This window comes from Streptomyces natalensis ATCC 27448 (assembly GCF_000935125.1).
Taxonomy (GTDB): domain Bacteria; phylum Actinomycetota; class Actinomycetes; order Streptomycetales; family Streptomycetaceae; genus Streptomyces; species Streptomyces natalensis.
Genome location: NZ_JRKI01000010.1, coordinates 57,672 through 115,342 on the forward strand (window position 1 = coordinate 57,672; position 57,671 = coordinate 115,342).

At 71.7% G+C, this 57,671-nt stretch carries 47 protein-coding genes and 1 pseudogene (2 of these 48 cut by a window edge); 23 read left to right on the forward strand and 25 right to left on the reverse strand.

Annotated elements, in window-relative coordinates:
* The 4 genes from SNA_RS08670 to SNA_RS08690 all read left to right on the forward strand — a co-directional run.
* Positions 1 to 1,449, forward strand: partial view of an AfsR/SARP family transcriptional regulator gene (locus tag SNA_RS08670; protein WP_044364203.1) — the final stretch only. The gene continues 1,962 nt to the left of window position 1, outside the view; only the last 1,449 of its 3,411 coding nucleotides appear in the window; its start codon lies off the left edge, out of view; it ends in the stop codon at positions 1,447 to 1,449.
* A 446-nt stretch (positions 1,450 to 1,895) separates the two neighbouring features.
* The gene (locus tag SNA_RS44960) at positions 1,896 to 4,406 is read left to right on the forward strand and encodes an MFS transporter (RefSeq protein ID WP_052808891.1); all 2,511 of its coding nucleotides are present in this window, start codon (positions 1,896 to 1,898) and stop codon (positions 4,404 to 4,406) included.
* A gap of 340 nt (positions 4,407 to 4,746) precedes the next feature.
* Positions 4,747 to 5,595, forward strand: a complete 849-nt coding sequence (locus SNA_RS08685; protein WP_241779583.1) for a hypothetical protein — start codon at positions 4,747 to 4,749, stop codon at positions 5,593 to 5,595.
* Positions 5,596 to 6,149: 554 nt separating this feature from the next.
* Positions 6,150 to 6,710, forward strand: coding sequence for a hypothetical protein (locus SNA_RS08690; RefSeq protein ID WP_030072395.1), 561 nt, complete (start codon positions 6,150 to 6,152; stop codon positions 6,708 to 6,710).
* 41 nt (positions 6,711 to 6,751) lie between these two features.
* On the opposite strand, the gene SNA_RS08695 is transcribed toward SNA_RS08690, so the two are convergent.
* The gene (locus SNA_RS08695) at positions 6,752 to 6,964 is read right to left on the reverse strand and encodes a hypothetical protein (protein WP_030072397.1); all 213 of its coding nucleotides are present in this window, start codon (positions 6,962 to 6,964) and stop codon (positions 6,752 to 6,754) included.
* Between the two features lie 223 nt (positions 6,965 to 7,187).
* Here SNA_RS08695 and SNA_RS08700 point away from each other — a divergent pair, with 223 nt between their 5' ends.
* A complete protein-coding gene (locus SNA_RS08700; protein WP_078969779.1) occupies positions 7,188 to 8,228 on the forward strand; it encodes a DegT/DnrJ/EryC1/StrS family aminotransferase in 1,041 nt (346 codons plus the stop codon).
* The gene (locus SNA_RS08705) at positions 8,225 to 8,659 is read left to right on the forward strand and encodes an NUDIX hydrolase (protein WP_030072402.1); all 435 of its coding nucleotides are present in this window, start codon (positions 8,225 to 8,227) and stop codon (positions 8,657 to 8,659) included. The genes SNA_RS08700 and SNA_RS08705 overlap by 4 nt, the downstream gene beginning before the upstream one ends.
* Before the next feature lie 220 nt (positions 8,660 to 8,879).
* Here the strand turns inward: SNA_RS08705 and glnA are convergent, their stop codons facing one another.
* On the reverse strand, positions 8,880 to 10,289 hold the full coding sequence (gene glnA, locus SNA_RS08710) for a type I glutamate--ammonia ligase (RefSeq protein ID WP_030072404.1): 1,410 nt from the start codon (positions 10,287 to 10,289) through the stop codon (positions 8,880 to 8,882).
* A 282-nt stretch (positions 10,290 to 10,571) separates the two neighbouring features.
* On the opposite strand from glnA, the gene SNA_RS08715 reads away from it, so the two are divergent.
* Entirely contained in the window at positions 10,572 to 11,039 is a 468-nt protein-coding gene (locus tag SNA_RS08715; RefSeq protein WP_198535003.1) for an RDD family protein, read from the forward strand.
* A 549-nt stretch (positions 11,040 to 11,588) separates the two neighbouring features.
* Here the strand turns inward: SNA_RS08715 and SNA_RS08720 are convergent.
* From SNA_RS08720 to lipB, 4 genes are all read right to left on the reverse strand, one after another.
* Positions 11,589 to 12,296 (reverse strand): DUF4191 domain-containing protein, encoded by a 708-nt coding sequence (locus tag SNA_RS08720; RefSeq protein ID WP_044364205.1) that lies wholly within the window; start codon positions 12,294 to 12,296, stop codon positions 11,589 to 11,591.
* 10 nt (positions 12,297 to 12,306) lie between these two features.
* Positions 12,307 to 12,522 (reverse strand): SCO2195 family GlnR-regulated protein, encoded by a 216-nt coding sequence (locus SNA_RS08725; RefSeq protein ID WP_030069957.1) that lies wholly within the window; start codon positions 12,520 to 12,522, stop codon positions 12,307 to 12,309.
* 210 nt (positions 12,523 to 12,732) lie between these two features.
* Positions 12,733 to 13,683 (reverse strand): lipoyl synthase, encoded by a 951-nt coding sequence (gene lipA, locus SNA_RS08730; RefSeq protein ID WP_030069959.1) that lies wholly within the window; start codon positions 13,681 to 13,683, stop codon positions 12,733 to 12,735.
* A gap of 144 nt (positions 13,684 to 13,827) precedes the next feature.
* A complete protein-coding gene (gene lipB, locus SNA_RS08735; protein WP_044364208.1) occupies positions 13,828 to 14,643 on the reverse strand; it encodes a lipoyl(octanoyl) transferase LipB in 816 nt (271 codons plus the stop codon).
* A gap of 291 nt (positions 14,644 to 14,934) precedes the next feature.
* Here lipB and SNA_RS08740 point away from each other — a divergent pair, with 291 nt between their 5' ends.
* Complete coding sequence (locus SNA_RS08740) at positions 14,935 to 16,386, forward strand: NsdA family TPR-like regulatory protein (protein WP_044364210.1); 1,452 nt, start codon at positions 14,935 to 14,937, stop codon at positions 16,384 to 16,386.
* Between the two features lie 13 nt (positions 16,387 to 16,399).
* On the opposite strand, the gene SNA_RS08745 is transcribed toward SNA_RS08740, so the two are convergent.
* The 3 genes from SNA_RS08745 to SNA_RS08755 form a co-directional block, all read right to left on the reverse strand.
* Entirely contained in the window at positions 16,400 to 17,734 is a 1,335-nt protein-coding gene (locus SNA_RS08745; protein ID WP_030069969.1) for an FAD-dependent oxidoreductase, read from the reverse strand.
* Between the two features lie 183 nt (positions 17,735 to 17,917).
* Positions 17,918 to 18,802 carry a TIGR01777 family oxidoreductase gene (locus SNA_RS08750; protein ID WP_030069971.1) on the reverse strand — a complete coding sequence of 295 codons (885 nt, stop codon included), beginning with the start codon at positions 18,800 to 18,802 and terminating at the stop codon, positions 17,918 to 17,920.
* Between the two features lie 74 nt (positions 18,803 to 18,876).
* Complete coding sequence (locus tag SNA_RS08755; protein ID WP_030069973.1) at positions 18,877 to 19,395, reverse strand: DUF4240 domain-containing protein; 519 nt, start codon at positions 19,393 to 19,395, stop codon at positions 18,877 to 18,879.
* A gap of 198 nt (positions 19,396 to 19,593) precedes the next feature.
* Between SNA_RS08755 and SNA_RS08760 the strand changes: the two genes are divergently transcribed.
* Positions 19,594 to 21,555 carry a hypothetical protein gene (locus tag SNA_RS08760; RefSeq protein ID WP_078969780.1) on the forward strand — a complete coding sequence of 654 codons (1,962 nt, stop codon included), beginning with the start codon at positions 19,594 to 19,596 and terminating at the stop codon, positions 21,553 to 21,555.
* A 156-nt stretch (positions 21,556 to 21,711) separates the two neighbouring features.
* On the opposite strand, the pseudogene SNA_RS08765 reads toward SNA_RS08760, so the two are convergent.
* The 7 genes and pseudogenes from SNA_RS08765 to SNA_RS08795 form a co-directional block, all read right to left on the reverse strand.
* Positions 21,712 to 22,268: pseudogene (locus SNA_RS08765) on the reverse strand (helix-turn-helix transcriptional regulator); the annotation flags it as partial.
* Between the two features lie 257 nt (positions 22,269 to 22,525).
* Entirely contained in the window at positions 22,526 to 25,204 is a 2,679-nt protein-coding gene (gene aceE / locus SNA_RS08770) for a pyruvate dehydrogenase (acetyl-transferring), homodimeric type (RefSeq protein ID WP_044364212.1), read from the reverse strand.
* A 307-nt stretch (positions 25,205 to 25,511) separates the two neighbouring features.
* Positions 25,512 to 26,135: a GntR family transcriptional regulator gene (locus tag SNA_RS08775; protein WP_030069981.1), complete on the reverse strand. Its 624-nt coding sequence runs from the start codon at positions 26,133 to 26,135 to the stop codon at positions 25,512 to 25,514.
* A 154-nt stretch (positions 26,136 to 26,289) separates the two neighbouring features.
* A complete protein-coding gene (sucB, locus tag SNA_RS08780; protein WP_044364213.1) occupies positions 26,290 to 28,035 on the reverse strand; it encodes a 2-oxoglutarate dehydrogenase, E2 component, dihydrolipoamide succinyltransferase in 1,746 nt (581 codons plus the stop codon).
* Between the two features lie 94 nt (positions 28,036 to 28,129).
* Entirely contained in the window at positions 28,130 to 29,518 is a 1,389-nt protein-coding gene (gene lpdA, locus SNA_RS08785) for a dihydrolipoyl dehydrogenase (RefSeq protein WP_030069987.1), read from the reverse strand.
* A gap of 365 nt (positions 29,519 to 29,883) precedes the next feature.
* Positions 29,884 to 31,419, reverse strand: a complete 1,536-nt coding sequence (locus SNA_RS08790; RefSeq protein ID WP_030069989.1) for a leucyl aminopeptidase — start codon at positions 31,417 to 31,419, stop codon at positions 29,884 to 29,886.
* Positions 31,420 to 31,554: 135 nt separating this feature from the next.
* Positions 31,555 to 32,355: an adenosylcobinamide-GDP ribazoletransferase gene (locus tag SNA_RS08795; RefSeq protein WP_044364214.1), complete on the reverse strand. Its 801-nt coding sequence runs from the start codon at positions 32,353 to 32,355 to the stop codon at positions 31,555 to 31,557.
* Between the two features lie 261 nt (positions 32,356 to 32,616).
* On the opposite strand from SNA_RS08795, the gene SNA_RS08800 reads away from it, so the two are divergent.
* Positions 32,617 to 33,354, forward strand: a complete 738-nt coding sequence (locus SNA_RS08800) for a membrane protein (protein WP_030069996.1) — start codon at positions 32,617 to 32,619, stop codon at positions 33,352 to 33,354.
* Here the strand turns inward: SNA_RS08800 and SNA_RS42145 are convergent.
* The 4 genes from SNA_RS42145 to SNA_RS08820 form a co-directional block, all read right to left on the reverse strand.
* A complete protein-coding gene (locus tag SNA_RS42145; protein WP_044364216.1) occupies positions 33,329 to 34,033 on the reverse strand; it encodes a hypothetical protein in 705 nt (234 codons plus the stop codon). The two genes, SNA_RS08800 and SNA_RS42145, sit on opposite strands and share 26 nt — an antisense overlap.
* 359 nt (positions 34,034 to 34,392) lie before the next feature.
* Positions 34,393 to 35,439, reverse strand: a complete 1,047-nt coding sequence (gene cobT, locus SNA_RS08810) for a nicotinate-nucleotide--dimethylbenzimidazole phosphoribosyltransferase (protein ID WP_044364218.1) — start codon at positions 35,437 to 35,439, stop codon at positions 34,393 to 34,395.
* Positions 35,440 to 35,449: 10 nt separating this feature from the next.
* The gene (locus SNA_RS08815; RefSeq protein WP_241779584.1) at positions 35,450 to 36,037 is read right to left on the reverse strand and encodes a class I SAM-dependent methyltransferase; all 588 of its coding nucleotides are present in this window, start codon (positions 36,035 to 36,037) and stop codon (positions 35,450 to 35,452) included.
* Positions 36,038 to 36,121: 84 nt separating this feature from the next.
* Positions 36,122 to 37,375 (reverse strand): bifunctional adenosylcobinamide kinase/adenosylcobinamide-phosphate guanylyltransferase, encoded by a 1,254-nt coding sequence (locus SNA_RS08820; RefSeq protein ID WP_030070003.1) that lies wholly within the window; start codon positions 37,373 to 37,375, stop codon positions 36,122 to 36,124.
* Positions 37,376 to 37,661: 286 nt separating this feature from the next.
* Here SNA_RS08820 and SNA_RS08825 point away from each other — a divergent pair, with 286 nt between their 5' ends.
* Complete coding sequence (locus SNA_RS08825) at positions 37,662 to 37,877, forward strand: hypothetical protein (RefSeq protein ID WP_030070004.1); 216 nt, start codon at positions 37,662 to 37,664, stop codon at positions 37,875 to 37,877.
* Positions 37,878 to 37,968: 91 nt separating this feature from the next.
* Here the strand turns inward: SNA_RS08825 and SNA_RS08830 are convergent, their stop codons facing one another.
* Positions 37,969 to 38,565 carry a DUF3043 domain-containing protein gene (locus SNA_RS08830; RefSeq protein WP_044364220.1) on the reverse strand — a complete coding sequence of 199 codons (597 nt, stop codon included), beginning with the start codon at positions 38,563 to 38,565 and terminating at the stop codon, positions 37,969 to 37,971.
* 321 nt (positions 38,566 to 38,886) lie between these two features.
* Between SNA_RS08830 and SNA_RS08835 the strand changes: the two genes are divergently transcribed.
* The 9 genes from SNA_RS08835 to SNA_RS08875 all read left to right on the forward strand — a co-directional run bounded on the left by SNA_RS08835 (position 38,887) and on the right by SNA_RS08875 (position 50,381).
* Positions 38,887 to 39,690 carry a PspA/IM30 family protein gene (locus tag SNA_RS08835; RefSeq protein WP_241779585.1) on the forward strand — a complete coding sequence of 268 codons (804 nt, stop codon included), beginning with the start codon at positions 38,887 to 38,889 and terminating at the stop codon, positions 39,688 to 39,690.
* 90 nt (positions 39,691 to 39,780) lie between these two features.
* The gene (pspAA, locus tag SNA_RS08840) at positions 39,781 to 40,059 is read left to right on the forward strand and encodes a PspA-associated protein PspAA (RefSeq protein WP_030070010.1); all 279 of its coding nucleotides are present in this window, start codon (positions 39,781 to 39,783) and stop codon (positions 40,057 to 40,059) included.
* Between the two features lie 129 nt (positions 40,060 to 40,188).
* Positions 40,189 to 41,580, forward strand: coding sequence for a sensor histidine kinase (locus SNA_RS08845; RefSeq protein ID WP_078969799.1), 1,392 nt, complete (start codon positions 40,189 to 40,191; stop codon positions 41,578 to 41,580).
* Positions 41,577 to 42,266, forward strand: coding sequence for a response regulator (locus SNA_RS08850; protein WP_030070016.1), 690 nt, complete (start codon positions 41,577 to 41,579; stop codon positions 42,264 to 42,266). The genes SNA_RS08845 and SNA_RS08850 overlap by 4 nt, the downstream gene beginning before the upstream one ends.
* Positions 42,267 to 42,423: 157 nt before the next feature.
* Positions 42,424 to 45,612, forward strand: coding sequence for an efflux RND transporter permease subunit (locus tag SNA_RS08855; RefSeq protein ID WP_030070018.1), 3,189 nt, complete (start codon positions 42,424 to 42,426; stop codon positions 45,610 to 45,612).
* Between the two features lie 207 nt (positions 45,613 to 45,819).
* Entirely contained in the window at positions 45,820 to 46,494 is a 675-nt protein-coding gene (locus tag SNA_RS08860) for a hypothetical protein (RefSeq protein ID WP_044364222.1), read from the forward strand.
* Positions 46,491 to 48,473 (forward strand): GMC family oxidoreductase, encoded by a 1,983-nt coding sequence (locus SNA_RS08865; protein ID WP_044364223.1) that lies wholly within the window; start codon positions 46,491 to 46,493, stop codon positions 48,471 to 48,473. Before SNA_RS08860 ends, SNA_RS08865 begins: the two co-directional genes overlap by 4 nt.
* Complete coding sequence (locus SNA_RS08870; RefSeq protein WP_030070019.1) at positions 48,470 to 49,660, forward strand: ferritin-like domain-containing protein; 1,191 nt, start codon at positions 48,470 to 48,472, stop codon at positions 49,658 to 49,660. The genes SNA_RS08865 and SNA_RS08870 overlap by 4 nt, the downstream gene beginning before the upstream one ends.
* Positions 49,661 to 49,895: 235 nt before the next feature.
* A complete protein-coding gene (locus SNA_RS08875; protein ID WP_030070021.1) occupies positions 49,896 to 50,381 on the forward strand; it encodes a hypothetical protein in 486 nt (161 codons plus the stop codon).
* A 67-nt stretch (positions 50,382 to 50,448) separates the two neighbouring features.
* On the opposite strand, the gene nadA is transcribed toward SNA_RS08875, so the two are convergent.
* Positions 50,449 to 51,636: a quinolinate synthase NadA gene (nadA, locus tag SNA_RS08880; RefSeq protein WP_044364224.1), complete on the reverse strand. Its 1,188-nt coding sequence runs from the start codon at positions 51,634 to 51,636 to the stop codon at positions 50,449 to 50,451.
* 356 nt (positions 51,637 to 51,992) lie between these two features.
* Here nadA and erpA point away from each other — a divergent pair, with 356 nt between their 5' ends.
* The gene (erpA, locus tag SNA_RS08885) at positions 51,993 to 52,349 is read left to right on the forward strand and encodes an iron-sulfur cluster insertion protein ErpA (protein ID WP_044364226.1); all 357 of its coding nucleotides are present in this window, start codon (positions 51,993 to 51,995) and stop codon (positions 52,347 to 52,349) included.
* Positions 52,350 to 52,443: 94 nt separating this feature from the next.
* On the opposite strand, the gene SNA_RS08890 is transcribed toward erpA, so the two are convergent.
* Both SNA_RS08890 and SNA_RS08895 read right to left on the reverse strand, forming a co-directional pair.
* On the reverse strand, positions 52,444 to 53,946 hold the full coding sequence (locus SNA_RS08890; RefSeq protein WP_044364227.1) for a hypothetical protein: 1,503 nt from the start codon (positions 53,944 to 53,946) through the stop codon (positions 52,444 to 52,446).
* Between the two features lie 126 nt (positions 53,947 to 54,072).
* On the reverse strand, positions 54,073 to 54,321 hold the full coding sequence (locus tag SNA_RS08895) for a hypothetical protein (RefSeq protein ID WP_030070031.1): 249 nt from the start codon (positions 54,319 to 54,321) through the stop codon (positions 54,073 to 54,075).
* A 155-nt stretch (positions 54,322 to 54,476) separates the two neighbouring features.
* Between SNA_RS08895 and SNA_RS08900 the strand changes: the two genes are divergently transcribed.
* Entirely contained in the window at positions 54,477 to 55,451 is a 975-nt protein-coding gene (locus SNA_RS08900) for a carbohydrate kinase family protein (protein WP_030070032.1), read from the forward strand.
* 48 nt (positions 55,452 to 55,499) lie between these two features.
* Here SNA_RS08900 and SNA_RS08905 read toward each other — a convergent pair whose 3' ends face one another.
* Positions 55,500 to 56,900: a cysteine desulfurase/sulfurtransferase TusA family protein gene (locus SNA_RS08905; protein WP_044364331.1), complete on the reverse strand. Its 1,401-nt coding sequence runs from the start codon at positions 56,898 to 56,900 to the stop codon at positions 55,500 to 55,502.
* A gap of 306 nt (positions 56,901 to 57,206) precedes the next feature.
* Here SNA_RS08905 and ctaC point away from each other — a divergent pair, with 306 nt between their 5' ends.
* Positions 57,207 to 57,671 carry the 5' end (the start) of an aa3-type cytochrome oxidase subunit II gene (gene ctaC, locus SNA_RS08910; protein ID WP_030070034.1) on the forward strand. 498 nt of this gene lie beyond the right edge of the window, so 465 of the gene's 963 nt are visible here — the first part of the coding sequence; its start codon is at positions 57,207 to 57,209; the stop codon falls past the right edge of the window.

A 57,671-nucleotide genomic window follows, 5' to 3' on the forward strand; every position in this document is an offset into this window, starting at 1 on the left:
GCGCGCCGCGACGCCCTGCGGCGCCTGCTGGCGTACTACCTCACCGTCGCCGACCGCGCCGACCGCCTCGCCCATCCGCGCCGGCGCCGCCGCCCCCTCGGCCCGGAGCAGCTCTCCCCGTATGCCACCGACTTCCCCGCCGCACCGGCCGCATCCGGTGCCGACGCCTCCGGCCCGGCCGTATCCGGACTTGACGCCTCCGGTCCCGCCGACCGGGCGTCGGTATGGCTCACCGTGGAGTGCCCCAACCTGCTCGCCGTGGCCCGCACGGCGGCGGCCGAATTCCCGGACTTCGCCGGCCTGTTCCCGCATGTGCTGGCCTATGCGCTCCGGCTCTGGGGAGCCCGCGACGTCACCGCCGAACTCGCCGCAGCCGCCGTCACGGCCCTGCGCACCGGAGGCGACCGCCGGGCCCTCGCACAGAGCCTGGTGGAACGCGCCGGCGTACTGGCCCAGGTGAACCACGCCGAAGCCTTCCGCTGCGCGGACGAGGCACGGCGCCTCTTCGAGGAGGTGCACGACCCCCACGGCCTGGCCGACGCCCTCTTCGAAACCGGACGGGCCCATCTCGCGGCCGGCCGCGGGGAATGGTGTCTACGGGAAGTGGGCCGCGCTCTCGACCTCTACCGGCAGGCCGGCGACGCATACGGTGTGGCCGAAAGCCTCAACGTCCAGGGCGCCACCCTCATTTTCAGCGCCCAGTACACCGAGGCGATGCACCGATTCGAGGAAATGCTGGAAATCCACCGCTCCCTCGGCGACGCCCACGGCCAGGCAAAGGCCCTCAACAACATGGGCGAGATCTATCGCACCGAGGGACTCTACGAACAGGCTCGGCACCACTACGAGCAATCCCTCGCCCTGGTCCGCCAGTTCGGCGGCCGCCAGGAATTCGCCATTCTCGACACCAACCTCGGCACCGTCTACCGCCTCACCGGCCAGCTGGAACAGGCGCTCGTCTGCTTCCGCCGCGCCCTGGCCAGCCACCGCGCCCGGGGCGATGCCGTGGGCGAGGTCAACGCCCTGACCAGCCTGGGCGCCACCTGCGCGGAATCCGGCCGGATCGACGAGGCGATGCGCCACTTCGGCGCGGCGGAAGAGGTCTCCCGCCGTATCGACAGCCCCTATGAACGCCACCGCGCGCTCCTCGGCATCGCCGACACCCAGCGCTCGGCGGGCCAGTGCGCCGCCGCCCTGGAAACCTATCGAAGCGGCCTGGAAATAGCCGAGAACCACACCTTCCCACTGGGTTGCGCCCACGCCCTCGCGGGAATTGCCCGCACCCTGCTCCGCACCCACGACCTCGACGCGGCCCGCCCCTACGCCGAACGCGCCCTGCGCCTCTACGAAAAACTCGGGGCCTTTGTCGAAGGCACGGAATTACGCCGCCTCCTGGGCCACCCGGACCCGGACCAGGACCCGGACCCGGACGCTTCGCCCTCCCCGTAACGCGGCTCCTGAAGCCACGTACGCACCGCGGTTTCAGGAGCCACACAGGGACAACTCAGCTGACGGCCCCGAAAGCAACCGCCGCCAACTGCCTCACCACATCACCTGATTGCTGCCCATCATGCCGGAGGCCAGCACGGGCGCCACGACCAGAGCGCACGTGACTGCCGTGAGGGAGATGGTGAGGACGATGCGCAATATCTTCACGTGACTGAACGACTTCCCTTGTGTGTTCTGAGGGGTTCCGCTGTTGCGGGAGTGGTCCAAGTTACATGTGTGTTGTGTACTCGAACACCTGTAGCGACCCGCCAAGATCGTGCCTTCACCCAAACGGAGTGCGTGAAGATCCGGTACGTGAAGATTCGGTGCGTGAAGATTCCGTGCGTCGACTCCGGTCCTGAGGCGAATCCGGTACCGGGCCCCGCGCCGTGGATTACCTTGCCCCTGTGGACCAGTTGATCCCCTCAGACCCGACGCACATAGGCCCGTACCGCCTGATCGCCCGCCTGGGTGCCGGCGGAATGGGCCTGGTCTATCTGGGCCGTTCCGCGGCCGGGCGGACCGTCGCGGTCAAGGTCGTCCAGGACGAGCACGCACAACACCCGGAGTTCCGCAGGCGCTTCGCCCGTGAGGTGGCGGCCGCCCGGCGGGTGGGCGGCTCCTGGACGGCGGCCGTGCTCGACGCCGACACCGAGGCCGCGGTGCCCTGGGTCGCGACCCAGTACATCCCCGGGCCCGACCTGACCACCGTGGTGGCGAACGACTTCGGGCCGCTGCCCGAGAACTCCGTACGGGTACTGGCCAACCGCCTCGCCCTCGCCCTCCAGGCGGTGCACGCGGCCGGTCTGATCCACCGGGACCTCAAGCCGTCCAATGTGCTGGTGACGGTGGACGGGCCGCGCGTGATCGACTTCGGTATCGCGCGGGCCATGGACACCCTCGCCGGGGACAGCCTGCACACCCGCACCGGCATGCTGATCGGCTCACCCGGTTTCATGTCGCCCGAGCAGGTACGCGGCCTCGAACTCACCCCCGCCAGCGATGTGTTCTGCCTGGGCGCCGTCCTCGTCTACGCCGCCACCGGCCGCCTGCTCTTCGGCGCCACCGAGACCGGACTGAACGCCCACCTCTTCCGGATCGCCGAGGACGAGGCGGACCTGACCGGCGTACCGGAACCACTGCTCGACCTGGTACGCGCGTGTCTGGCCAAAGACCCGGCCGAACGGCCCACCCTCCAGCAGGTCGCCGCCCGCACGGACGCGGACGCGGACGGGGAGTGGCTGCCGGGCGCGGTGCTCGCCCAACTCGGCCGCCATGCCGCCAACTTGCTCGACTACGCCCCCGAGACGGCCGTCGGCACGCCCGCCACGACTCCCGTCACCGCTCCCGCCGATACGCCGCCGCCCCCTGCGGACCCGCGCCTCCCCTCCGGCCCACCGCGGTCGCCGTCACCACCACCGCCTGCGTACGCGCCCACGGCCCCGGACCACTTCGTCCCCCCACCGGGATTCGGACCGCCCCCGGGCATGGCCCCGCACTCCAGACGCTGGTGGGGCCTGGCCGTGGCCGCTTTCGTGCAGCTGCTCGTACTCCGCGATGCGACGTCCCTCCAGACGGCGATGCCGGTGATCATGAGGGACCTGCACCTGCCCTCCGACGGCCTGAGCGCGATAGTCACCGCCTACGAACTTGCCTGCGGCGGACTGCTGTTGCTCGGCGGCCATCTCGCCGACCTCATGGGCCGCAAACGGATGCTGATCATCGGGCTGGCCGGCTTCATGGTGGCCGCCGCGATCGGCGGGTCGGCTCCCACCGCCGGTGCCCTGGTCGTGGCCCGTGCCCTCCAGGGCGCCTTCGCGGCCCTGCTGTCACCGGCCGCACTGTCCCTGGTGACGGCCAACTTCACCGAACCGAAGGCACGCGGCAGGGCCTTCGGGATCTACGCCGCCGTAGCAGCCGGCGGCTCGGCGCTGGGCCCGCTCACCGGCAGCTGGATCCTGGAGCGACTGGACTGGCGCATCTGCCTGTACGCCGACGTCCCCCTCGCCCTGATCGCCCTGATCGGCGCGGCCACCCTGGCGTACGACCGCCCGGCCCGCACCGGCCCCCGCTTCGACGCACCGGGCCTGCTGCTCGGCTCCGCCGGACTCGCCGCCCTCATCTACGGCCTCCAGCTGACGGGCCCGCGCGGCTGGACGGACCCCCTGGCACTGGCCCTGCTCGCGGCCGGCGCCCTCCTGCTCCTGGCCTTCGTACGCTGGCAGATCACCACACCCGGCCCGCTCCTCCCCCCATACCTCACCAACGACCCCATCCGCATCGGCTCCTTCCTCACCTTGTTCCTCACGGGCGCCGGTACGCTCGCCCTCTTCCCGGCCCTGACGGTGTACCTGGAGTACGTCCGCGGCTACTCGCCGACCGGCGCCGCCACGGCCCTCCTCCCCACGGTCGCCGCGATCGTCATCGGCTCCACCCAGATCTCCGCCCGCCTCCTGCACCGCCTACCGCCCCGCCACCTGATCGTGCCGGGCCTGCTGCTCACCGCACTCGGCCTCCTGCTGCTCTCCCTCCTCGCCGCCCAGGGCCTCCCCGCCGCCCTGACCCTGCCCGGCATGCTCCTCGCCGGACTCGGCCTCGGCACGGCGGTGATGCCGCTCCTCTCCCTCGCCACGTCCGGCATCACCACCCCCCACTCCGGCGGCACCGCGGCAGCGACCAGCACGGCCACCCAGGTGGGCGGCGCACTCGGCACGGCCGTCTTCACCAGCCTCTTCGCCTCCGCCCTCGCCACCCGAAGCGCCCCACTGACCGGCTACACCGACGCCCTGTGGTGCGCGGCCGGCCTCACCCTGCTCGCCACCCTGCCCGCGACCCTCCTGCTCAAGCCCACCGCCCCGCCGATCCCCCACCCCACCGGCCACCCCCTCCCACTCCACGACCAGCGGGACACCCACTGACCCTGCACACCGACCGGCGCGGCATCACGGGCCACACCACGCAAAAAGACCGCCGGCCACGCCTTCCGGAGAGGGAAGAGCACGGCCGACGGTTCACAGGCCGCCCGGGCGAGCGGTGAACTGCTCCGGCCTGGGGGGATCTTAGATGTCGAAGAGCAGCACGAGAAGTGCTCTGACCTGCACATATGCCTCTAAAGGCTGGGCTGGCGCACGACCGGTGCACATCGTGGGCGAGGCGGAGTGCCTGGTGCGCGTCCGACGGCGTGTTTTCGGCCGATATCCAGGTGCTGACGCTTGCCAGCGGCTGAGGAAGGGATCGGCCTCGTCGTGCGTACCCGTCATGGAAGCGGTGGATCACCTGGAGGAGACGATGAATCCGTCATGGCCGCGCGGACGCCTGCGCGATGTCCTGCTGTGTGTCGGCGGAAGGGGTGACGTAAACGAGGCCGACCTCAGTGCGGCAGTCACCAGCGCGCTGCGCGAACTGGCCGCGGAGACGCTGGGCGAGCGCTCGCTCGCCGAACTGGTCACCGTTGGCGCTGAGGACCATCCCTGGGGACGAAGCCTCGGTCTTCGGCTTGCGGACTATGACGTAGAGCTGCCGGACGTGCTCTTGTACGCAGACCAGAGCGACCTTCCGCCCCAGGTGAAGGAGAGTTGCCCGACTTTGAGCCAGGAGGAGTGGGAGGCCGTACTGCTGGTCTCCAAGCTCATCTTCAGGGGTCTTCAGTCGGAGCCCGAGCCTGCGCGCGACGATGCCGGCCAACATCCGCAGGCCACCCCGAGACCGCCCCGGTCGGTAGCGAGAGAGCAGTTCTGCCAGGCGCTGGCTGCCATTTCGGAACGCGTTGATCTGCACCAGCACGAACTCACTGGGCAATTGCGGACCGCGCTCCTGAACTTCGCGTCGGAGACACCCGACAACAAGGAAGCCGCTCAGCGCATCGCGGTGCTGCACACCGGGGAGCCCCAGCAAGGGCCGCGCTTGTGCCTCAGCCGCTCGGGATTGGCCTTCTCGAAGGTAGTGCTGAGCGCCGATGGCTGTCCTGTCCCCAGCTGTGTACTGGAGGAATTCCCGGACTTGACCCAGGACGAGTGGAACGCCGTCATCCACGTCACGGGACTGACGCTCATGGCGTTCGAGGCCGAGCTGGCCCGCGACGTGGGAATAGCGACCGTGTCGCGTTGATGGTCCAGGTCCGGCAAAGGTCAGTCGGAAGTCAGCCACGGCTAACGAGCAATCGCCTCGGACGATACCGCTCTCCAGCGCATGCAGGAGCTAGGACCTCAGCGGGCGAGTCAGACGCGTATCCGATCTGCAGCCTGGACCAGATAGTGAATTCAGCTGGTCCCTGGATGCCTGTGACACAGAGGGGGCGTGACAGACGACGAGCGGTTTGCTCCACCCGGGTGGAGGCAGCCGCTCTGAGTTTCCGTCGGCTGCCGAGTTCGAGCTTTGCTGTGCTCGCGCTGGTCGGCGTCCGGTGTCCACGGTGCAGATCGTCTGACGGGGCAGCCGGTGCGGTTCCCGGGTTCTGCTGCGCCTGTCGCGAGGGTCCGCCTACGATCCGTTGCCGTGCGGATACGCCACCAGATCGTGGGGAGGGAACGGGGACGTCCGAGCTGGAGCGGACCACGGCTCGCCGGAGCGAGCTGGACGGGCTCGCCGATGAAGCTCAAATCATGCTCTGAACAGTCCAGTTCAGCGGTTCGGCGACCTCGGCCGCGGACATCATCCGCGGCATGGAAACACCCATCATCGTTGCCGTCATCTCTGCGATAGTCGCCCTCACAGCCGCTGCCGTCTCCCTTCTGTCAGCGCGCGGCAACAGCAGCCGCGAGGCCTTCGAGCTCGCGCGTCGCCTTTACGCGGACCTCACCTCAAAGGAAACCTCTGCGCACCGTAGCGCCCTTGAGTTCTACCGGCGCAAGGACCCGGTCACGCCAGCCGAGACGAAGCAGGCGATGAACGACTACTTCGCGCTCTTGTGGCAGTTTGAGCAGATCCTCGCTGGCCGCGAGTCACTCAAAGGGCAGGAGCGGCTCAACGGGACCCAGAAAGCGGTTAAATTCCTGGACCACATGATCAAGTGGCATGTCGAAGTATGGGCGAAGCGCTGGGACGAGGTCCGCGAGAAGATCCAGAAGGATCTGCCCCAGATCAACACCAAGGATCCAATCCTCGACGACCACCACTCCGTTGGGACGTTCTGCGACCTCGCCGATGCCGTCATCCCTGGCAACACAGCCGTGTGGAACCTGCGTACCAAGTTGCGTACCGATCCGGGAGGATCAGCCGCATGAGCCCCAAGGCGAAGCGCACCCTCATAGGCGCTGGCATCGTCCTAGCCGTCGTCGGCTATGCCCTGCTGCTCTGGCGCGGCCCTTGGTGGCTCGACGCTGGACACATCCGTGAGCGCGACCTCCAACCCGCAGACGGTGTCGTCATAACCGGCGTCCGCACCGCCCTCGTCGCCGGTATCGGTCTCTGGTACACGCACCGCAGTCACCGGCACGCCGAGAAGCTCTACCAGCACAGCCAAGAACAATTCGAGCATGCACGAGAGAAGGACCGTGAGCAGGCCGAGTTAACGCGCGAGGGGCAGGTAACCGACCGATACGTTGAGGCGATCAAGCTCCTGGGGTCGGACAAGCTGCCCGAGCGGCTTGTAGGCATTTACTCGCTGCAACGCATCATGGATGACAGCGAGAAAGACCACACCACGGTAGTAAACGTACTCACTGCCTACATTCGACACGCCTGCCCGGTGTCCTTTGGGGATGTCTCCGCTTCGTCGAGGAAAAAGGACATCGCCCGCCGGCATCCGGCCCGGCAACGAGGTGATCGTTCCGGCCTGGACCCTCCACGCCACCGCCTCACCCCTGTTCCAGCTCGGCGCGGTCCCGGTCCTCTGCGAGACGCGCCCGGACGGCAACATCGACCCCGGCCGGGTAGCCGAGCTGATCACCCCTCGCACCCGCGCGATCATGGTCACGCACCTGTGGGGCAAGCCCGCCGAGATGACCGACCTCACCACGCTGGCCAGGGACCGCGACCTGGACCTGCTGGAGGACGGCTCACACGCTCACGGGGCTAGTCACGGCGGCCAGAAGGTCGGCACGTTCGGCCTGGCCAGCGCCTTCTCCCTCAATGGTCCCAAGCCCCTGTCCGGAGGCGAGGGCGGCTTCGTCCTCACCGACGATGACGACACCTACTACCGGGTGCTCACGTTCGCGCACTACAACAAGCGGGCCAGGAACGAGATCCCGGAAGGCCATCCGCTCGCGCAGTACGCGGTCACCGGGGCTGGACTCAAGCTCCGCATCCATCCCCTGGCCGCCGCCCTCGCCCACGACCAGCTCTCTCGCCTGGACGCCTACCTCGCCGGCCGCGAGGAGATCGCCGCCTACCTGATCCGAGAACTCGGGCAGATACCCGGGCTGGAGGTGAGCCCGATGCCCGAGGGGGTGAAATCATCCTGGTACGCGTTGACGGCCACCTACCGGCCCGACCAGCTCTGTGGTCTGCCCCTCGACCGCTTCCACGCGGCCCTCGTCGCGGAGGGCGCGACCGAGTTCGACCGGCCCGGCTCCACCTGCCCCCTGAACCAGCTCCCGCTCTATCAGCACCCCTCCCCTCTCTTCCCCGGCTACCCGAACGCCCGCAGCCGTTACAGGGAGGGTGACTTCCCCGTCGCTGAGAAGGCGCACGCGCACACGATCAAGCTGCCGGTCTGGCACCGTGAACAGGATCTGAAGCTGGCCGAGCAGTACGTCAGCGCGGCCAGGAAGGTCAGCGAACACCACAAGGAGCTCTTGTGACCGTCACCTCAGACCTCGCCCGAACTTTGACACAGGAGGCCGAAGCCGAAGGCATCACCACCTTCGTGGCCGCAGCCGTCGTCACCGACGCCGACCTCGTCCTCCTGGTCCGCCGTAAGCCGGACGACTACATGGGCGGCCTGTGGGAGATCCCCTCCGGTCATGTGGACGCCGGAGAGAGCATCTTGGACGCGGTCCGCCGCGAGACGCTGGAGGAGACCGGCCTGACCGTTGCCTCCGTGGACCGCTACCTCGGGCACTTCGACTACGAGAACAGCCGCGGCACCACCACCCGTCAGTTCAACTTCGCCGTCACTGTCTCCGAGACCGGGCCGGTCATCCTGACCGAACACGACCTGCACCAGTGGGCCGCCCCCGGCGACCTGCCGGGCGTCACGGACGGCGTACGGGAGGTTCTGGCCTGCGCGTAAGCCACAGGAGGCCGGAAAGCCAGCGAGGGCCGCTACCCCGGATATGGGGTAGCGGCCCTCGTATCGTCTCTGACGTCAAGTCAGAGAACTGGCCAGGCGGTGCACACGCGGTGCACAAGGGGGTGGAAAACAGCTGTGACCCACGAGAACTCACGAGAAGAGTTTCCGCAGGTCACAGCTGGTTTTCCAGACTTACGCCCAGGTCGCCGGGCGCCGCCTCTTAGATGTCGAAGTACAGCTCGAACTCGTGCGGGTGCGGCCGCAGCTGGATCGGGGCGATTTCGTTGGTGCGCTTGTAGTCGATCCAGGTCTCGATCAGGTCGGAGGTGAAGACGCCGCCCTGCTGGAGGTACTCGTTGTCGGCCTCGAGGGCGTCGAGGACGGCCGGGAGGGAGGTGGGGACCTGGGGGACGCTCGCGTGCTCTTCGGGGGCGAGCTCGTAGAGGTCCTTGTCGATCGGCTCGGCGGGCTCGATCTTGTTCTTGACGCCGTCCAGACCGGCCAGCAGCAGGGCCGAGAAGGCCAGGTACGGGTTCGAGGACGGGTCCGGGGCGCGGAACTCGACGCGCTTGGCCTTCGGGTTGGAGCCCGTGATCGGGATACGCATCGCCGCGGAGCGGTTGCGCTGCGAGTAGACCAGGTTGACCGGGGCCTCGAAGCCGGGGACCAGGCGGTGGTAGGAGTTCACCGTCGGGTTGGTGAAGGCGAGCAGCGAGGGGGCGTGCTTGAGGATGCCGCCGATGTAGTAGCGGGCGGTGTCCGAGAGGCCCGCGTAGCCCTGCTCGTCGTAGAAGAGGGGGGCGCCGCCCTGCCACAGGGACTGGTGGACGTGCATGCCGGAGCCGTTGTCGCCGAAGATCGGCTTGGGCATGAAGGTGGCGGTCTTGCCGTTGCGCCAGGCGACGTTCTTCACGATGTACTTGAAGAGCATCAGGTCGTCGGCGGCGGCCAGCAGCGTGTTGAACTTGTAGTTGATCTCGGCCTGGCCGGCGGTGCCGACCTCGTGGTGCTGGCGCTCGACCTGAAGGCCGGAGGCCTCCAGCTCCAGGGAGATCTCGGCGCGCAGGTCGGCGAAGTGGTCGACCGGCGGGGCCGGGAAGTAGCCGCCCTTGTAACGGACCTTGTAGCCGCGGTTGTCCTCGATCGCGCCGGTGTTCCAGGCGCCGGCCTCGGAGTCGATGTGGTAGAAGGACTCGTTCGACTTGGTGTCGAAGCGGACGCTGTCGAAGACGTAGAACTCGGCCTCGGGGCCGAAGTACGCGGTGTCCGCGATGCCGGTGGAGGCGAGGTAGGCCTCGGCCTTCTTGGCGATGTTGCGCGGGTCGCGGCTGTACTGCTCGCCCGTGATCGGGTCGTGGATGAAGAAGTTGATGTTGACCGTCTTGTCGCGGCGGAAGGGGTCCACGCGGGCCGTCGACAGGTCGGCGCGCAGCGCCATGTCGGACTCGTGGATGGCCTGGAAGCCGCGGATCGAGGAGCCGTCGAAGGCGAGCTCCTCGGCCGGGTCGAACGCCTTCGCCGGGATCGTGAAGTGCTGCATCACCCCGGGCAGGTCGCAGAACCGGACGTCGACGAACTTGACGTCCTCGTCCGCGATGAACTTCTTGGCCTCGTCGGCGTTCTGGAACATCCAACTCCTCCTAGCCCGGTCACCGGTCGGCGGACGCGGGGTTGCCGGGGTTGCTACTCGGAGCGCGTCCAAGTGCGGTGGCGCGCTCGCCCGACCTTAGGGAGGCGGGATTTCCCGAGCATGACCCGTTTGTTTCGCCGAGGTTAACCGCGGTGCGGTCCCTTTTGCCCTCTAGTGTGAGGCAAAGAGACGGATTGCGGGACGCTCCCACGCAGGGATCCCGGCGGCGCCGTGCCCGGCCCTCCTCGTAGGGAACGTATGCGGTCGCAGTACCGTGGACGGGTGGACAACAGGCAAGCAATCGGATCGTGGATCGCCGGGCCCCGCGCGACGGCCGAGGACATGGGCGTCGACTTCGGCTACCGCGGCCGGCGGCTCGGGCTGCCGGAGGAGGGCCCCGGCTCCATCGCGCGGTTCGGCCGCCGGCTCGCCGCGCTGTGCATCGACTGGGCGCTGTGCCTGCTCATCGCGTACGGGCTGCTCAGCGGCGGCCGGGCGCAGTCGGCGAGCAACTGGGCGCTGGCGGTCTTCGCGGTGCTCAGCCTGCTGACGGTCGGCACGGTCGGCTTCACCCCGGGCAAGCGGATGCTGGGCCTGCGGGTCGTCGCCGAGGGCGGCGGCCGGCTGTCGCTGCCGCGGGTGGCCCTGCGGACGCTGCTGCTGGTGGTCGTGATCCCGGCGGTGGTCTGGGACCGGGACGGGCGGGGGCTGCACGACCGGCTGGCGCGGTCGGTCGAGGTGCGGATCTGAGGCACCTGGGGTGGGGTGTCAGAGATGCCCGGGATGTCTGAGGCGCCTGGAGTGGGGTGTCGGAGATGCCCGGGATGTCTGAGGCACCTGGGGTGTCAGAGACGCCCGGGATAGACGCCCGTGGACGCCCGGGACGTCTGAGGCCGCGCCGACCGCGGCCCCGATCGCCGAGCCGAAGCCGCCGGTCATCAGGCAGCCGCCGACCGTGCCCGGGGTAGGGGCCGACGAACGGGGCCAAGGCCGGCAGTACGGGTCCGCGGCACGCCTCCCTCCCGGCCCGGCGTTCGCGCGTGCAGCCCCCGGCCGAACCGGCCCTGCCCGCCCCGGTCTCCAGCCCTCAGCCCGGCAGGGCCCGGACGCATACGCAGCGCCCCGAACCCACCCGCAGCCCCCCGGCGTATACAACCCCCACCACATCTCCACACCACGCCCCACCAGAGCCCCCACAGCCCCGCACACGGCAGGCGGAACGCAGAACGCCCCGGAGCCAGCGGCCCGGGGCGTTCTGCGTTCCGACAAGGGAGAGCGGGTGGGGGGTGGCGGGCTCGTTCAGCGGCCCTTGCCGCCCTTGGGCATGCGCATGCCCTTGGGCATCGGCCCCTTCGGGACCGGCATGTTGCTCATCAGGTCGCCGAGCGCGCGCAGGCGGTCGTTGACGGCGGTCACCTGGGCGCCCGGCAGGACGCGGGGCAGCTTCAGGAGGGTGGTGCGCAGCTTCTTGAGCGGGACCTCGCCCTCGCCGTCGCCGACGATGATGTCGTGGACGGGGGCGTCGGCCACCGTACGCGCCATCCGCTTCTTCTCGGCGGCCAGCAGGCCGCGCAGACGGTTCGGGTTGCCCTCGCCCACCAGCACGATGCCGGCCTTGCCGACGGCGCGGTGCACCACGTCCTGGCTGCGGTTCATCGCCACCGCGGGGGTGGTCGTCCAGCCGCGGCCGACGTTGTCCAGCACGGCGGCCGCGGCCCCCGGCTGGCCTTCCATCTGGCCGAAGGCGGCCCGCTCGGCGCGCCGTCCGAAGACGATCGCCATCGCGAGGAAGGCCAGGACGAAGCCCAGAATGCCCGCGTAGATGGGGTGGCCGATCGCGAAGCCGATGGCCAGGAGGACGCCGAATACGACGATGCCCACGCCAGCGACGACAAGACCGACCTTGGAGTCGACCCGACGGGTCATCTTGTAGGTCTGGGCGATCTGCTTCAGCCGCCCGGTGTTCTCAGCGCCGGCAGCGCCGTTGGTGTTTGCCTTCCTCGCCATACAGCGCAGTTTACGTGGCCTGCGGATGCCGGGGCGTCGCGGCCTCCAGTACGTGCTGGGCCTCGCGCCGGTCCTTGGCACGGGCGCGGTCCTCCAGGACCGATGTCCACGCGTTACGGCGTGCGGTGCGCTGGCCCCCGCGCAGCAGGACGGCCTCCACGGCACGCAGGGCGCCGGTCACGGAGGGGCGGGGACGGGAGGTGGCGCGAAGCGGCGCGGCCTGCATGGTGATGGACTCCCTCGGGGAGGACGGAGAAGCGATGGCTGCGGAAGCGGTGCGTGCACCCATCGTCACGGAACGGTGTTACCAACGGATGACCTGCTGGTCAAACACCTATGAAACGTTGACGCGGCCCGCACGTCCCCGACTAGGGGCAGTGCGGGCCGCGTCCCTTCAGCATGTGCCACGATTCACAAGACGGCGCGCCGGAGCGACTCAAACCGCCTGACTGGACGCCTCGACCTCGCGCCGCTCGATGGCCTGCTGGTAGAGGCGGCCGGCGCGGTAGGAGGAGCGGACCAGCGGGCCGGACATGACGCCGGCGTAGCCGATCTCCTCGGCCTCCTCCTTGAGCTCCACGAACTCGGCCGGCTTGACCCAGCGCTCGATCGGGTGGTGGCGCACGGAGGGCCGCAGGTACTGGGTGATCGTGATCAGCTCGCAGCCCGCGTCGTGGAGGTCCTGGAGCGCCTGGCTGATCTCCTCGCGCTCCTCGCCCATGCCCAGGATCAGGTTGGACTTGGTCACCAGACCGGCCTCGCGGGCCTTGGTGATGACCTCCAGCGACCGCTCGTAGCGGAAGCCGGGGCGGATGCGCTTGAAGATGCGGGGGACCGTCTCGACGTTGTGGGCCAGCACCTCCGGGCGGGAGGAGAAGACCTCGGCCAGCTGCTCGGGGACCGCGTTGAAGTCGGGGATCAGCAGCTCGACGCCGGTCTCGGGCATCGCGGCGTGGATCTGGCGGACCGTCTCGGCATAGAGCCAGGCGCCGCCGTCCTCCAGGTCGTCGCGGGCGACGCCGGTGATCGTGGCGTACTTCAGGCCCATGGTCCGGACGGACTCGGCGACCCGGCGGGGCTCGTCGCGGTCCAGCTCCTGCGGCTTGCCGGTGTCGATCTGGCAGAAGTCGCAGCGGCGGGTGCACTGCTCACCGCCGATGAGGAACGTCGCCTCGCGGTCCTCCCAGCATTCGAAGATGTTGGGACAGCCCGCCTCCTGGCAGACCGTGTGCAGGCCCTCGCTCTTGACCAGGCTCTGCAGATGGTTGTACTCGGGACCCATTTTCGCCCGGGTCTTGATCCACTCGGGCTTGCGCTCGATGGGGGTCTGGCTGTTCCGGACCTCCAGGCGCAGCATCTTGCGTCCGTCGGGTGCGACAGCGGACACGTCCGGCTCCCTACGACTTCGTTGCTTTGGCGTCCACAAGGGTACGCCCGAAAATTCGCACGTTTTTACGTGCTGGGGTCAACCCCCTGGGACGGGGGTGCATTCCCGGTGGCCACGCGGGCCGCGGCCCGGCCGAGCCGTCCGTCACACCGCCCGGGGCAGCAGCTCGGCGCCCTGAAGGACGTCGCGCAGATGCTTCTCGACGACGGGCAGCACCTCGGCGATGGTGACCTCGCGGCCCAGCTCCCCGGCGAGCGAGGCGACACCGGCGTCCCGGATGCCGCACGGCACGATCTTGTCGAACGAGGTGTTGTCCGGGTTCACGTTCAGCGCGAAGCCGTGCATGGTGACGCCCTTGGCGACGCGGATGCCGATCGCGGCGAGCTTGCGGTCCTCGCGGCGCTGGCCGGCGTTCGAGGGGGCGTACTCGGGGCCGTTCAACCGCGGGTCGAACAGCTCGTCCGCCGTGCGCGGGTCGAAGTCCAGCTGGAGACCGCCCAGGGCCGCCCGCTGCTCCACCGGATCGCCCAGCACCCACACCCCGCTGCGCCCCTCGACCCGGCTGGTCTCCACCCCGAAGTCGGCGCACACCCGGATCAGCGCCTCTTCCAGGCGGCGCACATGGGCGACGACGTCCACCGGGCGGGGCAGCTTCTGGATCGGGTAGCCGACCAGCTGGCCGGGACCGTGCCAGGTGATCTTGCCGCCGCGGTCCACATCGATGACCGGGGTGCCGTCCAGGGGGCGCTCGTCCTGCGTGGTGCGCCGGCCCGCGGTGTACACGGGCGGGTGCTCCAGCAGCAGACAGGTGTCCGGGACCTCGTCGGCGAACCGGGCGGCGTGCACCCGGCGCTGCTCCTGCCACGCGGTCCCGTACTCCACGGCATCCGCACCGAAACCCAGATGCACAAAGCGCAGCCCCTCGGGTGCGGGGGTCTCCCCCCGAGAGATCGCAGTCACGGCAGCTCCTCTGCACTGTCGTCTCCCGCCGCATGGTGTTGCACCGGGAGAGCCCTATCGCGCCCATGCCACTGTACGACCGCCCGTGGCGCCCGCCGCGGGCGGCCGGTTACGGGCGGCCCGCTGACCATTGGTGTCCTGCTCACACGATCGGATGAACGCGGGGCACAGGCGGTCAGAAAGGCGCCGAAGGCCGTTACATTCACGCCGTCCCACAAGGGCGAGCAAGTGCCGGACAGGGTGAGCCGAGCCCGGCGGCCAGGCCCGGAAGGCAGGAGACCGGTAAAGCCGATGACGGAACGACCCCCGCACCACACGCCCAACCGCCAGCTCGCCGCGCTGATCGCCGAAGCGGGGTTCTCCAATGCAGGACTGGCCAGACGAGTCGATCAGCTCGGCATCGAGCACGGCCTCGACCTGCGCTACGACAAGACGTCGGTGACCCGCTGGCTGCGCGGCCAGCAGCCCCGGGGCACCACCCCCGCGCTGATCGCCGAGGTGTTCACCCGCCGGCTGGGGCGCCGGCTCTCCGCCCAGGACCTCGGCCTGGACGCCTGTGCGCCGGTGTACGCCGGGCTCGAATTCGCCGCCAGCCCCGCCGAGGCGGTGGACATCGTCAGCGGCCTGTGGCGCAAGGACTCCGGCAGCCATGCCGAACTGCGCAAGATCGCCTTCACCCCCGCCGGCCTCGTGGTGCCCAGCCGGGACTGGCTGATCGGCCGCGCCGACGAACGCGTGGCCCGCGGCGAGCCGGCCGGCGACGGGCGGGTGCCCGTCCAGGGCGGCCGGTCCTCGGTGCCGCGCCAGCGCCGCACCGACCGCGTCGACCGCACCCCGGGCGCCCGGGTCAGCTCCGGTGACATCGCCGCGCTGCGCTCGGTCGGCGAACTCTTCCGCGCCCTGGACCACGCCTACGGCGGCGGTCACGCCCGCCAGGCGCTGGTGCGCTATCTGGAACACGAACTCGAACCGATGCTGCGCGGCACCTACGGGGAGGCCACCGGCCGCCGCCTCTTCGCGGCCGCCGCCGATCTGACCCGGCTGGCCGGCTGGACGTCGTACGACATCGCCGCACACGGTCTGGCGCAGCGCTACTTCGTGCAGGCGCTGCGGCTGGCCCAGGCGGCCGGCGACCGGGCCTACGGGGCCTACGTCCTGGTGACGATGAGCCGGCAGGCGGTCTATCTGGGGCACGGCAGGGAGGCCGTCCAGCTCGCCCGGGTCGCCCAGCAGGGGGTCGGCAGCGGCGCGCCGCCGGCCGTCCAGGCGCTGCTGCACTGCGCCGAGGCACGCGGGCACGGCCTGATGGGCGAGGTGCGGGCGTGCACCGCCGCGCTGGTCCGCGCCGAGCGGGCGCTGGAGGCCGCCCGGCCCGGGGACGAAACCCCGTACTGGGCGCGGTTCTTCGACGAGGCTCAGCTGGCCGACGAACTGGCGCACTGCCACCGCGACCTCCAGCAGTACCGCGCGGCCTCCCAGCACGCCGAGCGCTCGCTCCAGCTGCGCCCGGCCGCCTTCGCCCGCAGCCGGCTGTTCTGCCGGGTGGTGCTGGCCAGCGCCCGGCTGGGCCTGGGCGAGCTGGAGCAGGCCTGCACGCTGGGGGCGGAGGCGGCGCTCCAGGCGTCCGAGATGCGGTCCGTGCGCGCCCTGGAGTACGTACGGGACTTCGAACGCCGCCTGGAGCCGTACCGCGATGCCGCGGCGGTGCGCGGGTACCGCGACCGGGTCGCCGCCCTGGGGTGACCCGGTCGCGCCCTCAGGCCACCGGGTGCAGGGTGTGCGGTTCGACGAGGGCCGGCAGGCCGAAGTCCCGCAGCAGGGCGCGGGCGGCCCGGCGGCCCGAGTGCAGCGCCCCCTGGAGCGTGCTGGTGTCCCGGTGGTCGCCGCACACATACAGCCCGGCCAGCACCCGCACCGGCCGCTGCGGATCGTGCGGTGCGGGCATGGCCGGTACGGCGTACGGGTCGTGGTGGGCGTGCAGCAGGCGCCAGTCGTCGGTGGCGGCGCCGTAGAGCCGCGCCAGCTGCGGGCGGACGGTCTTGTCCAGGACGGACGCCGGCAGCGAGGCGGCGGGGCCCAGCACGGTCGTGGTGATCAGCGAATGGCCGGGCGGCGTACGGGACGGGTCGATGGCCCCGGCGGCGTAGGTGTGCGCCACCGGGCCGTCGGTCGGCAGGATCAGCGCGGTGTCGCGGGACGGGGCGAGGCCGTTGCGGGGGCCCGGGGCGGTGCCCGTGGTGTGGTGCAGCACGGTCATCGGGTGGAAAGCGGGCACCCGCAGCCCCGGCAGCAGTTCGGCGGCCTCGCGGGCACCGGTCGCCACCAGGACGGCGCGACAGGACAGCGGCCCGTGCTCGGCGGTGGTGACGCCGTTGGTGGCGACGCTCACGGCGCGCACGGACGTACGGACCGTGCCCTCGGGCAGCGCGGCGGCCAGGAGTTCGGGGACGGACGCGGTGCCGCCGGCCGGCAGGCACAGCCGGCCCTCCGCGAAGTCGCGCAGCACCCGGGCGGCGCCGCGGCTGGAGCCGCGCAGCCGGGGGTCGCCGGTCAGGGCGGCGAGGAGGGGGCGCAGGAAGGCGTCCTGGGGGCGCGGGGGGAATCCGGGGATTCCTGACAGAGTGTCAACCACCGGGCGGTCGGCAGCATTTGAGGAGGTTGACGAGGTGCCGCGGTCGCCGGTGCGGTCCGTGCGGCGGTCCGTACGACGCTCGGTACGGCGCTCGCCGCGGCGGTCGGCGCGCGAGAGGGCGCGCGCCGCGCAGAGTGCGCCCCTTGTGCTCCGGGGCGAGCTGATGCGCTGCGCCCGCTGGCCGTTGTGCAGGCACAGGCCCGGTGCGAACGGCCGCAGCGCGAGCGCGCCGAGGCCGGGGGTGCGCCGCAGCTCGGCGACGGAGACCGCCAGCGGGCGGCCGCTGCGGTCCAGCCGGAAGCCGTCGATGTCGTCCGTCGTCGCCCGGCCGCCGATCCGTGGTGCGGCCTCCAGTACGGCGACCGACACTCCGGCGCCGGTCAGATGGCGGGCGGCGGCGAGCCCGGCCGGGCCGGCTCCCACGATGACGACGTCCACGGTCGATGAGGTACGCGGCACGGTGCCCTCCCGGGGGGTGTGTCCCGGCGTGGTGGCACCGTGTGGTGCCCGGTGCCGCCGTGCGGGATACCGGTGGTCTGTGCCGGGACCTTAGGGAGGGGGAGGGGGCCGGCGACAGGTCGCGTCCGGGGCGCGTCGGTGCAGGCCGTGCGGCGGCGGCCGGGCCTTGGGGCGTCGTCCCGGTTACGCGGCGCGCACGGCGTCCGCGATCCGCGGGTGGGCGAAGACGAAGCCGGAGTCCAGCAGGCGTCGGGGGATGATGCGCTGGCTGGCCAGGACATCGGTCGCGAACTCGCCCAGGGCGATGCGCAGTACGGGCGCGGGGACGGTGAACAGGGTGGGGCGGTGCAGGAGTTTGCCCATCACCGCGGTGGCCTCGCGGTTGGTGACGGGCTCGGGGGCGGTGAGGTTGACCGGTCCGGCGAGGGTTTCGGTGTCGATGAGGTGGCGCAGCGCGGCGATGTGATCGTGGCGCGAAATGAAGCTCCAGTACTGGCTGCCGTCGCCCAGCCGCCCGCCCAGGCCCAGGCGGAAGAGGGGGAAGAGCCGGCCCCAGGCGCCGCCCGAACGGGCCACGACCAGTCCGGTGCGGGCGAAGACCGTCCGGATACCGGCGTCCTGGGCCGGCTGCGCGGCCGCCTCCCAGTCGACACAGACGTCCGGCAGGAAGCCCGTACCGGCCGAGGCGGTCTCGTCCGTCCGCCGGTCGCCGGTGTCGCCGTAGTAGCCGATCGCGCTGCCGCACACCAGGACCCTGGGCGGGTCCGTCATGGCGGCGAGGGCGGCGGCGACGGCACTGGTGCCCAGGACGCGGCTGTCGCGGATCTCGCGCTTGTACGCCGCCGTCCAGCGGTGGTCGCCGACGCCCGCGCCCGCGAGGTGGACCAGCGCCTCGCAGCCCGCGAGGCCGGCCGTGTCCACCTCCTGGCGCCGGGGGTCCCAGCGCACCTCGTCGGGGGCGGCGGCCGGGCGCCGTACGAGGCGGACGACGTCGTGTCCGTCCGCCCGTAGCGAGCGCACGAGTTCCGTGCCGATGAGACCGGTTGAGCCGGTGATCGCGATGCGCATGGGCCCATACTGCCCGCCGGGGCCGGGGAGGCGGTGCACCCGGGGCTGCGTGCCCGCCCCGTCCGGTGGCGCCGCTAGGGCCGGAAACGGCCCCAGAGCCGGGGAAAGCGCTCCGCGAGGGTGTCGTCATCGTCGAAGTCGAGGTAGGTGCCGAGCGGTTCGCGCGGCGGTGCGGGCAGGCCCAGATCGGGCATGACGATGCCGGTCAGCCGCTCGTACGCCTCGTCGGCGGCATAGCCCAGCTCCTCCGCGTCGCCGTCCACCTCCTCGTCGAAGTCCGGTACGAGCTCGGCCAGATGGTCCGGATCGTGCAGCGCGCCCTCGAAGACCTCGCGGCCCTGGCCGATCAGCCAGCAGCGGAAGTAGTCGAAGGCGTCGTCGCTGGCGCCGTCCAGCATCACCGCGGCCGCGGCCCACAGGTCCCAGGCGTAGGCCCGGTTGTAGCGGGACTCGAAGTGCCGGGCGAAGTCCGTGACGGCGTCCGGGTCCAGCCCGAGCAGCCGCTCGACCAACGCGTCGGCCTGCTCCTCGGGGTCGCCCTCGGCCGCCTCGCGGGAGGTGTCGATCAGCTCCCAGAACTCCGTCTCGTCCATCACCGCTCCAGCATCGTCCCTGGCGGCGCGCCGCGCACGCGGAGTCCCCCGGATGCTGACAGGTCACGCTCCACAACGGGTGAACTGCCATGGGCCGGCTGGTCCAGTGACCGTCCCACAATTCACTCGTTGGAAGGCTTGCCGCCCCCATCCGCGGCATTTCCCCCGATACGCGAAGGGCTGTTTCAGGCCATGCCCATGGATGAACGAACCCGCGCCGACATCGAGCGGGCCGAGGCGGCCCTCGTCGAGCACTATCCACGGCTGGTACGCCTCGGCTATCTCGTCCTGCCGCCGTCGCTGGGCCGCCACCGCAGGGTCCTGGCCGCCCACGGCCTGGTCCAGCGGGCGCTGCCCCGCCCGGTCCGGCGCCGCCGCAGGCGCGGCGGGCTGCCCGCCCAGCGCGGCCCGGCCCCGTCCGGCTACGACCTGGTGCGGCTGCGCACCCTGCGGCTGGCCCTGTCGTACGAGGCGCTGCCCGCCCGGCCGCTGCCCCTCGTGCCGTACGTCTGGGGCCTGCGGCTCTTCCCCCGGGCCGGCGGCGCCGATGAACTCGCCCTGGACCGGGCGCTGTCGGCCGTTCCCGCCCCCGTACGGGCCGCCCTCGGCCTGTGGCACCTGGAGGGGCTCGACCGGGACGCGGCGCGCGCCGTCCTGGTGGCGGCCGGGGTCGAGGACCCGGATGCGGCACAGCGGGCGGCCACCGCGCTGGACCGGGCCACCGGGGCGGGCGCCGCGGCGCTGCTGAAATCGGAGGAGTTCGACCCGTGCACCGTACAGACCCGGCCGACGGACCTGCTGCGCCGCCGCCAGCACATGCGGGCGGCAGGGGCCCTGGCGGCCGCGGCGGCACTCGTCGCGGCGGTGGCCGTGGTGGCGGGCGACGGCGGCGGACCGCCCCGGCGGCAGACCGTCGCCGAGCAGGCGCTGGACCCGGCCCGGCTGCTGCGCACCCCCAACGAGCAGTGGGCCGACGCCTCCCGGGTGGACTTCACCGCCTGGCCGCCCCGCGGCCGCCAGGCCGGCGACCGGGAACTGCTGGGGCGGGCGCTGCGGGTCTGGGCGGCGCCGCCCCCCGGCACCCGGATCACCGCGTCCGCCGGGACCTCCACCAGGCCGCCCGACCAGCCGCCCCGGCTCCTGTACGCGGGGCTGATCGACAACGTCATGGTGGCGGTCTTCCACGACGGCGACCGGCTGGTGCGCTACGCCGAGCCGGAGGACGCCACCCCCACGCTGCACTTCGCACGCGTCGACAACGCGGCGGTGACGAGCGGCGGCGCGCTGGTCATCGGCCGTGGCAACGGCTGGATGCGCTATCTGCTCGCCCCCTGGATCTCCGGCATCACCACCCGCGATCTGCTCGCGCCCGACGCCCCGGAACGCGGGCTGCACATCGCCCCGGACGGCGTCACCGACCGCATCCCGACCCCGCCCGAGAGCGGCGGCGCCTGCGGTAGCTGGCCGGTGGCCCGGCTGCACACCTCGGCGCGGATCGGGCAGCCCCGCGGCTTCCTGGTGAGCGATCTGGGCGACCTGGCGCCGGTGCATCTGATGTATGGCGAGGCGGGGGCAGGGGCCGGGGCGCCTGGGAGCGAGGTGGCTGGTGGCGATGCGGCCGGTTTCGGCGGGCCCGGTTCCGGCGAGGTGGCCGGCGCGCCCGCGCTGCACAGCTGGGCCCGTACGGCCTGCTCGCTACGGGCGCTGCGGGGCGCCGGCGTACGGACCGTCAACAACTGGGCGTACGCCCGGCAGAGCCTCCCGGAGGGTGGCGGCACCGTCACCTGGGTCTGCACCCGTGCCGACACCTGGCGAGGACCGGGCCGGGTCACCGTACAGTTCCAGCCACCCGCCGCCCGGCCGACGGACCCCGGGCGGCCCGTCGGCGGGGCCCTGAACACCGCCCGTTGCGGCCGCTTCGGGCGCCCGGTGGTCGGCGACGTTCACTGGCAGGCGAAGTCCGGGAAGTGGTACCTGCTCGCGGCGGGCAGCCCCGGCGTCACCGGCCTCGACGCCACAGGCGCCGTACGGACCACCACCACGTCCCCCACCCTCGCCGTACCGGCTCCCCAGGCCGCCGCCCCGGCCGAGGTCTGGGGACGGCTGGGGGACGGGGCAAAGGTGGGGGCTGTGGGCCAGGTCGGGCCGTCGGGGGCGTGAGGGCCGGGCAGATGACGTGATGCCGCAGCGGAATCCGGACGGAGGGTGTCTGGATTCGCTGTCAGGGTCGCGGCGTACGCGGAAGTACGGCGGTGTGGCACCGCGGGGTGCCACGGGCGCCCGAGGACGAGGAGCGGCTCATGACGGGACGGACCGGAGCCCGTACGGTTCCAACTCCCGCTGTACTTCGGTGTCCTTGCGGCGGTAGCGCACCCGGATCCGGCGGTCGTCCCAGACCGCGTCGGCGAGGGCGGGCAGCAGGGCGGGGGTCTCGGGCTCCTGGTACCAGGCGGGGGCGTCGAGGTGGAAGCGCTGGGCGGCGCCCGCGGCGGCGCCCCGCAGCTCGGGCAGCAGAGCGGCGGAGACCTTGAGGCGGGCGGCGGAGGCGGCGTCCGCGAGGCCCATCTCGCGCAGCGCGGAGGGCACTCCGGAGAGGAAGAGCGCCTCCGCCTCGCTGCGGCCCAGGCCCGTCGTGGGGGTACCTCCCATGCCCTTAAGGCAATGGGGGAGGGTGCGGTACCCGCCTATCAGGCGGTAGCCGCCGGCCCGCCCGCGGTCGGCGTAGACGGGCACACCCCGGCCTCGGAGAGGGAGAGGACGTCCCGGGCGACCGTGCGCTCGGAGACCTCCAGCTCGCGCGCCAGCTCGCCGGCCGTCATCGACGGCCGCGACTGGAGCAGTAACACCATCTTGATCAGCCGTGCTGCACGCATGTTCCCATCATGCAGGGCGCCACTGACAACGCCCGCGGCCGTCGGCCGGCCTGTGGACAACTCCCCGGGACGCGGGGTCGCACGAACCGGCCCGGCCGAGTCAGGGCATGGCCGGCCGGGCCGGTGGAGTCCCGTGCGGAGGCTCCGGGCGCGGGAAGGTCGCCTCCGCACGGGAGTTGGGGGAGAGCCCGCCGAGGGCTCTCAGGGGCGGGCGCCGGGCGGCCCGGACACGGCCGGTCCGGCCCGGACGCCCCGGATCACAGCCCGTACCGCTGCCGGGCCTCCTTGACCGTCTCCGGCTTGACCTCGCCCCGGCGGGCCAGGGCGGCCAGCGTCTGGACGACCACCGACTGCGCGTCGACACCGAAGTGGCGGCGGGCCGCCTCGCGGGTGTCGGAGAGGCCGAAGCCGTCGGTGCCGATGGACGTCCAGTCCTGCTCGACCCAGGGGGCGATCTGGTCCGGGACGGCCCGCATCCAGTCGCTCACCGCGACGACCGGGCCGGGGGCGCCGGCCAGGGCACGGGTGACGTACGGGATCCGGTCCTCGCCCTCCAGGCGGGCAGCGTCGCACGCCAGGGCGTCGCGTCGCAGCTCGCCCCAGGAGGTCGCGGACCATACGTCGGCGGCCACGTCCCAGTCCTCGGCGAGCAGCCGCTGCGCCTCCAGGGCCCAGTGGATCGCGGTGCCGGAGGCCAGCAGCTGGGTGCGCGGGGTCTCGGACGTCGCGTTGGCGGCTTCCTTGAAGCGGTAGAGGCCCTTGACGATGCCCTCTTCGACGCCCTCGGGCATGGCCGGCTGCTGCTTGGGCTCGTTGTAGACGGTGAGGTAGTAGAAGACGTCTTCCCCGGTGGGGAATTCGGCCGTCTCGCCGTACATCCGGCGCAGACCGTCCTTGACGATCACCGCGATCTCGTAGGCGAAGGCCGGGTCGTAGTTGAGCGACGCCGGGTTCGTGGACGCGATCAGGTGCGAGTGGCCGTCGGCGTGCTGGAGGCCCTCACCGGTCAGGGTCGTACGGCCCGCGGTGGCGCCGACGATGAAGCCCTTGCCGAGCTGGTCGGCGAGCTGCCACATCTGGTCCGCGGTGCGCTGCCAGCCGAACATCGAGTAGAAGATGTAGAAGGGGATCATCGGCTCGCCGTGGGTCGCGTACGACGTGGCGGCGGCGATGAAATCGGCCATGGCGCCGGCCTCGGTGATCCCCTCGTTGAGGATCTGGCCGTCGGTGGCTTCCTTGTAGTACATCAGCTGGTCGCGGTCGACCGGCTCGTACGTCTGGCCCTTCGGCGAGTAGATGCCGGCCGAGGGGAACAGCGACTCCATACCGAAGGTACGGGCCTCGTCCGGGACGATCGGCACCCAGCGGCGGCCGGTCTCCTTGTCCCGCATCAGGTCCTTGACCAGGCGGACGAAGGCCATCGTGGTGGCCATCTCCTGCTTGCCGGACCCCTTGAGGAGCGCCTTGAAGGCGCGCTCCTCGGGCTGCGGCAGCGCGGCCGAGGCGTGCAGGCGGCGGGCCGGGGCCGGGCCGCCGAGCGCGGCGCGGCGCTCCTGGAGGTAGCGGACCTCGGGGGAGTCGGCTCCCGGGTGGCCGTACGGCACCAGGTCCTCGTCCAGCCGGGCGTCCGGGATGGGAAGGTCGAGCAGGTCGCGCATCGCGCGGAACTCCTTGCCCGAGAGCTTCTTCATCTGGTGGTTGGCGTTCTTGGACTCGAAGCCGGGGCCGAGGGTGTAGCCCTTGACGGTCTGGGCGAGGATCACCGTCGGCGCGCCCTTGAACTCGACGGCCGCCTTGTACGCCGCGTACACCTTGCGGGCCTCGTGGCCGCCGCGGGAGGTGTGGAAGCACTCGGCGATCTTCACGTCGGTCAGGACCTTCGCCATCTCGACGAGGGCCGGCTCGGCGCCGAAGAAGTGCTCGCGGATGTAGGCCACGTCGCGGGTGGCGTACGTCTGGAACTGCGCGTCCGGCACCTGGCGCAGCCGGCGGACCAGCGCGCCGGTGGTGTCGAGCTGGAACAGCTGGTCCCAGGCCGAGCCCCACAGCGACTTGACGACGTTCCAGCCGGCGGCGCGGAACTGCGCCTCCAGCTCCTGAACGATCTTGAAGTTGGCGCGCACCGGGCCGTCGAGGCGCTGGAGGTTGCAGTTGATGACGAAGGTCAGGTTGTCCAGGCCCTCGCGGCCGGCCAGCGCGAGCGCGGCGGTCGACTCGGGCTCGTCCATCTCGCCGTCGCCCAGGAAGGCCCAGACGTGCGAGCCCGCGGTGTCCTTGATGCCGCGGCCCTGGAGGTAGCGGTTGAAACGGGCCTGGTAGATCGCCGACAGCGGGCCGAGGCCCATGGAGACGGTCGGGAACTCCCACAGCCACGGCAGCCGCCGCGGGTGCGGGTAGGAGGGCAGGCCCTTGCCGCCGGACTCCTGGCGGAAGTGGTCGAGGTGGTCCTCGGTGAGGCGGCCGTCGAGGAAGGCGCGGGCGTAGATGCCGGGGGAGGCGTGGCCCTGGATGTAGAGCTGGTCGCCGCTGCCGTCGCCCTCCTTGCCGCGGAAGAAGTGCTGGAAGCCCGTCTCGTACAGCCAGGCCGCGGACGCGAAGGTCGCGATGTGGCCGCCGACGCCGAACCGCGAGCCGCGCGTCACCATGGCGGCGGCGTTCCAGCGGTTCCAGGCGGTGATCCGGGCCTCCATCGCCTCGTCGCCCGGGAAGGCCGGCTCGGCGGAGGTCGGGATGGTGTTGACGTAGTCCGTCTCCAGGGGCGCGAGCCCGGGAGCACCGTTGTGCTCCAGCGCGCGGCGCATCAGATACGCGGCGCGGTGCGGGCCCGCGGCCTTGGTGACGGCGTCAAGGGATTCGCGCCACTCGGCGGTCTCCTCGGGGTCCCGGTCCGGGAGCTGGTCGAGCTGGCTGTACGGCAGGCGTACGGGATCGGGCATGGGTGGCCCCTTTCCGGACGGTCGGTCGGGAGTGCGAGTGGGTGCTTGGCAGGCAGGGGTGTCGCGCCCCGACGGACGACGATACGCCCCTGATCGATGATCGATCAACGTCACGCGGAGGAGTAACCGCAGGTCGGCACGGGGTGCCGCATTTTCGGGCACGCGGTGCCAGCGAAATCGGGGCTCCCGAGGCACGGAAAACGGGGCGTCGGAGTCACCCTCCGATACGCCCCGCAGTCCCTGCCTTACGCCCCGCGCCCGCGCCGCCCGGTGCGCCGCAGCCACGCATCCGTCCCGCGTCCGCCCCTCAGAGCCTCGGCGCGCAGCTCAGCACATGCGCCTTCAGCAGGGGGCCGATCTTGGGATCGCGCCGCCGGAAGGCGTCCACGATCTCCTGGTGCTCCTGGGCGTGCGAGCGCGGCTCCGGGCTGAACCAGCGGATCGACAGCGTCGTCCAGACCTCGATGCCCAGCGACTCCCAGGTGTGCAGCAGCACGGCGTTCCCGGCCGCCTGCACGATCTCCCGGTGGAAGGCCACCGTGTGGCGCACCTGGGCCTCCCCGTCCCGGGCCAGGTCCGCCTCCCGCAGCGCCGCCACCTCGCGCTCCAGGGCCGCCGTATCGTCCGCCAGACGGCCCGCGGCCAGCTCCGCGGCCACCTGCTCCAGCCCGGCGCGCACCGGGTAGCTCTCCTTGAGGTCATCCGCGGTCAGATTGCGCACCCGCACGCCCTTGTTCGGCGCCGACTCGATCAGCTGGAGCGACTCCAGCTCGCGCAGCGCCTCCCGTACCGGCGTCTGGCTGACCTCCAGCTCCACGGCGATCCGGCGTTCCACGATCCGCTCGCCCGGCTGCCAGCGGCCGCTGACGATCCCCTCGAGGATGTGCTCGCGGATCTGTTCGCGCAGCGAATGGACGACGGGCGGGGCCATGACGTGCTCCTTCAGAGCGGGTGGTGACGAGGGGGCCATTATCCGGCAGCCGGGGCCGCGACCGGCAGACGGCAAGGGGCCGGTCCCGGTTCGTGGACGAACCGGGACCGGCCCCTTGCACACCTGTGGCGTACCTACCGGCTGCCCAGCGGGCTCAGAGACCGATCTCGGTCTCGAACTCGGCGGCCTCCAGGATCTGCTTGACCGTGGTCAGGTAGCGGGCGGCGTCGGCGCCGTCCACCAGACGGTGGTCGTAGGAGAGCGCGAGGTAGGTCATGTCGCGCACCGCGATGGTCTCGCCGAGGTCCGGGTGGTTGATGACCACCGGGCGCTTGACGGTGGCACCGATGCCCAGGATGCCGACCTGGTTCGGCGGCACGATGACCGTGTCGAACAGCGCACCGCGCGAGCCGGTGTTGGAGATGGTGAAGGTCGCGCCGGACAGCTCGTCCGGGGTGATCTTGTTCTGCCGGACCTTGCCCGCCAGCTCCGCCGTCTTACGGGCGATACCGGCGATGTTGAGGTCGCCCGCACCCTTGATGACCGGGGTCATCAGGCCCTTCTCCGCATCCACCGCGATACCGACGTTCTCGGTGTCGAAGTAGGTGATGGTGCCCTCGTCCTCGTTGATCCGGGCGTTGACGACCGGGTGGGCCTTCAGCGCCTGGACGGCGGCCTTGACGAAGAACGGCATCGGGGAGAGCTTGACGCCCTCACGCTGCGCGAAGGCGTCCTTGGCCTTGTTGCGCATCCGCATGATCGCGGTGATGTCCACCTCGACCACGGAGGTCAGCTGCGCCTGGCCGTGCAGGGCCTTCATCATGTTGTCGCCGATGACCTTGCGCATCCGCGGCATCTTGACGGTCTGACCGCGCAGCGGCGAGACCTCCAGGGCCGGAGCCTTGGAGACGGCCGCGGGAGCGGCGGCGGCCGGAGCGGCGGCCTTGGCGGCCTCCGCGGCGGCGACGACGTCCTGCTTGCGGATCCGGCCACCGACGCCGGTGCCCTTGACCGTGGCGAGGTTCACACCGGTCTCCGCGGCGAGCTTGCGCACCAGCGGGGTGACGTACGCGGCCTCCTCACCCGCGGCCGGGGCCGGGGTGACAGGGGCCGGCGCGGCAACCGGCGCCGGCGCGGGGGCCGGAGCGGGCGCGGGAGCCGGGGCCGGAGCGGCGGCGGCCGGAGCCGGAGCCGGGGCGGGCGCGGGAGCCGGCGCGGCGGGGGCCGGGGCCGGAGCGGCCGGGGCGGGAGCCGGAGCGGCCGGAGCCGGGGCGGCGGCCGGGGCCGCACCCTTGGCGCCGATCACGGCCAGCTTGGCGCCGACCTCGGCGGTCTCGTCCTCGCCGACGACGATCTCCAGCAGGACGCCGGAGGCCGGCGCCGGGATCTCGGTGTCGACCTTGTCGGTGGAGACCTCGAGCAGCGGCTCGTCGGCCGAGACCTCCTCGCCGATCTCCTTCAGCCAGCGGGTGACGGTGCCCTCGGTGACGCTCTCGCCGAGCGCGGGGAGGACGACATCGGTGCCCTCGGCGCCGCCCGCGGGGGCGGCGGCCGGAGCCGGGGCGGGGGCCTCGGCCGCGGGGGCCGGGGTGGGCTCGGGCTGCGGCTGGGCCGCGGGGGCCTCGGCAGCGGCCGGGGCCGGGGCGGCAGCGGGCGCACCCGTGCCGTCGTCGATGAGGGCCAGCTCGGCGCCGACCTCCACCGTCTCGTCCTCGGCCACCTTGATGGAGGCCAGGATGCCGGCGGCGGGGGCCGGGATCTCGGTGTCGACCTTGTCGGTCGACACCTCGAGCAGCGGCTCGTCGGCCTCGACGCGCTCACCCTCGGCCTTCAGCCAGCGGGTGACGGTGCCCTCGGTGACGCTCTCGCCGAGCGCCGGAAGGGTTACGGAAACCGCCATGGTTTCGGTTGCTCCTTACGGATGGGGTCTCCCCTGCTCGAACGAAGTTGAGAGCTTGGGGAAGCGGATGTGGTCGTCGCGCCCGGGACTGAGGTCAGTCGTGGGAGTGGAGAGGCTTCCCGGCCAGGGCCAGGTGGGCCTCACCGAGGGCTTCATTCTGCGTCGGGTGCGCGTGGACGAGCTGCGCAACCTCGGCCGGCAGGGCCTCCCAGTTGTAGACCAGCTGGGCCTCGCCGACCTGCTCGCCCATACGGTCACCGACCATGTGGACGCCGACCACGGCACCGTCCTTGACCTGGACGAGCTTGATCTCGCCCGTGGTCTTGAGGATCTTGCTCTTGCCGTTGCCCGCGAGGTTGTACTTCAGAGCGACGACCTTGTCGGCGCCGTACAGCTCCTTGGCCTTGGCCTCGGTGATGCCCACCGAAGCGACCTCGGGGTGGCAGTACGTGACGCGCGGCACGCCGTCGTAGTCGATCGGGACGACCTTCTGGCCGGCCAGACGCTCCGCCACCAGCATGCCCTCGGCGAAGCCGACGTGCGCGAGCTGGAGGGTGGGAACGAGGTCACCGACCGCCGAGACGGTCGGCACGTTGGTCTGCATGTACTCGTCGACCAGGACGTAGCCGCGGTCCATCGCGACGCCCTGCTCCTCGTAACCGAGGCCCGCGGAGACCGGCCCGCGGCCGATCGCGACCAGCAGCACCTCGGCCTCGAAGGTCTTGCCGTCGGCGAGGGTGACCTTGACGCCGTCGGCGGTGTACTCGGCCTTGTCGAAGAAGGTACCGAGGTTGAACTTGATGCCCCGCTTGCGGAAGGCCCGCTCCAGCAGCTTGGAGCTGTTCTCGTCCTCGACCGGGACGAGGTGCTTGAGGCCCTCGACGATGGTGACGTCGGCACCGAAGGACTTCCACGCCGAGGCGAACTCGACGCCGATCACGCCGCCGCCCAGGATGATCGCGGACTTCGGCACGCGGTCCAGCGTCAGCGCGTGGTCCGAGGAGATGATGCGGTTGCCGTCGATCTCCAGGCCCGGCAGCGACTTCGGCACGGAGCCGGTCGCCAGCAGGATGTGGCGGCCCTGGACCTGCTGGCCGTTGACCGCGACGGAGGTCGGGGAGGACAGCCGGCCCTCGCCCTCGATGTAGGTCACCTTGCGGGAGGCGACCAGACCCTGCAGACCCTTGTACAGGCCCGAGATCACATCGTCCTTGTACTTGTGGACGCCCGCGATGTCGATGCCCTCGTACGAGGTCTTGACACCGAACTGGGCGGCCTCACGAGCCTGATCCGCGATCTCACCGGCGTGCAGCAGCGCCTTGGTGGGAATGCAGCCGTTGTGCAGGCAGGTGCCGCCGAGCTTGTTCTTCTCGATCAGGGCGACGTCCAGGCCCAGCTGCGCCCCGCGCAGGGCAGCGGCGTAACCACCGCTACCGCCTCCGAGGATCACTAGGTCGAAAACGGTGCTGGCGTCGTTCGCCACGTCACGTCCTCCATGCATGGGTACGCCGGAGCCGGTCTCCAATGACCGGACGGCGGCTGTGGTTCGGCCGCTCTGATGTCGGCCCTGGGTAAGGGGGGCCCTGTCCTGCCGAGAACCCATCTTCGCACTTGTTCAACACGGACGGGACGGGGGGAGGGGCCCGGCGGCGGCCGAGGGGCCGCCTGTGGGGGGTTACCGGGGCGTACAAAAGTCCAGCGGCGTGCAGCGTCTCCGGGGAAGGGTGGCGGTGGGCGACGGGCGGGAGGATTTCGTTGAGGGCGAACGCGTTGTTTTCCGCACAGTCGCGGCCCCGGGCTGTGAGCCCGGGGCCGTACCGTCACATCGGGCAAGACGGAACCGGGCCGTCAGCCGAGATCGCCCGCCGCGGTCCGCTCCGCCAGCCGCACCAGGGTGCGCACCGCCGAGCCCGTACCGCCCTTGGGGGTGTAGCCCCACGGCGAACCCTCGTGGAAGGCCGGGCCCGCGATGTCCAGGTGCGCCCAGGGGATGCCCTCGCCGACGAACTCCTTCAGGAAGAGACCGGCGACCAGGCCGCCGCCCATCCGCTCGCCCATGTTGGCGATGTCGGCGACCGGCGAGTCCATGCCCTTGCGCAGGTGGGACGGCATCGGCATCGGCCACGACTCCTCGCCGACCTCCTCCGCGATCTCCTGGACCGACGCACGGAACGCGTCGTCGTTCGCCATGATCCCGAAGTGGCGGTGGCCCAGCGCCAGCACCATCGCGCCGGTCAGCGTCGCCACGTCCACGATCGCGTCCGGCGACTCCTCCGAGGCCCGGGTCAGCGCATCGGCCAGCACCAGACGGCCTTCGGCGTCGGTGTTGAGCACCTCGACGGTCTTGCCGCTGTACATGGTCAGCACGTCACCGGGACGGGTGGCCGAACCGGAGGGCATGTTCTCGGCGAGCGCCAGCCAGCCGGTGACATTGACCTCCAGGCCCAGCCGGGCGGCGGTCACGACCGCGGCGAAGACCGCGGCGGCACCGCTCATATCGCACTTCATGGTCTCGTTGTGACCGGCCGGCTTGAGCGAGATGCCGCCCGAGTCGTACGTGATGCCCTTGCCGACCAGCGCGAGGGTTTTTTCGGCCTTGGGGTGGGTGTGCGCGATCCGCACCAGCCGCGGCGGGGCCTCCGAACCCTGGCCGACGCCCATGAGGCCGCCGTAGCCGCCCTTCGTGAGCGCCTTCTCGTCCAGCACCTCGACCTTGAGGCCGAACTCCTTGGCGGCGGCCTGCGCCTCGGCCGCGAAGGACTTCGGGTCGAGGGCGTTGGAGGGGGTGTTGATCAGGTCGCGGGCGCGGTTGATCTCCGCGGCCAGCGTCTGGGCGCGCTCGGCGGCGGCCTTGTGCTCCTTGTCGCGCGGCTTGGCGCCCAGGATCGCGGCCTCGCCGAGCGGCGCCGACCTGGCGTCGTTCTTCTTGGCGTTCTTGCCGGTGCCGTTGCTGCGGAACGCGGTGAAGCTGTACGCGCCGAGCAGCGCGCCCTCGCTCACCGCGGCGGCCGCCTCGGCGTCCTCCAGCGGCAGCGCGAAGGCGGCCTTCCTGCTGCCGGTCAGCGCGCGGGCCGCGGTGCCCGCGCCGCGCCGCAGCGCCTCGTGGTCGTACGCGTCGCCCTTGGCCGGGGCGTCGCCCAGACCGACCGCCAGCACGACCGGCGCCTTGATGCCGTCGGCCGCGGGCAGCTTGGTCACCTCGCCCTCGGCACCACTCGCGCCGAGGGTCTCCAGCACGGCGGCGAGCTTGCCGCCGAATGCCTTGTCCACGGCCTCCGCACCGGGGGCCACCACGACGCCCTTGGCGCCCTTGGCCGCGCCGACGACGACGGCATCCGCACGCACCGTTGCGGCGGAAGAAGTACTGAGGGTCAGTGCAGTCACGGTGATGAGAGTCCTGTTCCGTCCGGGAATCCTTGTGCGCGCTGGGCGCTGCTGCGCCGAGCCTACGCTCGGCGACGCCACAAGGCGTTGCCGGTGGCCGCAACGGCCGGTAACGGTGCGTCGGGTGCCGCCCCGTCAGCCCAGTGCGAGCACCACCACGGCCGCCAGCCCCGCGCTCTCCGCGAGAGCGCCGAAGACATCGCCGGTCACGCCGCCGAAACGGCGTCGGCAGTGCCGCAGCAGGAGTTCGGCGGTGCCGAGCCCGAGCAGCGCGGCCAGCGCGGTGTGCAGGGCGCCGTACGGGCCGGACACGGCGGCGCCGGCCGCCGCGCTCAGGGCGGTGACCAGTGCGGCGCACAGCAGCGCCGCCCCGGCCGCGACGGTGCCCGCGACCGCCGCGCCCAGGCCCTCCGGGCGGGCCGCCGGCACGCCGATGCGGGAGGCCAGCGTCAGCGCACACCGGGCGGTGACCCCGGCGACGGCCGCCGCGAGGGCCCCGAACGCCCAGCCCTGTGCGTACAGTCCGGCCAGCGCCGCCACCTGGGCCAGCAGGGTGAACAGCAGCGTGAGGACCCCGAACGGCCCGATGTCGGACTGCTTCATGATGCGCAGCGCGTCCTCGGCGGGCTTGGCGCTGCCCAGGCCGTCGGCGGTGTCGGCCAGGCCGTCCAGATGCAGACCGCGGGTGAGCGCCGCGGGCACGGCGGCGGTGGCGACCGCGGCGAGCAGCGGGCCGCCGCCCAGCAGGAGCACCACGCCGCCGAGCGCGGCCGCGGCGAGCCCCACGACCAGCCCGGCCAGCGGTGCGCAGAGCATCCCGCCGCGCGCCGTCGCCCGGTCCCAGCGGGTCAGCCGGACCGGGAGCGCGGTCAGCGTGCCGAACGCGAAGCGCAGCGCATCGGCGGGGGAGGGCGGCGGGCCGGGGGTGTCACTCATGCCGAGACCTCGCTTCGCTCGACCTCGCATTCGCGAGGCGCGCACCTCCTGATTGTTCTCCCCCAGCCTTCGGCCGGGGGACCCCCATGCTTCGCTCACTCATCGCGGCAGGCTATCCCGGTGCTCCCGCCCCCTGGATGGCCCCCGTCCGCCCCCTGGGAACGGCCGGTCCGCCACTGATTCCGTAGATTGCCCCTATCCGTACATCGCCCCTGCGCGACGGCCCTCACCCGGCACACGGGAGCGAAAGGTGAGCGTGCGATGGGCCACTGGTGGTACCGCAACATCGTGGAACCGGGGAAGCTCCCGCTGCTGCTCGCGCTCGCCTCGTTCGTCCTGACCTTTCTGGTCACCCGGGTCATCACCCGTCTCATCCGCGCGGGCCGGGGCCCGTTCCGCAACATCGCGTCCGGCGGGGTGCATCTCCACCACGTCGTCCCCGGCGTCGTCCTGATGGTCGCCGGCGGCTTCATCGCCCTCGCGGGCGGCCGTCAGGGCTTCGGCGCGGGACTGGCCGCGGTGCTCTTCGGCATCGGAGTCGGTCTGGTCCTGGACGAATTCGCGCTGATCCTCCACCTCGACGATGTCTACTGGAGCGAGGAGGGCACCAAGAGCGTCGAGATCGTCATCCTCACGATCGCGCTGGTCGGCCTGATCCTCGCCGGATTCCTGCCGTTCGGCGTCAATGAGCTCGGCCCCGCCGAGACCCAGGACCGCTTCCAGGTCGTACGGACCGTCGCGGTCAACTTCCTCTTCGCGGTGATCTCCCTGGTCAAGGGCAAGGGCCGGCTCGCCGTCATCGGGGTCTTCATCCCCTTCGTCGCGCTCTTCGGCGCCGTCCGGCTGGCCCGCCCCAACTCGCCCTGGGCCCGGCGCTTCTACCGCAACCGCCCCCAGGCCAGGGCCCGCGCCACCGTCCGCGCCTACCGGCACGACCGCCGCTGGTCGGCCCTGCGCCGCCGGGCCGAGCACGTCATCGGGGGTTTCCCCAGCCGCTGACCCGCAGGGCGTCGCGCGGCGTGCCCGGCCGCCACAGCTCGCACACCAGGCACAGCGTCAGCACCGCCAGCACCGCCGCGATGTGCTCCTTGCCCGCCAGGTTGCTCTTGATGAACAGCACCTCGAAGACCATCGAGGCCACCACCAGCGAGCAGGTCAGCCAGGCCCGGTAGCGCCAGCTCACATAGATCGCCAGGCCCACCACGGCGGCCGAGGGGCCGGTGTCCACGACGAACTTGTCCGCGTCCGGCAGCCCGATGGGCGACCCGGGGCCGATCCACAGGCCCAGCCGCGCGTACATCGTCCCGGCGAGCGTGGCCAGATAGGCCACCGCGAACATCTGCCGCCAGCCCACACAGATCTCGGCCAGCCCGAAGACGATCAGGATCTGCACCAGCGCGCCCCACACCGGCAGGTCCAGCGCCGGTACGAACACCGATAGGGGAGTGCGCAGCAGTGCCAGCCAGATGTGCTCGTAGGCCTGTACGGAGCCGATGTTCTGCACCGGCTGGTAGCCCCACGGCTGGTTCTGGATGACCTGGAGGGCCAGCGTCAGACACACCGCGGTGAGCGTCAGCGGGATCGCCCGCAGCTTCTTCGCCGCCAGCGCGGCCCACCCCGTCCGCAGGAGCGGGCCCCATTCGGCACGCGCGGCGCGACGCAGGGCCGGCTCGGTCATCGGCTGTTCTCCAGGTGCTGCTGACGGCGGCACCGTTGCGGCGGGCCCGGGGTGGGATCGGCGCACCGCGCGACGGCGCTGTTGTCGACGAGCATGGCCCGCACTTCCCCGACAAGGCGGTATTTGCGGTATTTCGTCGGAGCGCGAGCGCGCCATGCCGTTGCCACCCCCGTGGGAACACAACCGAGCGGTGGGCGTGGTCGGCGCGGCACCGCGGCCCGCGACCGGCCGCGTGCCATCCCCGTAGACGTAGCGGCGCGGCGCGGAGTTGAGCGGGCGCCGCGTGATCTTCACCTCGTTCGGCGCCGGGTGCCGTGCCGCCGGGTCCCGTGCGCCGGGTGCCGCCCGCCGCCCCGCGGTCAGTCGCGGACCGGAAGCTCCGCCGCCAGGGCCGCCGCCGCCTGCACCAGCGGCAGCGCCAGCAGCGCGCCGGTGCCCTCGCCCGCCGTGACGCCGTGGTCGAGCAGCGGGGTGAGCGCGATCCGGTCCAGCGCCTTGGCCTGCGCCGGCTCGCCGCTCGCCTGCCCGGCCAGCCACCAGTCCGGCGCCCGGAACGCCGCCCGCTGCGCCACCAGCGCACAGGCCGCCGAGACCACCCCGTCCAGGATCACCGGCGTCCGGCGCACCGCGCTCTGGAGCAGAAAGCCGGTGATCGCGGTCAGATCCGCGCCGCCGACCGTCGCCAGCAGCTCCAGCTGGTCGCCGAGCACCGGCCGCGCCCGCCGCAGCGCATCGCGGATCGCCGCGCATTTGCGCATCCACGTCAGATCGTCGATCCGGGCCCCGCCGCGCCCCGTGACCACCGAGGCGTCCGTCCCGCACAGCGCGGCGATCAGCGTGCTCGCGGCCGTCGTCCCGCCGACGCTCAGATCGCCCAGCACCACCAGATCGGTCCCGGCGTCCGCCTCCTCGTCCGCGACCGCCATCCCGGCCCGGAACGCTGCCTCGGCCTCCTCGGCGCTCAGCGCGTCCTCGACGTCGATCCGGCCCGAGCCGCGCCGCACCCGGTGCCGGGTGACGTCCTCCGGCAGCTCCTCGGGGTCGCAGTCCACCGCCATGTCGACGATCCGCAGCGGCACACCGGCGGTCCGCGCCAGCACCGCCGCCGGGCTCGCACCGTCCAGCACCGCCCGCACCAGGTCCCGGGTCCCGCCGGCCGGCCGGGCCGACACCCCCAGCTCCGCCACCCCGTGGTCGCCCGCGAACACCACCGCCCGCGGCCGCTCGATGCGCCGCACCGGCACCTGCCGCTGCGCCGCGGCCAGCCACTCGCCCAGTTCGTCCAGCCGCCCCAGCGCCCCCGGCGCCACGGCCAGCCGGGCCCGCCGTTCCTCGGCGTCACGGCGCGCGGCGCCGTCGGGGCGCTCGATCAGATGGGCGAAGTCATCGAGGTTCAGGCTGCTCATTGGGCGCAGATTACCGGCTGGTCCGCCCGCGTGCGCCGGGGTTGAGGGCAAAGCGGACCTCGTGCACCAGCGGTGTCCACGGCGTCCGGAACCGGCCGCTGCGGGGCGCCACTTCGCGCACCGACGCGAGCAGCGGTTGCGCGCCCGCCACCAGGACGGCCGCCCGGCGGTAAGACGCGTCGAAGACCAGCGCGCCGTCGCCGAAGCGCGCCGCGCAGGCCGCGAGCAGCGCCCGCCCGGCCGCCGGTGACAGCCGCCGCAGCACGCCGGGCGCCGTGACGACGACGCCGAGGCAGGGATCCGGTACGGCATCCAGCCAGCCGGCGTCGGCCGGGGCGCAGGCGACGGTACGGCGGCGCGGGCCGTCCGGGAGCAGCATCCGGCGCACCGCGGCGACCTCCGGGGACGTCACGGTCAGCCAGGTCAGCCGCCCGTTGTCCAGCCGCCAGAAGCCGGTGCCCAGCCCCTCGCCGAGCGCGACCACCGTGGCCTGCGGGCGCCGCGCCACATAGGCCCGTACGGCCGCGTCGAACAGCCCCCGCGCGCCCGTCTCAGGGCGGGCGCGGCGGTGGGGAATGCGGTACGGCAGCGCGTGCACGCCCCCAGAGGACCCGGCGCCGCGCGTGGGGGCAAGCAGACACGGGCCGGACGGCGCACCGGTCAGCCGCGCGGCCGCCCGCCGTCAGCCGCGCAGCGCAACCGCCTGCCCGGCCACCACCAGCACGACCTGCTCGCACTCCGCCCCGAACGCGGCGTTCAGCCGCCCCAGCTCGTCCCGGAAGCGACGGCCCGCCGCAGTCGCCGGGACGACGCCGGAGCCGACCTCGTTGCTCACCGCCACCACCGGACGCCGGGCCGCCCGCACCGCCGCGACCAGCGCATCGGTCCGCTCCCGCAGCGCCCGCCGGCCGCTCGCCGCCCACTTCTCGTCGTCCCACGCCCCGACCTCGTCCATCACCCCGGTCAGCCACAGCGCCAGACAGTCGATGAGCAGCGGGGTCAGCTCGCCCGGCTCCGCCGGGGCCGTGTGGTCCGGCCCGCCGGTCTCCAGCAGCGGCACCAGATCGCAGGTCTCGACGGTGCGCCAGGTCGCCGGGCGCCGCTCCCGGTGCAGCGAGATCCGCTCCGCCCACTCCGTATCGCCCTCCCGCGTCCCCCCGGTGGCCACGTACAGCACGTCGGGGAAGGAGGCCAGCCGCCGCTCCGCCTCCGCCGACTTCCCGCTGCGCGCCCCGCCCAGCACCAGCGTCCGGCGCGGCAGATCGGGCACCGCGTGATACTCGCCGACCACCAGCGAGGCCCCGTCCGGCACGGTCCGCGCGCCCGCCGCGGCGAGCCTGCGGTGCAGCTCGGGCCCCGGCGGCGCGCCGTGGTCGATATGGACGGCGACCACGTCCGTCGCCGCGTCCACGGCCCCGGTGGCCCGCAGCCGCGCCAGCCCGTCCGGCCGCTCCAGGACGTCCAGCAGCACCATGTCGTACGGGCCGCCCCCCTGGCCGTGGCCGTGCCCGTCGTCCAGCCCGGCCGGCGCCCCGCCCGGCGGCAGATACAGCAGCCGCTCGCCCTCGGTGCCGGTGATCTCGTACCCCGTACCCGGGATGTCCACGGCGATCGCCTTCACCCGGTGGCCGTCCAGCAGCGCCAGCTCCCGCCCGTCGGCGACCCGGCCCGGCGTCGGCAGCCCGGCCGGCACCTCCAGCGCGGGCCCGTCGTGCGGATGCGACAGCAGCACCTGCCGCACCCCGGCCAGCGACGTGCCCGCGCGGGCGGCCGCGAACGCCGGGCCCGGCGTCAGATCGATCAGCAGCGCACCGTCGATGAGCAGCGCGGTCGCCGCCCGCGCCTCGTCGCCGACGGCGGCCGCACAGGCGGCACACGGGCAGTCGGGGCGCGGTAGTCCCGCGGGGGCGCCGGTGCCGAGGAGAGTGAGTTCCACCTGGCGATTTTCTCCCGGGGAGCGGCGCGCAGCGCGCGGGGGGACCGCAGACACGCCCAAACCCGTGCGGCGGGGTGGGCCGGGTCAGGAGCCGTGGTGGTTTCGGCCGGTGTCCGGGGCAGGCTGAGGGCACCGCTGTTCCCGTGCGCCGGGGTGGGCCGGGGCCGGAGCCCTCGGTGGTTCCGGCCGGTGGCAGGGGCAGGTGCGGGCGCCGCTATATAGGCTGCGGATCAGCACAGACGCACGACGTGGCAGAGACGTATTCGGTGGGAGCCAGGAGGCGGACATGGTGTGGACGTGGCAGTTCGAGAAGGCCGACGGCACGAGCGCGACGCCCGCGGTGGAACCGGAGGAGTTCACCACACAGGGGGATGCCGAGTCCTGGATCGGCGAGGAGTGGAAGGCGCTGCTGGACGGCGGCGTCGACCAGGTCCGGCTCTTCGAGGACGGCGGTGAGGTCTACGCGGGCCCGATGAGCCTGCACGCGGCCGAGGAGGGCTGAGCCCCCGCGGCCGGACGGCCCTACGACCGCGGGCCGGGTCCCCATCGGACCCGGCCCGGCAGTCGGAGAATCCCGCCCGCGGCAGCCGACGCTACGGCCGCTCGCCCCGCTTGACCTGCGGCTTGGGCAGCCGCAGCCGCCGCACCTGAAGGGTGCGCATGATCGCGTACGCCTTGACGCCCTTGAGGTTCTCCTTCGGGAAGCGCTCCGAAAGCAGCTTGCCCAGGCGGAACCAGATGACGGCCGAGTCCAGCACCATCAGCACGATGATCACGAACCAGAGCAGCAGCGCGATGTCCTGGACGCCCCGCACCCGGATCATGGTGAGCACCAGGATCACCACGGCCATCGGCAGGAAGAACTCCGCCACGCACCAGCGCGAGTCGATGTAGTCACGGGCGAACCGGCGCACCGGTCCCTTGTCACGCACCGGCAGATAGCGCTCATCGCCGCTCGCCATGGCCTCGCGCTGGCGGGCCATGTCCGCGCGCCGGGCGTCGCGCTGGGCCCGTACCGCGTCCTTGCGGTTGGCGGGCGTCTGCGCACGGCTGCGGCGCTGCGTCTGGGAGTCGCTGCGCTTGGGTGTGGGGCGGCCCTTGGGGGCCTGCGGGTCGCGGGGCTGCTGGGGCTGGTCCGCGGTCACCTTGGCGGTCGCGGCCTGCTGATCCTTCGAACGGCTTCGGAACACAGTGCCAGGGTACGTGCTGGCCGGGATTGGGCCAGGGCCGGACGGGGAACGATCCGGCAACGGCGTTCCCCCGCGGCGTGGCGGGCCGTGGCCGGAGTAGTTGGTGGTTGCGTCTGATGGGGCGGGGTGTGGTTCGTGTGCCCGTCCGGGGCCGGCCCTACTCCCTGGGCGGGAGAAGCCGGGCTCCTGATCGTCCTGGAGGAGGAGCGCATCGGGCCCCGGACAGTGCGGTAATGGAACCAGGGCCCGTAGTGTGGGGTCTGTAGATGTGCTGGAGCCTAAGCCCGATATCACTCGGTCAGAAGGGGGCGCGCGAGGCCCATGAGCGGCGATGGTGTCATGAAGCGGATGGGGATGATCTTCCGCGCGAAGGCCAACAAGGCCCTGGACCGGGCCGAGGACCCGCGCGAGACCCTCGACTACTCGTACCAGAAGCAGCTGGAGCTGCTCCAGAAGGTACGCCGCGGCGTCGCCGACGTGGCGACCTCCCGCAAACGACTGGAGTTGCAGCTCAACCAGCTCCAGGGACAGTCCTCCAAGCTGGAGGACCAGGGCCGCAAGGCGCTCGCGCTCGGCCGGGAGGACCTCGCCCGTGAGGCGCTGTCCCGTCGCGCCGCGTTGCAGCAGCAGGTCACCGACCTGGAGACGCAGCATCAGACGCTGCAGGGCGAGGAGGAGAAGCTCACCCTCGCCGCCCAGCGCCTCCAGGCCAAGGTCGACGCCTTCCGTACGAAGAAGGAGACGATCAAGGCGACCTACACCGCCGCCCAGGCGCAGACCCGGATCGCCGAGTCGTTCTCCGGTATCTCGGAGGAGATGGGCGACGTCGGTCTGGCCATTCAGCGGGCGGAGGACAAGACCGCGCAGATGCAGGCCCGCGCCGGTGCCATCGACGAGCTGATGGCGTCCGGTGCGCTGGACGACCCGTCCGGCATGGCCAAGGACGACATCGCCGCCGAGCTGGACCGGCTCTCCGGCGGCAGCGACGTCGAGCTGGAGCTCCAGCGGATGAAGGCCGAGCTGGCGGGCGGCCCGGCGGCCGGCCAGCAGGCCATCGAGAGCGGCCAGGGCGGGCAGGCCCAGCCGGCCCCGCAGCAGGACCAGCCGCGTTTCGACAAGCAGTGACGGCCGGCGGCGGTTAGCCTCGCAGGGACCCCGGCACGGGGCCGCTGCGCGGGGACCGTCGCCACAGCCGTCGGACCGAGGGAGACCGTCGTGATCGTACGGATCATGGGGGAGGGCCAGGTGAAGCTGGATGACAGCCACTTCATCGAGCTCAACAAACTGGACGACGAACTGCTCGCGGAAATGGAGAGCGGCGACGAGGAAGGTTTCCACCGCACCCTCGGCGCCCTGCTCGCCGCCGTCCGGCGGCTGGGCACACCGCTGCCGGACGATGCCCTCGAACCGTCCGAACTGATCCTGCCGTCCGGCGACGCGACGCTGGACGAGGTACGCGAGATGCTCAGCGACGACGGCCTCATCCCCGGCTGACCGCGGCCGGCACCCGGCTCCACTCCAGCGCACAGCGGTACCCGCCCCGGCTCCCCCCAGGAGACCGGGGCGCTACCGTTTTCTCTTGTGACCTCCCTCGACGCCGTACCCGCACCCGCAGCGGGCATCGTGCCGGACGTCGTGTCCGACACGGTGCGCACGGGCCGTTTCCGCTGGCACCGTTCGCATCCGCTCGCCGTCGACGCCGCCCTGGCCGCGATGGTCTTCGTGGCGACGCTGTGCGGTGCGGTGGCCGATCCGCACGGCCCGCACGGCCCCCGTTTCGGCGTCCGCGAGCTGTCCGCCACCACCGTCGTGCTCGCCGCACTCGCCTGCACCGCCCTCATCGCCCGCCGCCGCTTTCCCCGTACGGTCCTGGCCGCCACCGGCGCGCTCACCGTCGTCGAGCTGATCGTCCGCTCCAGCGACCCGCGCGCCCCCGTCGCCTTCTCCGCCGTCCTGGCCCTGTTCACCGTGGCCTCCCGTACGGACCGGCCCACCACCTGGCGCGTCGGCGCGCTGACCGTCGTCGTGCTCACCGCCGCCGCGATGCTCTTCGGCGAACACCCCTGGTACGCCCAGCAGAACCTGGCGATCTTCGCCTGGACGGGGATGGCCGCGGCCGCGGGCGACGCGGTCCGCAGCCGCCGGGCCTATGTCGACGCCATCCGCGAGCGCGCCGAGCGCGCCGAACGCACCCGCGAGGAGGAGGCCCGCCGCCGTGTCGCCGAGGAGCGGATGCGCATCGCCCGCGAGCTGCACGATGTCGTCGCCCACCACATCGCGCTGGTCAACGTCCAGGCCGGGGTCGCCTCCCATGTCATGGACAACCGGCCCGACCAGGCCAAACAAGCCCTGGCGCATGTCCGCGAGGCGTCCCGCTCGGCGCTTACGGAGCTGCGCGCCACGGTCGGCCTGCTGCGCCAGTCCGACGACCCGAAAGCCCCCACCGAACCGGCTCCGGGCCTGGGCGTCCTCGATCAGCTCGTCGACGGCTTCGTCCGCGCCGGACTCCCCGTCGACCTCCAGGCCCCGCCCGCGCCGCAGGCCCTGCCCGCCTCTGTCGACCTCACCGCCTACCGCGTGGTCCAGGAGGCGCTCACCAACGTCCGCAAGCACGCCGGTGACGGCGCCCGCGCCACCGTACGGATCATCCGCACCGAGGCCGCGCTGACGGTGACGGTCCAGGACGACGGCGGCCGGCCCGACGACGGCCCGGCGGCGGCCCCCGACGGCGGCGGCCACGGCCTGATCGGGATGCGCGAGCGGGTCTTCGCACTGCGCGGCACCATCGTCACCGGCCCCCGCGCGCAGGGCGGCTTCCAGGTCCGGGTCACCCTCCCGCTGACCGCGGCCGGTACGGACGGGGCGACCGCACACCGGACGGCGCCGGACGAGACGGCGCCGGACGAGACGGCGCCGGATGAGACGGCGACGCACGCAACCACGACCGGGACGACGCCGCACGAGACGACGCCGCACGAGACGACGACCGGAACGACGCCGGGGGAGACCTCATGACCATCAAGGTGCTGCTCGCCGACGACCAGATGCTGCTGCGCAGCGCCTTCCGCATACTGGTCGACTCCGAGCCCGACATGGAGGTCGTGGGGGAGGCGTCCGACGGCGCCCAGGCGTACGAGCTGACGCGCACGACCGGCGCCGACGTCGTCCTGATGGACATCCGGATGCCCGGGACGGACGGGCTGGCCGCCACCCGCATGATCAGCCAGGACCCGGAGCTCACCCACGTCAAGGTGGTCATCCTGACGACCTTCGAGGTCGACGACTATGTGGTGCAGTCGCTGCGGGCCGGCGCCAGCGGCTTCCTGGGCAAGGGCGCCGAGCCGGACGACATGCTGGGGGCGATCCGCATCGCGGCCGCCGGGGAGGCGCTGCTCTCGCCCGTCGCCACCAAGGGGCTGATCGCCAAGTTCCTTGCGCAGGGCGGTAGTTCGGACGACGGGGACACCCCGGCCGGCCGGGGCGCGGAGAAGCTGGCGACGCTGACCGGACGCGAGCGCGAGGTGCTGGTCCTGGTGGCCGGCGGGCTGTCCAACGACGAGATCGCCGAGCGGCTGGAGGTCAGCCCGCTGACCGTGAAGACGCATGTCAACCGGGCGATGGCCAAGCTCGGCGCCCGCGACCGCGCCCAGCTGGTGGTCATCGCCTACGAGTCGGGACTCGTACGCCCACGGGTGCAGTGAGGGTGGAGCCTGTCTACTCCGAACGCGGTAGGGCCGGGCTCCCGAAACCGACCTGCGAGCGAGGAAAACCGGCCAGGACATGGCGGAAGGTTTACGTGGGCCCGAGGTGGCCCCGCCGACCGTCCGCACTTTTCTGTACAGAAGAGAGACCGCACCCATGTCCTGGCTGTCCCGACTCAGCCTCGTACAACGGGGCCTGATAGCGCTGATGTCGATCGTCGCGATCGCCTTCGGCGCGATCGCGATCCCGCAGCTCAAACAGCAGCTCCTGCCCTCCATCGACCTGCCGATGGTGTCCGTGATGGCGCCGTACCAGGGCGCCTCGCCCGATGTCGTCGAAAAGCAGGTGATCGAGCCCCTCGAAGACGGCATCCAGACGGTCGACGGCATCAAGAGCGTCACCTCGACGTCGAGCGAGGGCTCGGGCGTCGTCATGGCGCAGTTCGACTACGGCAACGACACCAAGACCCTGGTCGCCGACGTCCAGCAGGCGGTCAACCGCGCCCGTGCGAAGCTGCCCAAGGACGTCGACCCGCAGGTGATCGCGGGCGGTACGGACGATATGCCCGCCGTGGTGCTGGCCGTCTCCTCCTCCACCAAGGACCAGCAGACCCTCGCCGACCAGCTCAACCGCGGCGTCGTCCCGGGCCTGAAGGACATCGACGGGGTCGGCCAGGTCACCGTCGGCGGCGTCACGGACCGGATCGTCGCCGTCACCCCGGACGACAAGAAGCTCGCCGCCGCCGGACTCAGCGCCTCCGCGCTCGGCCAGGCGCTGGACGCCGGCGGCGCCTCGGTGCCGGCCGGCTCCTTCTCGGAGGACGGCAAGAGCCGCACCGTCCAGGTCGGTACGGGCTACACCTCCGTGCAGCAGATCCGGGACCTGCGGGTCACCCCGGCCGCCGCCCCCGGCGGAGGCCAGGGCGCCGCGGCCGGCGGTCACGCCGCCGAGCCGGTGCGCCTGGGCGATGTGGCCACGGTCAAGGAGACCTCGGCCACCCCGACCTCGATCACCCGCACCAACGGGAAGCCCAGCCTCGCCCTGACCCTGACGATGGACCGGGACGGCAGTGCGGTCGCCATCTCCGACGCGGTCAAGGACAAGCTGCCCTCGATCCGGCAGAACCTGGGCAAGGGCGCCGAGGTCACGGTCGTCTCGGACCAGGGCCCGGCGGTCTCCAAGTCGATCGATTCGCTGACCACCGAGGGCCTGCTCGGCCTGGTCATGGCCGTGGTCGTGATCCTGCTCTTCCTCCTCAGCCTGCGCTCGACGCTGGTCACCGCGGTCTCCATCCCGCTGTCCGTCGTCATCACGCTGATCGTGCTGTGGACGGGCGACCTCTCCCTGAACATGCTCACCCTCGGCGCGCTGACCATCGCGATCGGCCGCGTCGTCGACGACTCGATCGTCGTCCTGGAGAACATCAAACGGCACCTGGGCTACGGCGAGGAGCGCCGCGAGGCCATCCTCACGGCCGTCAAGGAGGTCTCCGGCGCGATCACCTCCTCCACCCTGACCACCGTCGCGGTCTTCCTGCCCATCGGGGTGGTCGGCGGGATGGTCGGCGCCCTCTTCGGATCGTTCTCGATCACGGTGACGGTGGCCCTGCTCTCGTCCCTGATCGTCTCGCTGACGGTCGTCCCGGTCCTGTCGTACTGGTTCCTGCGCGCCCCCAAGATCCCGGAGGGCACCACCGCGGACGAACTCCGCCGCCGGGCCGAGGAAAAGGAGGCCAAGAGCCCGCTCCAGCGCCTCTACGTCCCCGTTCTGCGCTTCGCCACCCGCCGCCGGGTGACCAGTCTGCTCATCGCCGTCGCGATCCTCATCGGCACCTTCGGCATGGGCCCGCTGCTGAAGACCAACTTCTTCGACCAGAGCGACCAGGACACCCTGACCGTCAAGCAGGAGCTCGCGCCCGGTACGAGCCTGTCCGCCTCCGACGCCCAGGCCAAGAAGGTGGAAAAGCTTCTCGCCGGCACCGACGGCGTCGCCGACTACCAGGTCACCGTCGGCTCCTCCGGCTTCATGGCGGCCTTCGGCGGCGGCAGCGGCGCCAACCAGGCCACCTACCAGGTCAAGCTCAAGAGCTCCGACGACTCCGCGAAGGTCACCGACGCCCTGCGCTCCGGGCTCGACAAGCTCGGGAAGTCCATCGGCGACACCACCGTCACCGCGGGCGGCGGCGGCTTCGGCAACCAGAACCTGAGCGTGGTCGTCAAGGCCGGTGACGCCGCCACCTTGAAGAAGGCCAGCGAGCAGGTCCGCAAGGCGGTCGCCTCGCTCGACGTCACCGACGTCCAGAGCGACCTCGCCCAGAGCGTGCCGCGGATCTCCGTCACGCCCAACGCCAAGGCGGCGGCGGCCGGTTACAGTCAGGCCACCCTCGGCGGCGTCGTCGCCCAGGCGGTCCGCGGCACCACCAGCCAGAGCAAGGCCGTCCTGGACGACACCGAGCGCGATGTCGTGATCAAGTCGGCCCACCCGGCCACCACCGAGGCCCAGCTGAAGAACCTGGCCGTGCCGACCCCATCCGGCATGGTCAAGCTCTCCACCATCGCCACCGTCAAGACGGCCCCCGGCCCGGTCCAGATGACCCGGATCGACGGCGCCCGCTCGGCGACCATCACCGCCAAGCCGGCCGGCGACAACACCGGCGCGGTCAGCGCCAAGCTCCAGAGCAAGGTCGACGCCCTGAAGCTGCCGGACGGCGCCACCGCGAAGATCGGCGGTGTCTCGCAGGACCAGTCCGACGCCTTCGGCTCCCTCGGCCTGGCCATGCTGGCCGCGATAGCCATCGTCTTCATGCTGCTGGTGGGCACCTTCCGCTCCATCGTCCAGCCGCTGATCCTGCTGATCTCCATACCCTTCGCGGCCACCGGTGCGATCGGCCTGCTGGTCGCCACCGGCACCCCGCTGGGCGTCCCGGCGATGATCGGCATGCTGATGCTGATCGGCATCGTGGTCACCAACGCCATCGTGCTGATCGACCTGATCAACCAGTACCGCGCCCAGGGCTACGGCGTCGTGGAGGCCGTCATCGAGGGCGGCCGCCACCGTCTGCGTCCCATTCTGATGACCGCCCTGGCCACGATCATGGCGCTGGTCCCGATGGCCCTGTCCCTCACCGGCAACAGCGGTTTCATCTCCCAGCCGCTTGCGGTGGTCGTCATTGGCGGTCTGATCAGCTCCACCCTGCTGACCCTGCTCCTCGTCCCGACGCTCTACGCGATCATCGAACTCCGCAAGGAACGCCGGGCGAAGAAGAAGGCCGCCAAGCGCGCCGGGAGGTCCGGCGCCCCGGCGGAGCAGCCCGAGGAGCGGTCACCGGAGCCGGCCGGGGTCTGATCCCTCGGTCTGATCCCCCGGTCCGGTCCTTACTCGGCAGCCCCCCCCAGAAAGCCCCCGCGCCCGTCTCCAGGCCGCGGGGGCTTTCGCATGCCCCGTTCGGGCGGTTTACCGGCGTATGGGCGCATTCCGCGTACGTGCCCGAGAAACATGGCCAGCGGTATATGCCCCACAGATGCCCCGCACCCGTCGCCCGGAAGGAGAGCAATGACCGCCCCCGCAGCAGCGGACGGAACCCAGGACGAAACCCAGGCCGAAGCGCAGGCCGAACTCAAGGACTTCGTCGCATACTGCGTACCGCTGACCGGCTTCGCCGCCTTCGACCTCTATGCCACCGGCATGGCCCGGCTCTATCTGGACACCGCCCGCCGCCAGGTGGGCGCCGCACGCTTCGCGGAATTCTGGGAGAAGTGGCGGACCGCCGCTGCCGCAGGCGGCGGCCCCGAACTGCTCGGCCCCACCCACCGCGAGGTGGCACGGGCCCTGACCTACCTCTGGTTCACCGGCGCGTGGCCGCGCCTGGCGCCCGACGCGCATGCCGAACTGCGCCGCGACATGGCCAACGTCGAGTTCATCGTCTCGCCCAGCGCCTACCCGGAAGGGCTGGTGTGGCGGACGTTCCACGGCCACCCCGGAGGTGCCAAACCCCCCGGCTTCGGCACCTGGGCCGTCAAGCCGCCCGCCATGGTCCCGGCCGCCGAGCTACGCGACGACCTCGGCCTCCCCGCCGACGCCGTCTACCGCACCGGTCTGCCCGACGGGGTGTCCCCCGACGCCATCCCCGCCCATCTGCTGCCCGGCCACCGGCTCTCCCGCGACATCCCTCCGTCCGCCGTGCCCACCGCCCTCGCCCCCACCACCCCCGAGGAGGACCCGGTATGACCGGCACGACCGTCACCGCGGACGACGCCGCCCGCCGCCGCTACCACGCCGTCATCGTCGGCGGCGGCTGGGCCGGCAGCATCCTCGCCAAGCGGCTGGGCGCCCAGGGCTGGCAGGTGCTCGTCCTGGAGGCCGGCAACGGCGGCACCGAGACCTGGCCGGGCTATCTGGACTCCCTGTCGACCTTCTACTCCGCCGTGGCCAAGGTCCCCAACTCCGCCTACCGGCCCAACACCGCCGCCCCCTCGCCCGATGTGCTGGACCTCGCCCCGGTCCGCAACCCGCAGACCGGACAGCCGGAGTTCACCGCCCAGGGCTACTTCGTCCAGAACGGAAAACTGCCCTACGGCACCGACTACTTGCGCGCCCTCGGCGGCACCGCCATGCACTGGCTCGGCGCCGTCCCCCGGATGCACCCCGACGACTTCGCCACCCAAACCACCTACGGCTACGGACGGGACTGGCCGCTCACCGCCCAGGACCTCCAGCGCTGGTACGCCGAGGCCGAACGCGAACTCGGCGTGGCCGGCCACACCGCGGAGCAGAAGGAACTGGGCGTCGTCACCGACCCCCACCACCAGTACCCGATGCACCACATCCCGCAGAGCTATATCGACCAGTACTGCCACCGCAAGCTCAAGGACGCGGTCGTCAAGGACGAGACCGTCCCGGACGAGAAGTACAAGCTGAAGGTCACCGGCCTCCCCCAGGCCCGCAACTCCACCCCCAACCCCGAGTACGACCACGGCACCTACCGCGTCAAGGGCGCCGTCGGACTGCCGAACTACGGTGAGCGCTGTGTGGGCAACGCCAGCTGTGTGCCCATCTGCCCGGTGCAGGCCAAATCCCATCCGCTGCGCCTCCAGACCGGCCTGCGCGACAACGTCACCTTCGCCCACCGCTGCGTCGTCACCCGCGTGCGGGCGGCGGCCGACACCGGCCTGGCCACCGGCGTGGAATACCGCACCTACACCGACCCCGCCTCGCCGGTCAGCCGGTCCCATATCGCCGAGGCGGACATCGTCATCCTCGCCGCGCACGCCATCGAGAACGCCCGGCTGATGCTGTTCTCCGGGCTGGCCACGAAAAGCGGCCAGGTCGGCCGCAACCTGATGGACCACCCCACCATCCTGAACTGGGCGCTGTCCCCGGAGGCCGACGGTCCCCTCGGGCCGTTCCGGGGACCGGGCCACACCTCCGGCTGGGAGACCTTCCGCTTCGGCAAGGGACGGCGCACCCGCGCACCGTTCCGTATCGAGATCGGCAACTGGGGCTGGGGCTGGGCGACCGGCGCACCGATGAGCAACGTCGCCACCGCCCTGGGCATCGGCGGCGATGCGCACGGCGCCGTACGCAAGGACGGCGTCTTCGGCCCCGAGCTGCGCCGGCTGCTCGGCTCCGCCATCGGCCGCCAGCTCCAGCTCCAGATCGCCGTCGAACAGTCCGCCGACCCCGCCAACCGCGTCACCATCGACCCCGCCCGCTACCGCGATGCGATGGGCAACCCCCGCCCCGTCCTCACCTACAACCTCGACAAGCACACCCGCGACGGTCTGTTCGCCGCCCGGCTCGTCGCCCGGAAGATCTTCAAGGGCCTGGACGCGGAGGACCACACGAACCACGCCCCGCGCGACGGCGTCCCCCCGCTGGGCCACTTCGTCCACCAGCTCAACCACAAGACCCTGGACCTGGCCTACAGCGGAGCCGGACACGGCGCCGGCACCCACGTCATGGGCACCGACGACAGGACCTCCGTGGTCGACCCGTTCCAGCGCCTCCACGACCACCACAACGTCTACGCCATCGGCTGCGGCAGCATGCCGTCCATCGGCACCAGCAACCCCACCCTCACCATGATGGCGCTGGCCCTGCGCAGCGCCGCCCATATCCACCAGGCACTCATCGCCGCCCGCCGCCCCATCGAGGTGCGCACCACGGCGAACCCGGACGCGAGCACGATGGCGGAGGCGACGGCATGATCACCGCAACCACCCTCGACGAGCAGGGCTTCGGCATCCCCGCCACCCTCGAAGAACTGCACACCTACCTCCAGGCCGCGATGGAGGTCGAGCATCTGACCATCCCCGTCTACATGACCGGGATGTACACGATCACCCCCGGCACCAACCGCACCGCCTACTTCACCCTCCGCAGCGTCCTGCTGGAGGAGATGCTGCACATGACGCTGGCGGCGAACCTCCTCAACGCGGTCGGCGGCAAACCAAAGGTGGGCCGCAAGGAATTCGTCGCCTCCTACCCGGCGAAGCTCCCTTTCAGCGGCCCCGAGCTGCCCGAAATCGGCCTCCAGCACTTCTCCCCGAAGGCCCTGGAGACCTTTCTGACCATCGAACGCCCCCGCGACATGGCCCCCAAGCCGAAGCCGGGCGACGGCTGGACCTCCATCGGCCAGTTCTACGACTGCATCAAGAAGGGCCTGGACAACCTCGTACGCGACCTCGGCCACGGCGCCGTCTTCACCGGCGACCGCAACCACCAGGTCGGCCCCGAGGACTTCTACAACTCCGGCGGCGAGGTCTTCGCCGTCCACAACCAGGACCAGGCGCACACCGCGATCCGCGTCATCAGCGAGCAGGGCGAGGGCGTCAAGGGCACCATCTGGGACAGCGACGACCTGATCTTCGGCGAGCAGCGGCAGCTGGCCCACTACTTCCGCTTCAACGAGATCTACACCGGCCGCAGGTACGGGCAGCACGACGTCCCCGGCAAGCCGCCCAGCGGCCCCCTGGTGGACGTCACCTGGGACGACGCCTACCGCATCGACGGCAACTCCAAGCTGGCCGACTACCGCAAGTACGCCGGGACCAGCGACGTCCACGCCCAGGCCGCCGCCTTCAACTCCCGCTACGCCGCGCTGCTCAGCTACCTCCAGACGGCTTTCAACGGCACTCCGCGGGCGATGGCCCTGGCCATCCCCACCATGCTGGAGCTGCGCGACCGCTCCGAACAGCTCTACCGCAACCCGCACCCCGACCCCAAGCGGGCGGCCCAGGGCCTCAGTGCCGGCCCCACCTTCGAAATCGACGCCCCGAGCTTCCAGGAGGCCCGCCCCCACGTCGAGCAGAACCTCGCCCTGGCCGGCCTGGAAGCCGGCGCCCCCATCGACCTGTCCGCCCTGAGCCCGGAAACCAGCGAAACCTTCGCCTGAGCCGGGCGCCTGGAGACCGAGGTCCCCAGGGGCAAGCGGCCCGTCCCGTCATCGCTCCGGGGCGGGCCGCGCCCTTCGGTGGCCTGCCGCACGAGAGCACGATCTTCGTTGCCCCGCGCCCGTCGTGGTGTTCGGCGACGAGGGCGGCGTCGATGCGTGGATGCGGCGGTACGTGGACGATTACTGACGGCCGGGCCGGGCCGGGCCCGGGACCAGGACAAGGCACAATGCGCGGATGAAGAAAAAGGTGCTGCTCATCGTCGCCCTGTGCGTGGCCGTCGGCCTTGCCGCCGCGGCGCCGCTGCTGAAGAAGTACGACGACGACCTGCCGGACGTGGTGACCGACCACCTCTTCCACGAGCGCATCAAGACCTTCGCGACCGCGGGCGAGGCCCCGAAGCTCGGCGACCACGAGCTGCTGTTCATCCTCCCCAAGTGGGTCCCGAAGGACGCCACGCAGATCACGGAGAAGGTGCAGACGACCGGCGACGCCAGACTGATGCGCTTCACCCTCGGTGCGGCGCCGCTGAAGCTGACCGGGGCGAAGAGCTGCTCCGGCGGCGCCTTCAACGGGGTGCCGCAGCTTGACGCGAGCTGGTGGCCGGAGGGCGTGGGGGAGAGCGACGGGCGGGTGGACTGCTCCTACGAGTTCCAGTACCGGGTGGTGGTCAGGGGCAAGCAGGTCTATGCCTGGACCAACGGCGACCGGCTGGATTCCTGACCGCCGAGGCAGACGCAGCGGGGCGCCCCTTCGGGAAGGGGCGCCCCGCTGCGGTGTGCGGCCGTGCCTACGGCAGCGCCAGCATCCGCTCCAGCGCCAGCTTGGCGAAGCTCTCGGTCTCCTTGTCGACCTGGATGCGGTTGACGACCTTGCCGGACGCCAGCGACTCCAGGGCCCACACCAGATGGGGCAGGTCGATGCGGTTCATGGTGGAGCAGAAGCAGACCGTCTTGTCGAGGAAGACGATCTCCTTGTCCTCGGCCGCGAAACGGTTGGCCAGGCGGCGGACCAGGTTCAGCTCCGTACCGATGGCCCACTTGGAGCCGCGGGGGGCGGCCTCCAGGGCCTTGATGATGTACTCCGTCGAGCCGACGTAGTCCGCCGCGGCGACGACCTCGTGCTTGCACTCGGGGTGGACCAGGACGTTCACGCCGGGGATGCGCTCGCGGACGTCGTTGACCGAGTCCAGCGAGAAGCGGCCGTGCACGGAGCAGTGGCCGCGCCACAGGATCATCTTGGCGGCGCGCAGCTCGTCGGCGGTCAGGCCGCCGTTGGGCTTGTGGGGGTTGTAGACCACACAGTCGTCGAGGGACATGCCCATATCGCGGACGGCGGTGTTGCGGCCCAGGTGCTGGTCGGGCAGGAAGAGGACCTTCTCTCCCTGCTCGAAGGCCCAGTCCAGCGCGCGCTTGGCGTTGGAGGAGGTGCAGATCGTGCCGCCGTGCTTGCCGGTGAAGGCCTTGATGTCGGCGGAAGAGTTCATGTACGAGACGGGCACCACCTGCTCGGCAATCCCGGCCTCGGTCAGGACGTCCCAGCACTCGGCTACCTGCTCGGCCGTCGCCATATCGGCCATCGAGCAGCCGGCCGCCAGGTCGGGGAGGATCACCTGCTGGTCGTCGCCCGTGAGGATGTCGGCGGACTCGGCCATGAAGTGGACACCGCAGAAGACGATGTACTCCGCGTCCGGCCGGGCGGCCGCGTCCCGCGCGAGCTTGAAGGAGTCGCCGGTCACATCGGCGAACTCGATGACCTCGTCGCGCTGGTAGTGGTGCCCGAGGACGAAGACCTTGTCGCCGAGCTTCTCCTTGGCCGCGCGGGCGCGCTCGACGAGGCCGGGGTCGGAGGGGGCCGGCAGATCACCGGGGCACTCCACACCGCGCTCGCTCTTCGGGTCGGCCTCGCGGCCGAGGAGGAGCAGGGCCAGCGGAGTCGGCTGGACATCCAGGGGCTGGGCGGTGGTCACGACACGCACCCTCTCTTCTCTGCAGACAGCTCGTGGGCATGCATCCGCTCCCGGATACATGCCTTCTCGTCTATTTGACGTTATCTATCATAACTGCTTCACGTCAGTTTGACGATGGCCATAGTGTCGATGTGACGCATCCGGCTCCCCCTTGCCCCGGACCCCCTCCGTATGCGTGTCCGTACGTCTGGCCCGCCGCCCGCGCCGCTCCGTGATCGGTCTCCCACCGGTGCCCGCCCGGCGATGTGCGAGCATGAAGACAACAGAAGGACACCTCGCGCGCAGCCGGAATAGATCCGGGACGTCGCCGGTTGCAGCTGTGGCAACCGATGGCAAGCGGTCCGTACAACCCGGGAGAGATGTAGATGAGCGTTCAGGACGAGAAGACCACCGTCAGCGACGGCATCATCCTGTCCGACGCGGCCGCGTCGAAGGTCAAGAGCCTGCTGGAGCAGGAGGGCCGGGACGACCTCGCGCTGCGGGTGGCGGTCCAGCCCGGCGGCTGCTCCGGACTGCGTTACCAGCTCTTCTTCGACGAGCGCTCGCTCGACGGCGATGTGGTCAAGGACTTCGACGGCGTCAAGGTCGTCGCCGACCGGATGAGCGCCCCCTACCTGGGCGGTGCCTCGATCGACTTCGTCGACACCATTGAGAAGCAGGGCTTCACGATCGACAACCCGAACGCCACCGGCTCCTGCGCCTGCGGCGACTCCTTCAGCTGAGCCACCGCGCCACTGACCGACGAAGGCGGCACCCCGCTCGGGGTGCCGCCTTCGTGGTGTTCAGGGCGCAGACGCGCGCTCGGCGCTCGGGGCCTCAGCGCTTCGGGACCGCCTTGCCGGTCGAGACATCGATCACCTTCCGGCCGTCCAGCGGCTTGTCCAGCGTGACGGTCCGGGTGAAGTCCTTGGCGATCTTCACGCAGATCTGGTGCGGCTTCTTGTCCCGGCCGACGACCTTGGTCTGCACCGTCGTCGCCGACTCCTCGGCGCTCACCGTGTAGACGCTGCACACCCCGCCCCAGAAGTGCACGGTCAGCTTCCGCCCGCCGTCGCCCACCACATACGACTCCAGCGCCATCACCCCGGGCTTCCCCGACGGCACCTGCGGCGTGCGGTCCCGGTGCGCCAGATACTTCGGGTTCACGGCGGGATGCGCGATCACCGAGGTCGCGTCGGAGCCGTTGCCGGCGCCCGGCTGCCGCACCCGGTAGAGCCAGGACGGGACCAGCGCCGGTCCGCCGTTCACGTACTGCACCGCGAGGCCGAAGACCGCGCCGGTCACCTCGGTCGGCCGCTGGCCCTTCGTCGGCGCGGGCTCGCAGGGGGCGATGCCCGCGCCGCCCTTCCCGGACAGCGCCGAGGGGCAGTCGGCGGGCTTGCGGCCGTCGTGCGAGTTCAGCCGGTCCAGGGTCTGCTGCGCGCCCAGTACGGGATACACCGCGCCCTTGGCGGGGTGCGCCAACTGGCCGCTGCCGCCCACCACTTGACCGTCCGAGCCGACCTGGAGATCGCTCTGCCAGCCGTACGTCGGCAGCCCGCCGAGCACCGGGTCGGCGCTCACGATCCGTACCGCGCCGGACAGCCCGCTCGCATCCAGCTTCGCGTCCTTCTGGCCGAGGGCCGCCAGCGCGGGCCGCACGGCCTCCTTGGCCTTCGCCTCCGACACCGCGCCCTTGCCGCTGCCGTCGTCCTCCGTGGAGGCGTCCCCGGCGCCGCGGTACGAGGGACAGCCCGGCCGGCCGGACGGCGAGGCGCCGGTGTCGCCCTTCGGCGAGGCGGGCAGCGCGCAGTTGGTCCCGCCCGGGGTGCCGTACTGCGAGAACGTCCACGATCCCGAGCCGGTCTTGGTGACCTGGAGGACGGGGCCGCGACCGTCCGCGGTGGGCCCGCCGACCTTCCAGGTGTTGCCCTCCGAGCGAACCTTTCCGGCCACATCCAGGGCCTTGGCCAGCCGTTCCACCGCCGCCTGGGAGATCTGGCCCTGCGGCCGGTACACGGGCGCCGACGCCGGACCGCCGGGCAGCTTGGCCACCGCCTTGTAGTGCGCACCCTGCGGATTGGGCTCGCCCGCCGCTATCCCGCCGCCGGTGTAGCCGTCGAGCGCCAGCGGCGGCGGATTGCCGGCCGCGGCCCCCGCGGTGGCGTCCCGGCCGCCGGACGCGGACGAGGCCCAGTACGCCGCGCCACCCCCGGCGACCAGCACCGCGGCGGCCATGGAGGCGATCACCAGCCGGCTGGGCCGCCTGCGGGCCGTGGGCTCCGGGTTCCCGGCAGGCGCCGCGCCGTCCCCGGTGTCGTTGGTGTCCTCGGTGTTCACCGCATCGCTCCTTCGGCTCCGCCGACCATCTTCCGTGTCCGTACTCACGGACGCCGATGGGACGAAGCAGGGGCGGCGGCGGTTCCCCCGTCCGGCGGGGGACCGGCCCGGTCGCCGTACGCCGGCTCAGTCGCCGTACTCGGACATGCCCTCCAGCAGTGCGGCAGACTTCTCGGGGACCGAGACGCCGTGCAGTTCGGTCGCCTTGCCCCGGGCGGACGCCTTGCCCTCGGCGGGCTCGGCGCACCGGCTGCGGGTGAAGCGCGGCGCCATCCGCGCGCAGTCGCCGCGCAGCTGGTCGAGCGACTCCGGGTCGGCCGTGGCGGACGCGGCACGGGCGGCGGACGGTGTGACGGCTTTCACAGGCTTGGTCATAGCGGCACCGTACGCAGCCGCCTTCCGCGAAGAAAGACCTACTATTGGGTAGTTTCGGTATGTCCGATCGTCCGGGATGACCGGGTGGCCCGGCGCTATGCCCGGTAGCGTTGTCCCACGTCCGCTAGTCCCTCCGCCCCAGGAGCAGACCCGTCGTGCGTATTGCAGTCTCCGGCTCCATCGCCACCGACCATCTGATGACGTTCCCCGGCCGTTTCGCCGACCAGCTGGTCGCCGATCAGCTGCATACGGTCTCCCTCTCCTTCCTCGTCGATCAGCTCGACGTCCGCCGGGGCGGCGTCGCCCCCAACATCTGCTTCGGGATGGGCCAGCTGGGCATCCAGCCGATCCTGGTCGGCGCCGCGGGCAACGACTTCGAGGAGTACCGCGCCTGGCTCGACCGCCACGGCGTCGACACCCGCTCGGTACGGATCTCCGAGGTGCTGCACACCGCCCGCTTCGTGTGCACCACCGACGCCGACCACAACCAGATCGGCTCCTTCTACACCGGCGCCATGAGCGAGGCCCGGCTGATCGAGTTCCAGCACGTCGCCGAGCGCGTCGGCGGCCTGGACCTGGTCCTGATCGGTGCGGACGACCCCGAGGCGATGATCCGCCACACCGAGGAGTGCCGCAGCCGGGGCATCCCCTTCGCCGCCGACTTCTCCCAGCAGATCGCCCGCATGGACGGCGAGGGCATCCGCACCCTGATGGAGGGCGCCGCCTACCTCTTCTCCAACGAGTACGAGAAGGGCCTGATCGAGTCCAAGACCGGCTGGACCGCCGACGAGATCCTGGCCAAGGTCGGCACCCGCGTCACCACCCTGGGCTCCAACGGCGTCCGGATCGAGCGCGTCGGCGAGCCGGTCATCGAGGTCGGCGTCCCGGAGGAGAAGGCCAAGGCCGACCCGACCGGCGTCGGCGACGCCTTCCGTGCCGGCTTCCTGTCGGGCCTGGCCTGGGGCGTCGACCTGGAGCGCGCCGCCCAGGTCGGCTGCATGCTCGCCACCCTGGTCATCGAGACCGTCGGCACCCAGGAGTACGAGCTGCACCGCAGCCACTTCATGGACCGCTTCACCAAGGCCTACGGGCACGAGGCCGCGGCCGAGGTCCAGGAGCACCTGGTCTGAGCCCTTCGGCGCTTTCGCGCCGGGCCTCACCCACCGGGCCTTTCGCGCCTATACGCGGCGCCGCACCACATATGCGGCGCCGCGTTCCGCATCCTGCTCACCCACGTACTCCTGCTCGCGCATCGCGCACCAGGCGGGGATGTCCTGCCGCGCCGCCTCGTCGTCCGACAGCACCGTCACCGTGCCGCCGACCGGCACCCGGCCGATGACCTTCGCCAGCTCGATGACCGGGATCGGGCAGCGCCTGCCGAGGGCGTCGACCACCAGGCCCGTCTCCTCGCCCGCCGCCGCGGGCTTCTCCGGCTTCTCCACCGGCACCCCCAGCTGCTCCCGTACCGAGCGCACCACCCCCGGCAGCACCTGAAGGAACCGCTCCACATCGGCCTCGTCCGTGCCGTACGGGAGCGAGACCCGGACATTCCCCTCCGAGAGCACACCCATCGCGCGCAGCACATGGCTCGGCGTCAGAGTGCTGGAGGTACAGGACGATCCGGACGAGACGGAGAAGCCGGCCCGGTCGAGTTCCTGCAACAGCACCTCGCCGTCGACATAGAGACACGAGAACGTGACGAGGTGGGGGAGACGCCGTACGGGGTCGCCGACCACCTCCACCTCGCCGACCAGCTCCGGCACCCGGGTGCGGATCCGGCCGACCAGCTCCCGCAGCCGCGCCGCCTCGTCCGCTCCGCCCGCCGCCTCGGCGCGCAGGGCCCGCAGCGCGGCGGCCGCCGCGACGATCCCCGGCAGGTTGCCGAAACCGGGCGCGCGGCCCGACTCCCGTTCGTCGGCCGGGCCCTGGGGCGCGAAGCGGGTGCCCTTGCGGACGGCGAGCAGACCCACACCGGGCGGGCCGCCCCACTTGTGGGCGCTCGCCGTCAGCAGCGACCAGGCGCCCGGCACCGGCCCCCAGGCAAGAGACTGCGCCGCATCCACCAGGAGCGGCACCCCTGCCTCCTGGCAGTGGGCCGCCACCTCCTCGACCGGCTGCTCGGTGCCCACCTCGTGGTTGGCGGACTGGAGGCAGGCGAGCGCGGTGTCCGCCCGCAGCGCGGCGGCGAACTCCCCGGCCGCGACCCGGCCCGTACGGTCCACGCCGACCTGGGTGACCGTGCCGCCGGCCGCCGTATGGACCTCGGCGGCATGCAGGACGGCGGAGTGCTCGACCGCGGAGTGCACCAGCCCCCGGCCGACACGCCGGCGGGCCGCCAGCGCCCCGGACATCCCGGAATGCACCGCCTGCGTCCCCGAAGGGGTGAAAACCAGCTCGTCGGGCCGGCACCCCACGGCCTCCGCCGCGGCCTCCCGCGCAGCATCCAGCAGCATCCGGGCCCGCCGCCCCTCCCGGTACAGGCGGACCGGATCGGCCCAGCCCTCGTCCAGCGAGGCGAGCAGGGCCTCGCGGGCGACGGGATGCAGCGGGGCGGCGGAGGCGGCGTCGAAGTAGGGCACGTACGAGACGGTAGCCCCCCGGCTGACGCCGGGGCTGCCGCCCACCGCTGCGGACGCTCGCCAAGCCGTCAGTTGCCTGGTGGGAGCGGGTAATCGGGCGTCCGGGGGACGCCCGGCGACCGACACGCCCACCCCATCGGGGTGGCTCGCGGCGCGTTGGGCACCCTCCCCGCGCGACCCCAAATAGCGTCCAGTAGGGTTTGGTCCGCATAAACATCCAAACCCCTGCCCGACGCAGGGCGGCGACCGACCAGCGAGTTAAGGCCGCAGCCGACCGCGCGGGCGAGACTCTCGGGAAGGCGCTACGTGAGTCCCAACGGCTCCGACCGCTCGTCGCGGCGCCCGATGCGGCGGAAGCTGCCGCAGGTGCTTGCTGCGGGCCTGGTCCTGGCGACCTCTACTGGTTGCTCATACAAGGACTTCCCCCGCCTCGGCATGCCGACGCCCGTCACCGACGAGGCGCCGCGAATCCTCTCTCTTTGGCAGGGCTCCTGGGCCGCCGCCCTCGCAACGGGCGTGCTGGTCTGGGGCCTGATCATCTGGAGCGTGATCTTCCACCGCCGCAGCCGGACCAAGGTGGAGGTCCCCACTCAGACGCGGTACAACATGCCCATCGAGGCGTTGTACACGATCGTCCCGTTCATCATCATCGCGGTGCTCTTCTACTTCACCGCGCGCGATGAGAGCTACGTTCTCAAGACTTCCAAGAAGCCGGACCACGTCATCAACGTGGTGGGCTTCCAGTGGAGCTGGGCGTTCAACTACCTGGAG

Bases quoted from the DNA above. Each gene is read 5' to 3' on its own strand.
- SNA_RS08685 (WP_241779583.1), top strand. From the start codon at position 4,747: ATGGAAGCGGTGGATCACCTGGAGGAGACGATGAATCCGTCATGGCCG.
- SNA_RS08690 (WP_030072395.1), top strand. From the start codon at position 6,150: ATGGAAACACCCATCATCGTTGCCGTCATCTCTGCGATAGTCGCCCTC.
- SNA_RS08695 (WP_030072397.1), bottom strand. From the start codon at position 6,964: ATGCTCGAATTGTTCTTGGCTGTGCTGGTAGAGCTTCTCGGCGTGCCG.
- SNA_RS08700 (WP_078969779.1), top strand. From the start codon at position 7,188: ATGTCTCCGCTTCGTCGAGGAAAAAGGACATCGCCCGCCGGCATCCGG.
- glnA (WP_030072404.1), bottom strand. From the start codon at position 10,289: ATGTTCCAGAACGCCGACGAGGCCAAGAAGTTCATCGCGGACGAGGAC.
- SNA_RS08720 (WP_044364205.1), bottom strand. From the start codon at position 12,296: ATGGCGAGGAAGGCAAACACCAACGGCGCTGCCGGCGCTGAGAACACC.
- SNA_RS08725 (WP_030069957.1), bottom strand. From the start codon at position 12,522: ATGCAGGCCGCGCCGCTTCGCGCCACCTCCCGTCCCCGCCCCTCCGTG.
- SNA_RS08740 (WP_044364210.1), top strand. From the start codon at position 14,935: ATGACGGAACGACCCCCGCACCACACGCCCAACCGCCAGCTCGCCGCG.
- SNA_RS08750 (WP_030069971.1), bottom strand. From the start codon at position 18,802: ATGCGCATCGCGATCACCGGCTCAACCGGTCTCATCGGCACGGAACTC.
- SNA_RS08755 (WP_030069973.1), bottom strand. From the start codon at position 19,395: ATGGACGAGACGGAGTTCTGGGAGCTGATCGACACCTCCCGCGAGGCG.
- SNA_RS08760 (WP_078969780.1), top strand. From the start codon at position 19,594: ATGGATGAACGAACCCGCGCCGACATCGAGCGGGCCGAGGCGGCCCTC.
- aceE (WP_044364212.1), bottom strand. From the start codon at position 25,204: ATGCCCGATCCCGTACGCCTGCCGTACAGCCAGCTCGACCAGCTCCCG.
- SNA_RS08775 (WP_030069981.1), bottom strand. From the start codon at position 26,135: ATGGCCCCGCCCGTCGTCCATTCGCTGCGCGAACAGATCCGCGAGCAC.
- sucB (WP_044364213.1), bottom strand. From the start codon at position 28,035: ATGGCGGTTTCCGTAACCCTTCCGGCGCTCGGCGAGAGCGTCACCGAG.
- SNA_RS08795 (WP_044364214.1), bottom strand. From the start codon at position 32,355: ATGAGTGACACCCCCGGCCCGCCGCCCTCCCCCGCCGATGCGCTGCGC.
- SNA_RS08800 (WP_030069996.1), top strand. From the start codon at position 32,617: ATGGGCCACTGGTGGTACCGCAACATCGTGGAACCGGGGAAGCTCCCG.
- SNA_RS42145 (WP_044364216.1), bottom strand. From the start codon at position 34,033: ATGACCGAGCCGGCCCTGCGTCGCGCCGCGCGTGCCGAATGGGGCCCG.
- cobT (WP_044364218.1), bottom strand. From the start codon at position 35,439: ATGAGCAGCCTGAACCTCGATGACTTCGCCCATCTGATCGAGCGCCCC.
- SNA_RS08825 (WP_030070004.1), top strand. From the start codon at position 37,662: ATGGTGTGGACGTGGCAGTTCGAGAAGGCCGACGGCACGAGCGCGACG.
- SNA_RS08835 (WP_241779585.1), top strand. From the start codon at position 38,887: ATGAGCGGCGATGGTGTCATGAAGCGGATGGGGATGATCTTCCGCGCG.
- SNA_RS08850 (WP_030070016.1), top strand. From the start codon at position 41,577: ATGACCATCAAGGTGCTGCTCGCCGACGACCAGATGCTGCTGCGCAGC.
- SNA_RS08855 (WP_030070018.1), top strand. From the start codon at position 42,424: ATGTCCTGGCTGTCCCGACTCAGCCTCGTACAACGGGGCCTGATAGCG.
- SNA_RS08860 (WP_044364222.1), top strand. From the start codon at position 45,820: ATGACCGCCCCCGCAGCAGCGGACGGAACCCAGGACGAAACCCAGGCC.
- SNA_RS08865 (WP_044364223.1), top strand. From the start codon at position 46,491: ATGACCGGCACGACCGTCACCGCGGACGACGCCGCCCGCCGCCGCTAC.
- SNA_RS08870 (WP_030070019.1), top strand. From the start codon at position 48,470: ATGATCACCGCAACCACCCTCGACGAGCAGGGCTTCGGCATCCCCGCC.
- SNA_RS08875 (WP_030070021.1), top strand. From the start codon at position 49,896: ATGAAGAAAAAGGTGCTGCTCATCGTCGCCCTGTGCGTGGCCGTCGGC.
- erpA (WP_044364226.1), top strand. From the start codon at position 51,993: ATGAGCGTTCAGGACGAGAAGACCACCGTCAGCGACGGCATCATCCTG.
- SNA_RS08895 (WP_030070031.1), bottom strand. From the start codon at position 54,321: ATGACCAAGCCTGTGAAAGCCGTCACACCGTCCGCCGCCCGTGCCGCG.